At 53.4% G+C, this 51595-nt stretch carries 44 protein-coding genes and 1 pseudogene; 25 read left to right on the forward strand and 20 right to left on the reverse strand.

The annotated features are described in order from the left end of the window. From JE47_RS22095 to JE47_RS0104825, 6 genes are all read left to right on the forward strand, one after another. Positions 1-263, forward strand: a 263-nt coding sequence (locus tag JE47_RS22095) for a hypothetical protein (RefSeq protein WP_236631134.1), incomplete at its 5' end; no start/stop codon positions are given. A gap of 491 nt (positions 264-754) precedes the next feature. Next, positions 755-2101 (forward strand): transcription termination factor Rho, encoded by a 1347-nt coding sequence (gene rho / locus JE47_RS0104805; RefSeq protein ID WP_031458658.1) that lies wholly within the window; start codon positions 755-757, stop codon positions 2099-2101. Positions 2102-2179: 78 nt separating this feature from the next. Next, complete coding sequence (locus tag JE47_RS0104810; RefSeq protein ID WP_031458659.1) at positions 2180-3133, forward strand: TIGR00266 family protein; 954 nt, start codon at positions 2180-2182, stop codon at positions 3131-3133. Between the two features lie 337 nt (positions 3134-3470). Next, the gene (locus JE47_RS0104815) at positions 3471-3773 is read left to right on the forward strand and encodes a YbaB/EbfC family nucleoid-associated protein (protein ID WP_031458660.1); all 303 of its coding nucleotides are present in this window, start codon (positions 3471-3473) and stop codon (positions 3771-3773) included. A gap of 83 nt (positions 3774-3856) precedes the next feature. Further along, positions 3857-4471, forward strand: a complete 615-nt coding sequence (gene recR, locus JE47_RS0104820) for a recombination mediator RecR (protein ID WP_031458661.1) — start codon at positions 3857-3859, stop codon at positions 4469-4471. A gap of 32 nt (positions 4472-4503) precedes the next feature. After that, a complete protein-coding gene (locus tag JE47_RS0104825; RefSeq protein ID WP_028457011.1) occupies positions 4504-4875 on the forward strand; it encodes a roadblock/LC7 domain-containing protein in 372 nt (123 codons plus the stop codon). On the opposite strand, the gene JE47_RS0104830 is transcribed toward JE47_RS0104825, so the two are convergent. From JE47_RS0104830 to JE47_RS0104845, 4 genes are all read right to left on the reverse strand, one after another. Further along, positions 4870-5292, reverse strand: a complete 423-nt coding sequence (locus JE47_RS0104830) for a DUF3037 domain-containing protein (protein WP_031458662.1) — start codon at positions 5290-5292, stop codon at positions 4870-4872. The genes JE47_RS0104825 and JE47_RS0104830 overlap by 6 nt on opposite strands. Further along, positions 5273-6049 carry a HipA family kinase gene (locus tag JE47_RS0104835; RefSeq protein WP_031458663.1) on the reverse strand — a complete coding sequence of 259 codons (777 nt, stop codon included), beginning with the start codon at positions 6047-6049 and terminating at the stop codon, positions 5273-5275. Before JE47_RS0104835 ends, JE47_RS0104830 begins: the two co-directional genes overlap by 20 nt. Continuing rightward, a complete protein-coding gene (locus JE47_RS0104840; protein ID WP_031458664.1) occupies positions 6049-7800 on the reverse strand; it encodes an alpha-amylase family glycosyl hydrolase in 1752 nt (583 codons plus the stop codon). Before JE47_RS0104840 ends, JE47_RS0104835 begins: the two co-directional genes overlap by 1 nt. Before the next feature lie 76 nt (positions 7801-7876). After that, positions 7877-8530, reverse strand: a complete 654-nt coding sequence (locus JE47_RS0104845) for a uracil-DNA glycosylase (protein ID WP_031458665.1) — start codon at positions 8528-8530, stop codon at positions 7877-7879. Between the two features lie 85 nt (positions 8531-8615). Here JE47_RS0104845 and JE47_RS0104850 point away from each other — a divergent pair, with 85 nt between their 5' ends. The 8 genes from JE47_RS0104850 to JE47_RS0104885 all read left to right on the forward strand — a co-directional run bounded on the left by JE47_RS0104850 (position 8616) and on the right by JE47_RS0104885 (position 18303). Further along, on the forward strand, positions 8616-9500 hold the full coding sequence (locus JE47_RS0104850) for an alpha/beta fold hydrolase (protein WP_031458666.1): 885 nt from the start codon (positions 8616-8618) through the stop codon (positions 9498-9500). 246 nt (positions 9501-9746) lie between these two features. After that, entirely contained in the window at positions 9747-10787 is a 1041-nt protein-coding gene (gene cpaB, locus JE47_RS0104855) for a Flp pilus assembly protein CpaB (RefSeq protein WP_031458667.1), read from the forward strand. A 122-nt stretch (positions 10788-10909) separates the two neighbouring features. Further along, complete coding sequence (locus JE47_RS0104860) at positions 10910-12160, forward strand: AAA family ATPase (RefSeq protein WP_031458668.1); 1251 nt, start codon at positions 10910-10912, stop codon at positions 12158-12160. A 49-nt stretch (positions 12161-12209) separates the two neighbouring features. Continuing rightward, complete coding sequence (locus JE47_RS0104865; protein ID WP_031458669.1) at positions 12210-13610, forward strand: CpaF family protein; 1401 nt, start codon at positions 12210-12212, stop codon at positions 13608-13610. 42 nt (positions 13611-13652) lie between these two features. Further along, positions 13653-14654, forward strand: coding sequence for a type II secretion system F family protein (locus JE47_RS0104870; protein ID WP_031458670.1), 1002 nt, complete (start codon positions 13653-13655; stop codon positions 14652-14654). Between the two features lie 9 nt (positions 14655-14663). Further along, positions 14664-15605 carry a type II secretion system F family protein gene (locus JE47_RS0104875; protein ID WP_031458671.1) on the forward strand — a complete coding sequence of 314 codons (942 nt, stop codon included), beginning with the start codon at positions 14664-14666 and terminating at the stop codon, positions 15603-15605. Positions 15606-15612: 7 nt separating this feature from the next. Beyond that, the gene (locus JE47_RS0104880) at positions 15613-15966 is read left to right on the forward strand and encodes a DUF192 domain-containing protein (protein WP_031458672.1); all 354 of its coding nucleotides are present in this window, start codon (positions 15613-15615) and stop codon (positions 15964-15966) included. A gap of 384 nt (positions 15967-16350) precedes the next feature. Then, positions 16351-18303, forward strand: a complete 1953-nt coding sequence (locus JE47_RS0104885; RefSeq protein ID WP_031458673.1) for a glycosyltransferase family 39 protein — start codon at positions 16351-16353, stop codon at positions 18301-18303. 688 nt (positions 18304-18991) lie between these two features. Here JE47_RS0104885 and JE47_RS0104890 read toward each other — a convergent pair. Both JE47_RS0104890 and JE47_RS0104895 read right to left on the reverse strand, forming a co-directional pair. After that, positions 18992-20218, reverse strand: coding sequence for a glycosyltransferase family 4 protein (locus JE47_RS0104890; RefSeq protein WP_031458674.1), 1227 nt, complete (start codon positions 20216-20218; stop codon positions 18992-18994). A gap of 14 nt (positions 20219-20232) precedes the next feature. Then, positions 20233-20814, reverse strand: a complete 582-nt coding sequence (locus JE47_RS0104895) for a hypothetical protein (RefSeq protein ID WP_035419019.1) — start codon at positions 20812-20814, stop codon at positions 20233-20235. Between the two features lie 49 nt (positions 20815-20863). Between JE47_RS0104895 and pdxH the strand changes: the two genes are divergently transcribed. The 3 genes from pdxH to JE47_RS0104910 all read left to right on the forward strand — a co-directional run bounded on the left by pdxH (position 20864) and on the right by JE47_RS0104910 (position 23089). Further along, positions 20864-21499: a pyridoxamine 5'-phosphate oxidase gene (gene pdxH, locus JE47_RS0104900; RefSeq protein ID WP_031458676.1), complete on the forward strand. Its 636-nt coding sequence runs from the start codon at positions 20864-20866 to the stop codon at positions 21497-21499. A 608-nt stretch (positions 21500-22107) separates the two neighbouring features. Then, complete coding sequence (locus JE47_RS0104905; RefSeq protein WP_031458677.1) at positions 22108-22524, forward strand: bactofilin family protein; 417 nt, start codon at positions 22108-22110, stop codon at positions 22522-22524. Positions 22525-22597: 73 nt separating this feature from the next. Next, positions 22598-23089, forward strand: a complete 492-nt coding sequence (locus tag JE47_RS0104910; protein ID WP_035419022.1) for a septum formation initiator family protein — start codon at positions 22598-22600, stop codon at positions 23087-23089. 471 nt (positions 23090-23560) lie between these two features. On the opposite strand, the gene JE47_RS0104915 is transcribed toward JE47_RS0104910, so the two are convergent. Further along, positions 23561-26977 carry an adenylate/guanylate cyclase domain-containing protein gene (locus JE47_RS0104915; protein ID WP_031458679.1) on the reverse strand — a complete coding sequence of 1139 codons (3417 nt, stop codon included), beginning with the start codon at positions 26975-26977 and terminating at the stop codon, positions 23561-23563. Positions 26978-27112: 135 nt separating this feature from the next. Here JE47_RS0104915 and JE47_RS21270 point away from each other — a divergent pair, with 135 nt between their 5' ends. The 3 genes from JE47_RS21270 (at position 27113) to JE47_RS0104930 (ending at position 30305) form a co-directional block, all read left to right on the forward strand. Further along, positions 27113-28417: a pseudouridine synthase gene (locus JE47_RS21270; RefSeq protein ID WP_081909992.1), complete on the forward strand. Its 1305-nt coding sequence runs from the start codon at positions 27113-27115 to the stop codon at positions 28415-28417. A 117-nt stretch (positions 28418-28534) separates the two neighbouring features. Further along, positions 28535-29023 (forward strand): plastocyanin/azurin family copper-binding protein, encoded by a 489-nt coding sequence (locus tag JE47_RS0104925; protein ID WP_031458681.1) that lies wholly within the window; start codon positions 28535-28537, stop codon positions 29021-29023. A 319-nt stretch (positions 29024-29342) separates the two neighbouring features. Then, on the forward strand, positions 29343-30305 hold the full coding sequence (locus tag JE47_RS0104930) for a sortase (protein ID WP_031458682.1): 963 nt from the start codon (positions 29343-29345) through the stop codon (positions 30303-30305). 719 nt (positions 30306-31024) lie between these two features. On the opposite strand, the gene JE47_RS0104935 is transcribed toward JE47_RS0104930, so the two are convergent. From JE47_RS0104935 to JE47_RS0104980, 10 genes are all read right to left on the reverse strand, one after another. Further along, the gene (locus tag JE47_RS0104935) at positions 31025-31240 is read right to left on the reverse strand and encodes a helix-turn-helix domain-containing protein (protein ID WP_031458683.1); all 216 of its coding nucleotides are present in this window, start codon (positions 31238-31240) and stop codon (positions 31025-31027) included. Between the two features lie 275 nt (positions 31241-31515). Next, the gene (locus JE47_RS0104940; protein WP_031458684.1) at positions 31516-32157 is read right to left on the reverse strand and encodes a phosphatase PAP2 family protein; all 642 of its coding nucleotides are present in this window, start codon (positions 32155-32157) and stop codon (positions 31516-31518) included. An 11-nt stretch (positions 32158-32168) separates the two neighbouring features. Then, on the reverse strand, positions 32169-33323 hold the full coding sequence (locus JE47_RS0104945; RefSeq protein ID WP_031458685.1) for a glycosyltransferase family 4 protein: 1155 nt from the start codon (positions 33321-33323) through the stop codon (positions 32169-32171). Between the two features lie 3 nt (positions 33324-33326). Beyond that, complete coding sequence (locus tag JE47_RS0104950) at positions 33327-34433, reverse strand: lysylphosphatidylglycerol synthase transmembrane domain-containing protein (protein WP_236631135.1); 1107 nt, start codon at positions 34431-34433, stop codon at positions 33327-33329. Between the two features lie 36 nt (positions 34434-34469). Next, a complete protein-coding gene (locus JE47_RS0104955) occupies positions 34470-35432 on the reverse strand; it encodes an NAD-dependent epimerase/dehydratase family protein (protein WP_031458687.1) in 963 nt (320 codons plus the stop codon). Continuing rightward, entirely contained in the window at positions 35429-36913 is a 1485-nt protein-coding gene (locus JE47_RS0104960; protein ID WP_035419025.1) for an O-antigen ligase family protein, read from the reverse strand. The genes JE47_RS0104955 and JE47_RS0104960 overlap by 4 nt, the downstream gene beginning before the upstream one ends. After that, positions 36913-38412: a sugar transferase gene (locus JE47_RS0104965; RefSeq protein ID WP_031458689.1), complete on the reverse strand. Its 1500-nt coding sequence runs from the start codon at positions 38410-38412 to the stop codon at positions 36913-36915. The genes JE47_RS0104960 and JE47_RS0104965 overlap by 1 nt, the downstream gene beginning before the upstream one ends. Before the next feature lie 62 nt (positions 38413-38474). Further along, positions 38475-38624, reverse strand: a complete 150-nt coding sequence (locus tag JE47_RS21930) for a hypothetical protein (RefSeq protein WP_173424543.1) — start codon at positions 38622-38624, stop codon at positions 38475-38477. A 157-nt stretch (positions 38625-38781) separates the two neighbouring features. Further along, positions 38782-43383, reverse strand: a complete 4602-nt coding sequence (gene gltB / locus JE47_RS0104975) for a glutamate synthase large subunit (RefSeq protein WP_031458690.1) — start codon at positions 43381-43383, stop codon at positions 38782-38784. Positions 43384-43813: 430 nt separating this feature from the next. Further along, positions 43814-44674, reverse strand: coding sequence for a DnaJ C-terminal domain-containing protein (locus tag JE47_RS0104980; RefSeq protein ID WP_031458691.1), 861 nt, complete (start codon positions 44672-44674; stop codon positions 43814-43816). Positions 44675-45450: 776 nt separating this feature from the next. On the opposite strand from JE47_RS0104980, the gene JE47_RS0104985 reads away from it, so the two are divergent. Next, positions 45451-47259 carry a 5'-nucleotidase C-terminal domain-containing protein gene (locus tag JE47_RS0104985; protein ID WP_051871068.1) on the forward strand — a complete coding sequence of 603 codons (1809 nt, stop codon included), beginning with the start codon at positions 45451-45453 and terminating at the stop codon, positions 47257-47259. Between the two features lie 162 nt (positions 47260-47421). Here the strand turns inward: JE47_RS0104985 and JE47_RS0104990 are convergent, their stop codons facing one another. From JE47_RS0104990 to JE47_RS0105000, 3 genes are all read right to left on the reverse strand, one after another. Then, on the reverse strand, positions 47422-48162 hold the full coding sequence (locus JE47_RS0104990) for a beta-ketoacyl-ACP reductase (RefSeq protein ID WP_031458693.1): 741 nt from the start codon (positions 48160-48162) through the stop codon (positions 47422-47424). A gap of 152 nt (positions 48163-48314) precedes the next feature. Continuing rightward, positions 48315-49421: a PHA/PHB synthase family protein gene (locus JE47_RS0104995; protein ID WP_031458694.1), complete on the reverse strand. Its 1107-nt coding sequence runs from the start codon at positions 49419-49421 to the stop codon at positions 48315-48317. A 12-nt stretch (positions 49422-49433) separates the two neighbouring features. Next, the gene (locus JE47_RS0105000) at positions 49434-49913 is read right to left on the reverse strand and encodes a hypothetical protein (RefSeq protein WP_031458695.1); all 480 of its coding nucleotides are present in this window, start codon (positions 49911-49913) and stop codon (positions 49434-49436) included. Positions 49914-50088: 175 nt separating this feature from the next. Between JE47_RS0105000 and JE47_RS0105005 the strand changes: the two genes are divergently transcribed. The 4 genes and pseudogenes from JE47_RS0105005 to JE47_RS0105015 form a co-directional block, all read left to right on the forward strand. Continuing rightward, complete coding sequence (locus JE47_RS0105005) at positions 50089-50388, forward strand: autorepressor SdpR family transcription factor (protein WP_031458696.1); 300 nt, start codon at positions 50089-50091, stop codon at positions 50386-50388. Continuing rightward, positions 50381-50641, forward strand: a complete 261-nt coding sequence (locus JE47_RS22100) for a DUF1648 domain-containing protein (RefSeq protein WP_236631136.1) — start codon at positions 50381-50383, stop codon at positions 50639-50641. Before JE47_RS0105005 ends, JE47_RS22100 begins: the two co-directional genes overlap by 8 nt. Positions 50642-50643: 2 nt before the next feature. Beyond that, positions 50644-51036 (forward strand): SdpI family protein, encoded by a 393-nt coding sequence (locus tag JE47_RS22105; RefSeq protein WP_236631137.1) that lies wholly within the window; start codon positions 50644-50646, stop codon positions 51034-51036. 339 nt (positions 51037-51375) lie between these two features. Then, positions 51376-51595, forward strand: a pseudogene (locus tag JE47_RS0105015) (CPBP family intramembrane glutamic endopeptidase); the annotation flags it as partial.

Raw genomic sequence — 51595 nt, forward strand, 5'->3', positions numbered from 1 at the left:
CCACCGAGGTACCCTGGGCGCGCGGGCTTCCAGCCCATAGTGGGGGCGGGTTTGACACCCGCCCCCACCATGGTGCTACTGATGCCCTGGGCGTGCGGGCTTCCAGCCCGCAGGTGAGCTGCACTGGCTGCGCACGGATCGGTTTGTACTACCGAGGTACCCTGGGCGTGCGGGCTTCCAGCCCGCAGGTGAGCTGCACTGGCTGTGTGCGGATCGGTTTGTACTACCGAGGTGCCCTGGGTGCGCGGGCTTCCAGCCCATAGTGGGGGCGGGTTTCAAACCCGCCCCCACCTGTGTGGTGTGCAATTAGAACCAGGCCTTCCCAATGCAGAGACGATCTGCTTCGGTGCACCAATGAGCGTCTGGGTCTCTCACCTCGCTGTTCACCGAACTTCTCTCGGCTCGGGTGAAAACGTTGAAAACATCCTCCTTCCATCGACAGTTGCCTTGATCTTGACATTTGTGTTATACTATCGCTAAATCCCAAACGCAACATATGTGTCTCGTCCTGAGATGACAGCGCTGATGGCGCTACAGTGATTTCCCCAGTGTTACATTGCCGTTCCGGCACTATCAGGTATACATCTACGAATTCGAGTACAAATTACAGGTCTCATCATCAAGAACAAAGTCTGCTTTGCCATGCTGTCATTCTTTCATCTGCAATCTCACCATCTGACAGATTAGGTTGAGGTACTCTTCACTTTCGATACGTTTATCTGTTTCTGAATGTTTCCAAGGAGAATGTGTCGTGATGACGGTTGCTGAACTTGAAACGAAGACGCTCGCGGATCTGCGCGAAATGGCGCGTAAACTTGACATTTCAGGGATTAGCTCGCTGAAAAAACGTGAGTTGATCGACAAACTCATCGAAGCTCAGAATGCGAAGCAGATGATGAACACCGCACCAACGGTTGCGGTTGTCGATCCTCCTCCTGTTGTCGAGAGTAATGCCGTCGATAGTACCATTGTCGAGCGCGGTGCTATCGAGTTTGGCACGATTTATAGCGACGGTATCCTGGATATTATGCCGGAGGGTTTTGGCTTTCTGCGCGGCAACCGGATGCTTCCCAGTCCTGAGGATGTGTACGTCTCGCAATCTCAAATTCGACGCTTCGCTCTCCGCAGCGGCGACCGGATTTGGGGGCAGATTCGTCCGCCAAAAGAGAATGAACGCTACTATTCGCTCCTGCGCGTCGAGAAAATTAATGAACAAGATCCGGAAACTGCCCGTAAACGTCCATTCTTCGATCAGCTTACACCAATCTTTCCTAACGAACAGATTAAGTTAGAAACCGAGCCAAACCTCTTGCACACACGCCTGGTTGACCTGATTGCTCCTATCGGACGTGGGCAACGTGGTCTCATCGTCTCGCCACCCAAGGCAGGGAAGACGATGCTGCTCAAGGCGATTGCTAACGGTATTACAACCAATTACCCCGATATTACGCTCATGGTTTTGCTCATCGGTGAACGGCCAGAAGAGGTGACCGATATGCGGCGTTCGGTACGCGGTGAGGTGATCTCTTCGACGTTTGATGAGCCGGTCGAGAACCACACAAAAGTTGCCGAAATGACGCTTGAACGTGCAAAGCGGCTGGTGGAAATTGGGCATGATGTGGTGATCTTGATGGACTCGATCACACGTCTGGCGCGCGCCTACAACGTCGCGATGCCGCCGAGTGGTCGTACTCTGTCTGGTGGTATTGATCCGATTGCGCTGTATCCGCCGAAGCGATTCTTCGGTGCTGCCCGGAACATCGAAAACGGTGGATCGTTAACGATTATCGCCACCTGTCTTATTGATACAGGATCGCGGATGGACGATGTGATCTACGAGGAATTCAAGGGCACCGGGAATATGGAGCTGCACCTTGATCGGAAACTGGCCGAAAAGCGCATTTTCCCCGCTATCGATATTCAGCGTTCTGGGACACGACGTGAGGACCTCTTGCTCAGCCCTGAAACGTTACGCCAGGTGTGGACGTTACGCCGCATGGTGAGTATGCTTGGTGAAAATGAGGGCACGGAGCTGATGCTGACTCGGATGGCGAAAACAAAATCGAACGCAGAGTTTTTGCAGACATTGAGTAAGAGCTGACCCAATGCAACTTTGCCCATACGCGATACGTACAGAATGGTGCAGGGATGTGCTAGCCCGTCAAGAAGGAGGTTTCTGATGAATTGTCCACAGTGTGGCGCTCCGGTAGCCCCTAACACTCGTTTTTGTACCAACTGCGGCGCACGGTTAATGCCGGCGTCATCAACACCGACGCCACCGCCACTGGTGCCGCCTTCTGGTACATCTGCCAGTATGGCTGATGTCTATGATAACCGCCCTGGCGAGCGGATCGACCTACCGGATCCACCGATTGTTGGCACCGGCGTTGGGGCAAGTGGCTTACGCTACAAAATTATTGGGACGACGATGCAGGCAGTGGTCCTCGAAGTCCCCGCTGGACAGACGGTCTTTTCTGAACGTGGTGGAATGAGCTGGATGAGTGCCAATGTGCAGATGCAAACCAACATGGAGGGTGGTCTGGGAGGCGCTTTCAAGCGCATGTTCTCCGGTGAGTCGATCTTTATGGTCAACTTCACTCCACAAGGTGGACCGGGGATCATCGGCTTCTCAGCCGAATTCCCGGGGAAAATTGTCCCGCTCAACCTGGGGCCTGGTCAGACGATGATTTGCCAGAAAGATGCCTTTATGTGCGCCGAACGTAGTGTATCGCTTGATATTCACTTCCGCCGCAAACTCGGCGCCGGGTTATTCGGTGGGGAAGGGTTTATCATGCAAAAGATTACCGGCCCAGGCCTCGCATTTGTTGAACTTGACGGTGAGATTGTTGAGTACACGCTCGAAGCTAACCAGATGCTGAAGGTCGATACCGGCCATGTGGCAATGTACGAACCAACGGTCAACTTTGATGTAGAGATAGTCCGTGGTTTCAAGAACATCCTCTTTGGCGGCGAGGGCCTGTTCCTGACTACTCTCCGTGGGCCGGGGCGGGTTTGGCTCCAGACGATGCCAGCAATGAATCTTGCCAAGAAACTGGCCCAGTATATGCCGTCTACAAGTGGTTCAAGTGGTGGAGGGGGGATTAATTTTGGCAATCTGTTCACGAATGATTAGCATAGGCCTGAATATTCCTTATACCGACAGTTGCCCACTGCTATTCCTCCCTTCCTCGCCCAAAATGGCCGAGGAAGGGAGTAGAGGTGAGAGGGTTTTTCAACATTTCTGGTATGTTTGATATGTCATGCCATCCCTATCTCTCACGCTCTCTTCGCTCCGAGACGTCCTCACTGTTGGCTGAGCGCTGCTGCATTGGATAACAACTTCGGTTAGAATATTGCTGTACAGTCATTGAGGAGTGTGGTACGCTACATACACAACAGGTACTATTTAGTACGGAAGACGGATAGGGGCTGTCTGGCGTGGGGGAAGTGTACGACAAAGGAGTGAGTTTATGAATCAGCGGCAACTGATGCAAATGGCCCAACAAATGCAGCGCCAGATGCAAAAGGTACAGGAAGAATTGGCGGCCACGATTGTTGAAGGAACTGCTGGTGGCGGTGCAGTGACGGTCAAAATGAACGGTCACCGTGAAGTGCAATCGATCACTATCTCACCTGAAGTTGTTGACCCCAACGATGTTGATATGTTGCAAGACCTCTTGCTCGTTGCGATCAATGATGCCTCACGGAAAGCTCAGCAACTGGCCGAAGAGCGAATGCAGCCACTAACTGGTGGTCTCAAGGGGCTATTCTAGGCCAATGTGGTATTCGGTGCGGAATACAGTGATGTCGGGGAATAACCCCTGGCATCAGTTTTATTCGCGTGGGAGCCTATGGTATGACTGCGCGTCCTGAACAATTGATAGCCCCACCGGTGGCGCGCCTGATCGAGGAGTTTGCCAAGCTACCCGGCATTGGCCCAAAAACTGCCTCGCGTCTTACCTTCTTTCTCTTGCGTGCCGAACCAAAGCAGGCTCAGGCTCTCGCGCAGGCCATCCTCGACGTGAAAGAACAGGTCGGCTACTGTCGGCGCTGTTTCAACATTACGGTGGGTGAGTTGTGCCCAATTTGTCTCGATCCATCACGTGATCAGACGAAAGTTTGTGTCGTTGAAGAACCGCTCGATGTCCTGGCCATCGAGCGCACCGGTGCGTACCGTGGGTTGTATCACGTGCTCCACGGCCACATTGCTCCGCTTGAAGGAATATACCGTGAGGATCTCAAGATCGATGAGTTGTTAACTCGTATTCGGAGTGAACCGATACAGGAAGTGATCCTCGCTACGAATCCCAATACTGAGGGTGAAGCAACTGCTTTTCTGCTGCTCCGTGATTTGGCGCCGCTGGGTGTGCGGGTAACGCGCCTGGCGCGCGGATTACCAACCGGGGGTGATCTCGAATGGGCTGACCCGGAGACTCTCGGTTCGGCATTTGAAGGACGGCGTGAGTTGTAGGGGGAGCCGAGCTATTTCTCATTCAGATAGGTATGAATGTGAATACCATTCTCAACGAAGCCATTGCCAGCGTGAAAGGGGCACAGTTTGCCGGTATTGTCGGCACCGATGGGTTGAGCGTGGCAATGGCTTATCATCCGAATGCCGCAGAACTCGATGTTGATGTTGAACTCGCTGAACTGGAATTGGCCGATCTAACCTCACGTGCCGCGGCAGCCGCTAATCGGATCGGCGCCGGTTATGTTCGTGATCTGGTGCTGGAAACCGATGCCATGCTTATGCTGGCAACGCAGATCATTCCCGGTTACTATGGCGTACTCGGCGTGTTAAGTGAAATTGCTAATTTGGGCAAGGCTCGCTTTGCGCTTCAGGCGATGGTAGAACGAGTGCGGGTTGAGTTATAACCTGCTGTTGGTTGCGCCAACCACGAGCTGCCCCGGCCATAAGACCATTTGCCGAAAGATGTGATCGAGCATCTTCTGCGGTGACTCGCATAGTCCACAATGAACTGCTGAAGGCTGGATCATGGTACTGCGTGTCGCTGTGAGCCAGCGGAATCGTTCGTAGAGCGGAAGTTCGCCAATCGGCCCGGCCTTGGCGCCACCAGTGCAGACGACCTCAAACGCATGTAATTGCTCACGCACCGGTACCAGATCGAGATCAGGCCAGAGTGCGGCAATGCGTGCCTCATCGAGGTGAATACGAATACCTAGAAACCGTTGTTGTCGGCAGAGCAGCACCACACCAATGTTGATCCGTTCACCTCGTTCGACCCGTGGTACCAGACGCAACAACGCATATTCAAAGGCGCTCGCGGGCATCGATAGCCTCCTGTACAAATGCACGTGGTGCAGTCAGCCGCAGACCGAGATATTCTACATAGGCCGCTCGATGAGCTTCGACGGAAGGGAAGCGGTGATCGACCAGCCATTCCTCAGGGACATTCGCCACAATGTTCCAGAGTAGCTCTGGCGTGATCCGGCTTGTCAGTTCGCGGTCGGCGGTTTCCAGCTCGGTAGCGATGGGTAACAAGACATGATCCCGAATCTGGCTGAAGGGGTTACGGGCACGCTGTTGATAATCTTGCCATGTGTAATGCATGTACAACGACGCACCGTGATCGATGAGAAAAAGCTGCCGATGCCACCAGAGCAGATTTGTATTGCGCGGTGTACGATCAACATTCGTGATAAACGCATCAAACCAGACAATGAGTGACGCAAGTCTCCTGTCGAGGGTGCGGGTTGCGACTGGATCGAACGCTAACGCACCGGGTAAGAAATCGACCGCCAGATTCAAGCCAGCACTAGCGGAAAGCAGGTCTTGTATCTCACGGTCGGGTTCGTTGCGGCCTAATGCCGGATCGATATCGATAAATACCAGTTCAGGGATCGGTAAGCCAAGCGCACGGGCCAGTTCACCACAAATCAGTTCAGCTACTAATACTTTTGGCCCCTGTCCGGCGCCGCGAAATTTTACCACGTACAGCCCATCATCGTCGGCTTCAACAATTGCTGGCAACGACCCTCCCTCGCGTAAAGGTGTAACGTAACGAGTGGCAGTTACTCTCCGTATCATCAGCGCTCCAGTTTGAAGATGTAGCCGGTTTGAGCCGGGATTTCGGTAAATGGTTGATAATCAACAATGACGCCATTATCAATTCTCAGTGGCGCTGCCGGTGCTGGTGGCGTGCCGAAGAGCGCAGTCAATTGGTAGGTTCCATTCGGCAGATCACTACTATCCAGCGTCAGTGAAAATGGCCCGGCAGGTGTCTTGTCAAAGTTGATCATCACTACTACTATATCATCACCGCTTCGTCGGATATAGGCAGCAATACCGGCGCCTTTAACGGTTAGTGGCCAGAAATCACCGGTTGCCAGGGCTGGGGTACCAACGTGGAGATGAATTAATTGCCGATACGTGTTCAGTAGCGAGTCTGGGTCTTGATCCTGTAGCATTACATTCTTTTCCGGATAGTCGCGTTGTGGAAGCTGCCAGGGAATACCAGCCGAAAACCCACCAAACTCCTCTTTCGTCCATTGCATCGGAGTACGGATACGTTCATCGGGTTTCACTCCCAGCATCCCAATCTCTTCACCGTAGTAGATGAAGGGTAAACCCGGCATGGTCAAGAGTGCCAATGCGGCAAGTTTCGCTTTTGCGAAGTCGTTGCCCAGCACCGACATTACCCGATTCTGGTCGTGATTGGTCAGGAATGGTGCCCAGCGTTGGTAAGGAAGTTTGGTGTAAGCCTCTTGCACTGCTTGCATGAATAGGCGCGCTAAACCCGTATTGGCCGCACCGCGGATTTGGTTGGCTACTTCAAACTCAAAATAGTAGTCAAGTTGATCGGGATAATACGGCGCCAGGGTGCGGGGATTCCCGTTGAAGACTTCACCAATTGTGAAGGTGCCCGGCAGTTCGCGCTCGAGAAAGCGGCGAAACGCACGCAGCCACTCAAATGTTTCAGCAGTGTCTTCCTGAAGCGTATGGTATTCGATCAAATGCTTAATGGCGTCAAGGCGGAAGCCAGCAACTCCCATTTCTTCAACCCAGAAGCGTGCAATCTTATATGCTTCCGCAGTTACGGCTGGATTCCGGTAGTTGAGATCAGGCATGCCACCCCAGAAAACGCCGTAGTAGTATTCATCACGAACGGGCGATTTATGCCAGACCACATTATTGCCAAACGGGCCGCGATAGCCAGGATCGATGGCCGACCAGAGATACCAGTCACGGTAGGGTGAATTCGGATCGCGTAACGCTTCCTGAAACCAGGGGTGCTGGGTGCTGGTATGGTTCAACACCAGATCAATAATAATCTTGATACCACGTCGTTCGGCTTCCGCTACCAGACGCTTGAAGTCATCATTAGTACCGTAGTCGTGTTCAACTGTGTAATAGTCGATGGTGTCATACCCATGGTAACTTGCAGCTTCGGCTACCGGCATCAACCAGATACAATTGATCCCTAGATCGGTGGTGGTAGTCGGGTCGCCATCGTTCAGATAATCCAGTTTGGCAATGATCCCGTTAATATCACCGATTCCGTCACCATCACTGTCGTAGAACGAACGCACGAAGATTTCATAGCAGACCGCACTATCCCACCAACCGGCTGCAAGAGGAAATGGTGTTGCCGTTGGGCCAGGGGTTATCCGCGGTGGTAATGTCGGCAATCGCGGATCACGGGTAGGCGTTGGTGGCCGGTTACTCGTTGGCGTGTTGACCGTGATCGGAGTGGGTGATGAGTCGGTTGATGGCGCTGCTGGCATCCCACACGCTACAAGCAAGATGATCATCAGCAGGGTACATACTGTTCGGTGCATAAGCAATCGTTTCATTGTGAATTAATCGTTATTATCTGCATTATAGCTGATGTTCTGCCGTTAGCAACTTCCTGGTTCAGGCAAAGAGCTGACGTAACTCTTCGGCAAAGCGGCGTGCACCACCTTGGGCTGGATGACGAACCACTGCATGGGGAATACCGAGACGGCAGAGGGCCTGATCAGCAATTCGACCCATCGCCACAACCGGGCAGGCAGAAAAGAGACTGCACACGCGCTCTAGGAAGGGTAACCCAAGCCTCAGTTCGTGCTGGCGTGGAGTACGATTGCTCTGTGGTTGACCTGGTTGATGTGGATGAAGTGGAAACGCATTCCAGCCAACGGCAAATAGCTTTAGCGCTGCTAACTCGCGATAGACAATCGTCGCAGTCGGTTCACGTGAAATTCGGCCATCAGTGGTTGCCAGGGCAAATCCCCGTTCAACCCCAAATTGATGTAGTGGTTCAATGCCGGACAGCAGAATCTGTTCACTGGTGAAAGGAACGCCGGTTCGTCGTGCACCGTTGTAACCGGGGGCTTCGCCGACCAATAGCAGATCGGGACCACGCTCCAGCGCCAGCGTCAGCGCCAGGGCCAGATTGTTCCGTCGAATGGCATTGCCGAGGGTTTGCAACGCATCAGCAGCATCCCAGGCATAGATATTGACCGTATCAGGTGGCGCCTCTAGCTCAGCCAGATCACTGATCAGTTCGTTAATCATCGATGGTGACATACTGTTTAACATCAGCTCATACGACTGCCAACAAACTGTAACTGTTTGGGATTATAGTGGATCTCGGAATAGAGGAGGTTCTACCATGACAACATTGTCTACGCTTTGGGAAATTGAGAGTCCACTGGGGCCGGTTGCTTTCCGAGTTTCAGGGCAAGGACGTCCAGTGATCTTCTTACACGGCTGGGGGGCTTCAAGTCGTTACTGGCAGGCCGCACCGGCATTTTTGCCCGACTACCGACTGATTGCGATCGATCTCCCCGGTTGTGGTGCTTCACCCGCACCGCTTGAACCGATAACTCTAACTTCGTATGCCAGAACTGTGTTAGCAGTAGCCGACGCACTCGGTATTGACCGGTTTGCGTTAGCCGGTCATTCACTGGGTGCCGCAGTCGCTCTGGCAACCAGCGGATTGGCACAAGAGCGAGTCGAGCGTCTCGTCTTAATCAGTTTCGGTTTTAGTGCCAACCTTTATGAAGAAAGCCTGGTCACCATTGCCGGTGCTCAGTGGCAGGTAGCTGCTGCTTGGTGGCGACCGTGGTTGCTCTGTTGGCGGCCATGGTGGGAAGTCACTCACGATTGGCGGAAAGTATTGTGGACGCTGCCACCGACACCAGAGTTACTGGCCCGCCCGATGGTACGACGCCCACTCGACAGTTCACTGCTGGCTCAGGGGATCGCCGATCTGGTCGTGATGGATCCACTGGTAGCTATCGAATCGGCTGCTATTATGGGCCATCCACAGCTTAAACGGGTACTACAGCGCCCCTTGCCGCCAGTCTTGCTCATCAGTGGACGTAATGATCCGGTCTTTCCACCGGCAAATGTGATGGCGCTTAGTCGTTACTTGCGCGATGTACAGGTAGTGTTCATTCCTGACTGTGGTCATGTGCCAATGGTCGAAGAACCGGCAATATGTTATCAAACAATCACACGCTTTCTCGATAGAGAAAACGATTATTTGTCGTAAGACGCTCCGTATTGTGAATAAGTATCGTTCTGGGCTAAGAAGCCCTCTCCTATAAAGGTAGTAAAAGTACAGCGGCATCTACGAAAAACAACACTCTATTCGATGACCTGATACACATGAGTGGCTGTCTAAACCGCACCCGTTAAAGAAGGTGTAAGATTCCTGTCACAGCTTGCTTGTGTATGCTATAATGGCAGCGCAATGCGCGAAGCCGACCGGCTTCGTTGAACAGGAAGGTTGCCTTCTATGCAGCGTGGTGCGTTACTCTTTCTACTGATCGGACTTATTGTCATTATCGGTGGATTGGCGGCTTTTTTGATCTTGCGTGGTAGTGAAACTGCTGTCACTACCTCCCAAACGCCTGAGGTTCCGCCCCCTCCTACCCAGGTACCCTTTGTTCCTGTTGTGCAGGCGCGTGTTGATCTTGAAGCAAACACCTTGCTCAATGATCCAACAGTGCTCGAAGTCGCTGAAGTACAGATTACCGAGTTTGATGAAGCGCAGGAGTTCAGTAAGATTAATGATGTGGTCGGCAAATTATTGATTAATCCGGTTCCTGCTGGTCAGCCGATCAGGCGTGCTGATCTGCGTGATCCCGGTCTGGCACAACGTATCCCAACCCCCGAACCCGGCCAGCCGCGAGTAAAGGCGTATCCGCTCTTTGTGAATAATCTGTCCGGTGTCGCCGACCAGATTGGAGTAAATGATTTTGTTGATGTCGTGGCTACGTTTTCGGTTGAGCGTCAGATTGTTCGCCCCGGCCCGCGACAGGTAATCAACGTGAATGATAACGATCAAATTATACGTGAGTTTGAATTTGGAGAGACACAGACCTTCTTCACGACCAAGACGATCATTCAACGTGCACAGGTATTGCAGATCGTGCGACCGGCAGTACCAACTGCATCTGCCGAAGGGGCAGGTACCAGCCCGACCGAAACGATCCCACCGCCGCAATCGTCAAGCCTGCCGCAGGTTGATGCTTCCGGACAGCCTATCACCGGTGGTCAGGTGGTTGAGGGTGGGGCAGGCGGTGTCAGTACATTGACAGAAGGATTTTGGATGGTCGTGTTAGGGCTGACCGACCAGGAAATCGAGTTAATGGAGTTCGCCCTGCAATCTAATGCCCGGATCGTCTTGGCGCTCCGTGGTGCTAATGATACTGCGATAGAGGAGACCACAGGTGTAACCCTTGATCTCCTGGTCCGCGAGTTTGGGGTTCCTCTGCCCCGTCCATTACCGCCACGGGTATACAGCGAGGACGAAGTTTTCCGACCGACGCCCTAGCCTATTCCATGGAAGGCAGCTATGAGGTACAATACTAACGTACCGTATAGTCTACACAATGCTTGCTCGTATTCGTGATGCTCACGTCCGTTACTAACGAGGCAAACTGAGGAGTTATCGCAATGAGTGAAGGTGACAAGATTCGAGTCATGATCGTTGATGACATCGTCGATACTCGCGATCAACTCGAAAAACTGCTCTTCTTTGAAAAGGATATTGAAGTCGTTGCCAAAGCCAGCAACGGACGTGAAGCGATTGCTCTTGCGCGTCAGCATCGCCCACAAGTTATTTTGATGGACATCAACATGCCTGATATGGATGGGATTGCTGCGACGGAAGCGATCCTGACCCAAGACCCGACCATTCAGGTGATCATTATGAGTGTCCAGGGTGAAACCGATTACATTCGGCGGGCGATGCTGGCAGGAGCGCGCGAGTTTCTCATTAAACCGATCAGCGCCGATGATCTCTATCGCTCGATCCGTCATGTCGCACGTCTGGCAGCAACCCGTCCGGTGGTGCCGGTTATGGGGATGAGCGGTCAGACGGCGAGCGGACCGTCTGGTGTTGATGGAGAAATCTTTGCCGTATTTAGCCCGAAAGGCGGTGTTGGTGTTTCGTCAATCGCGGCGAACCTGGCGGTAGCTATTCGTCAACAGACAAACAAGAAGGTGGCGCTGGTCGATGGGAATGTTCTCTTTGGTGACCTGAGCGTGCTCCTGAATCTGCGGCCGGATAAAACGATCCTTGATCTGGCCTCGCGTATCGAAGGACTTGATCGCGATCTCTTGAACGATGTGATGGCGACTCATCCGACGCAAATTCGTGTTCTCCTGGCTCCTCCTGATCCACAGCGCGGTGAACTGGTTACCGCCGACCAGATTCGCACGATTCTCGAAGCTTTGCGTCAGGAGTTTCATTACGTCATTGTTGATACGCCGGCATCGTTTCAAGATCGCTCATTAGCTGCGCTTGATTTGGCTCAGCGGGTGATTACCCTCATGACCCTCGAAATGCACTGTATCCGGAATGTCAAGCTCTTCCTCGAAGTGGCTGATCTTCTCGGGTATCCTGCCGATAAAGTGATGCTGGTGCTGAATAAAGCAACAAACCGTACCGGTATTCGCGCTGAAGATGTCGAGAAGCATCTCCAGCGGAAGCTGGCGTTGCAGATCGGTGATGCTGCTCAGGAAATGACGCTGGCTATTAATCAGGGTACACCCCTGATACTGGCAAAACCTAACCATCAGGTGTCGAAAGACATTATGAACCTGGCTCGTGAGTTGGTGGCTAAGTCGAATAAAGAGGCAGCAACGAGCAAAGAAGCTACGAAATCGCGTAATCTGTTCAGTGGTTTGATCCCCCGCCGTTAAGTGGTTGCGTCCATAACCGACGGTTGCTCTACAAAGGGAGGTTAACGCAATGTCATTGCTAAAGCGAATTGGAGGAGGCGTTCCGACGCCTGCCGAACCGACTCTGTCGCGAGCGCCGATTCGGCCAGAGACAACCGGTCGACTGCCGTCGGTTGGGGTTCCCAGTACTGGTACTGATGAGACGTTTCGCGAACTTCGCTCGCGAGTGCAGGATCGCTTGATTAATGAACTAAACCCCCAGATCGATTTGAGTAACCCGGCAAAAGTGCGTAAACAGGTCGAAGAGATCTTTAACGCCATTCTTGATAGCGAAAGTATTGTTCTGTCGCGCAGTGAACGCCAGCGACTCTTTGAAAGTATTGCCGCCGACATCATCGGTCTTGGTCCAATTGAACCACTTTTGGCCGATGATGAGGTTAGTGAAATTATGGTCAACGGCCCAAAGCAAGTCTACGTCGAAAAGAAAGGGAAGTTGATCAAAACTGATATTACGTTTACCGATGATGAGCACGTCATGCGGATCATTGACCGGATTGTGGCCCCATTAGGGCGGCGCGTCGATGAATCATCGCCGATGGTTGATGCGCGCTTGAAAGACGGTTCGCGGGTAAACGTTGTCATTCGACCGCTGGCGCTTAATGGGCCGACGATCACTATTCGTAAGTTCCGCAAAGACAAGTTGACCGTCCAGGATCTGGTTCGATTCGGTTCTATGTCGCAAGACATGGCCGATTTTCTGGCTGCTTGTGTCCAGGCTCGTTTGAACATTGTCGTCGCTGGTGGAACTGGATCGGGGAAAACGACGTTGCTCAATGTGCTTTCGTCATTCATTCCTGAAGATGAGCGAATTATTACGGTCGAGAACGCAGCCGAATTGCAACTACGTCAGGATCACGTCGTAACGCTCGAATCACGGCCACCGAACGTAGAGGGCAAGGGTGAAGTGACCATTCGTGATCTGGTCATTAACTGTCTGCGTATGCGTCCTGAACGTATTATCGTTGGTGAGTGTCGCGGTGGTGAGACTCTTGATATGTTGCAGGCGATGAACACGGGTCACGATGGTTCAATGACAACTATTCACGCCAATACGCCACGCGACGCAGTGAGCCGAATCGAAACAATGTGTCTCATGGCGGGCATGGATTTGCCGGCCCGTGCGATTCGTGAGCAGATTGCCTCGGCGATCCATGTGTTCGTGCAGCAGTCGCGTTTGAAGGATGGTTCACGGAAGGTTACTCAGATTACCGAAGTTGCCGGTATGGAAGGCGATGTGGTCGTGTTGCAAGACATCTTCGTCTTCGAGCAAACCGGAATTGATGAAAAAGGGAAGATCGTTGGTCAGTTGCGACCAACCGGTGTACGACCACGTTTTCTCGAGAAATTCGAGGCCCTCAATATCTTTCTACCGCCGACCATCTTTGGTTCGTCGGAACGTTTCAGCTTCTAATACTCCCGACGATTGTCGGCGTGAGAAGGAGGCATCACCGTTATGGAACGCTTGCTCGCACCGGATATGTTGCCAGTTACACTCGCTGGTCTAGGGGTGCTTCTAATCCTGCTGATAGGTGCAGTCGTGCTGTTGATGCGTCAATCGGCAACGGCTGATGTTTCCCAGCGGCTCGAGACATATACCGGTGGTGGTCGCGTGCAAGAACGTGCGAATGAGCCAATTGCTCGTCAGGCTATTGAGCGCATCGACTCGGTTGTGTCGCGGAGTAAGCAGGGCAGTTCGATCAAGCAAGAATTGGCGCGTGCTGATTTGAAGCTGACGGTCGCCGAGTTTATTGGGTTAAAACTTGGTGCTGCACTGCTTGGGGTAGTCTTTGGCTTTATTCTCGGTCGAGCTTCGCCTGCTGCTCAGATAGCCGCTGCAATCATTGGTGCGGTTGTTTTCTCATTTATACCTAACATCTATGTGAACATCCGGGCGGCGCAACGGTTGAAAGCGTTTAACAACCAACTAGGTGACGTGATCACCATGATGGCGAATGCACTCCGCGGCGGTTACAGCTTCTTGCAAACCCTCGATATGGTTGCGCGTGAAGCTCCAGAACCGGCGGCGACCGAATTTCGCCGTGTTGTCCAGGAAGTAGGGCTGGGTCGCTCGACTGAAGAAGCGCTGCAAAACTTGTTGCGGAGGGTACCCTCTGATGACCTTGACCTTCTGATCACTGCGGTCAGCATCCAGATGGAAGTAGGAGGTAATCTGGCGCAGATTCTTGATACTATTGGTCATACTATTCGCGAACGAGTACGTATTAAGGGTGAAATTTCAACCTTAACCGCACAGGGACGTATCTCTTCGTGGATTATTACTGGATTACCGATCGGTCTCGCGATGTTCATTACCGTGGTAAATCCCTCCTATATGGCACCCCTCTTCACCTTTGGCTTTCCACCTGAGGCCTGGTGTTGTATGCCGGTGACATCCCTCTTTATGATTGCGCTTGGTTATTTTGCGATTCAGAAGATTATTGATATTGAAGTGTGAGGTGCTGCGATGTCTGTGATTGATATAACTATCGTGGCCCTGATTTTGGTAGTAGGTATGGGGCTGATCATCTTTGCCGTCAGGCAAATGAACCAGTCGAAGGCGATCAGTGAACGGCTTGATCAATATACCGATGTCTCGCTCTCTCTCGAAGAGTTGGAGTTACAGCAACCGTTCAGTGAACGGGTGTTAAAGCCACTCTTTCGTTCACTGTTAACCACGCTGGGACGGTTTGGCCTGAAACAGAATCAAGAACGCTTGCGGGTGAACCTTCAGTTGGCCGGTAATCCCGGTAACATCACACCCAATATGTTCATCGGTCTGCGGATGGCGCTGGCGATTTCATTGTTGGTCGTCGTTGGCCTGTTGGTTATCGGGCGGCTGCCGTTTATGCAGGCATTGATGGGAACGTTGATTGCAGCAATGATCGGTTATATTCTGCCTGGTATCTGGCTCGACCGCAAGATCAAAGAACGGAAGAAGAATATTCTCAAGGCGCTGCCTGATGCGCTTGATCTGCTCTGTATCAGTGTTGAAGCAGGTCTAGCATTCGATCTGGCTCTCCAGCGGGTTGCCCAAAAGTGGGATAATGAGCTGTCACGTGAGTTTCAGCGCGTGCTTCAGGATATTCGTCTCGGACGTACCCGCCGTGAAGCGTTACGCGATCTGGTAACCCGCACTGGCGTCGAGGATGTGCAAACCTTCGTATCGGCAGTCATTCAAGCTGATCAATTAGGTGTGTCGATGTCGAAGATTCTGCGTATCCAGTCAGATCAGTTGCGCGTGCGCCGTCGCCAGCGGGCTGAGGAGGCAGCTCAGAAAGCGCCGGTGAAGATGCTGATACCGATGGTATTCTTGATCTTCCCAGCCCTGTTTGTTGTTATTCTGGGTCCGGCTGTGCCAAGGATTATGCAGGCACTTGGTGTTATGAATAGTAATATGGGGAACTAATAGCGGTATGGTTCAAGTTGTTAATCAGACGCGACGCGCCATCCTTGCCCGCAAGTGCGAGGTGGCGCGTTCGTTTGTGGCCCGTGGTCGTGGTCTGTTAGGGCGCGAGTCATTGCCGGTTGATGGTGGATTGCTGATTGAACCATGCAGTAGCATTCATATGCTCTTTATGCGCTTCGCTATTGATGCGATCTTCGTAGATCGGCATGGGAAGGTTGTGGCGCTTTATCCAAATCTGCCACCCTGGCGTCTCTATGCCGGCCATCGTCAGGCTCGTTATGTGCTTGAATTGCCAGTTGGGGTGATTGCTGCGACGCAAACAACGATCGGTGATCAGATTGTTGTGCAACCGATAGGATAACGTGGCAAGAAGGTCGTTCAATCGGCGTTTTCTGTTGAGTCAGGGTAGAGAAAGTAAAAGGTAACTGAATGAGGAGAATAACCGACGGGAAGGGTTTTACCCTGTCGTGCTCTAATCTTGCTCTTCCGCAAGCGAGTGTTTGAGCATTCTCTACTCTGTAAGGGTGTGGAAGTTTCTACCCCCAGTGGAATGATGGGAGAGGGGTTCTGCTCGCTCTCGGCAGAATGCGGGCTGGTGGCTCGCCTTCCAGATAATAAAGAGCGTTTTTCAGGTGTTCTTTGCGGTGCTTAGTGTGAGGCGAGAAGATCAAGTTCTCGAACGAAGGTTTTGCATCAAGGTTTATCCCTGCGGTTCAGTATGCTGTGGTAGCATTGTAAGTTCTGTATGACAGTGTTTGATACTGTTTTGTCGCGGATTGGGTTGCGCTGGTTGGTTCTCATTCTCCTGCTGGCTTTTTCTACCCTCTACGGTGTAACGTTAACGAACGTGCATACCTTCGATGCACTTTCGTACATTCTCGATGTTGACCGGAAACCGTGGTCAGAGTTGTTTCATCCACATCACCTGTTATATGGCCCCTTGGGTGCAGTAATTCGGGCACTGGCAACCGTTATCGGATGGCATGGTAGTGTTGCTGTATGGCTTCAGGTTATCAATGCGATTGCCGGTGCGATCGGGGTGACAGTGCTTTTTGTTCTTTGCAGGTCAGTCACTCGGTCAACTGGCGCCGCATTGATAGCGAGTATCAGTATGGGTTTCAGCTATGCCTACTGGTACTACGCCGTCGAAGTTGAAGTGTATACCCTTGCAGTGGTGGCACTGATCGCCGGACTCTGGCTGATGTTCAGAATTGTGCAAACCCCAACGTGGCAACTATCGGCGTGGTTAGGTCTGGTTCATGGTTTTGCCGTTCTAGGCCATCAAACGAATGTCTTATTTGCAGTACCTGCTCTGCTGACGATTGGCCTGAGCGCAAAGACACAACGGCTTCGTTACCAGCTTGGGGTTGCTTATGTGCTACCGCTGGTGGCGGTGGTCGGTAGTGCGTATCTCTGGGTTGCCTTTGGGGTAAGTGGGATGCGGAGTTGGTCCGAGGTGTGGATATGGCTGACCGGATATGCTCAGACCGGTTTTTGGGGTGGCGCTATCGATAAGGCTAAGTTGATCGGATTGCTGAAGGGCTGGCGTGAGACGCTAGCACTCCAAGGAGGGGCATTTATTGGCATAAGCGGGATAGTGCTCTTGCTGGCTGGTCGCAGCGCATTTTCGCGCCTGCCTCATCCGTTGTTGATCGGGGTCTTAAGCTGGTTGATAGTGTACGGTCTGTTCTTTCTCTGGTGGGAACCTGACAACATCGAATTCTGGATTGCCAGTCTGCCACCGTTGGTACTCTTGTTCAGTGCGGTATTGACGATACAGTGGATTTATCGGGCGGGTCTTGTGCTGGTGATAGCCATGTTGGCACTTAACTTGCCAACGATTATCGAACGGGGTGATGCTCATCGTGATTGGCAACGGCGAATTGCCGAGGCGGTAGCGGCGCTGACTCAAACTGGCGATCTGATTATCGTGCCCGACGGTGTGCTCGAACTGTATCTACCTTATTACTGGGGGCACGAAAATGTCTACGGTCTCAATCAAGCGATGACTGCCAGTAGTGGTGATTGGTCGGCAGCCTGTGCGCGCATTCAGCAGCGGATTGAAACTACCCTTACTGCGGGCTATGCCGTCTTGATTGCCGACGAGGCACAACGACCACTGCCGGCGCCACCCGATCAGCCCCCAACACCTGCCGAGCGTTTCGGGCTAACTGCGGAGACGGTAGCTGCGTGCTATGCGCCGATTCAGTCGATGTTGCAGATAGCCCCGTTACCGGCCGATCTACCGGTTTACCGGTTTATTCCACGTGCCAATGTATTAGCCGGCGGCGAAGGATGGGATTTTCGTCGGGGGCATTGGGGGTGGCGCGCTGAGCAGGTAGAAGCAGAGCGTATAACGCCTTCGGGCTGGCATATCATTCCGGGAATTGATCCCAGGTTGATTAGCCCGCCGTTGCTTCTCTCGTCTGCTGATATTGTTGCGGTAGAGGTACGGTTGGCGGCAACAACAGATGTGCATGATGCGCAAATATTCTTTCTCGATCTGAATGGCCAGGCGCGTGAAGAACACTCAATCTCGTTTACCCTCATGCCGGGTACAGATATGACCACCTACCGTCTCCCGTTCAATAGCATAGCTGAACAGATGGAAAAGATTGGTGGTATCCGCTTTGATCCGGTTAGTGTAGGAGATGGGGGCACGGTGATCGTTGAGTCGATTCGTCTGATTTACCGCTGATCCGAGCCGGTGCTGCGGAGCACGCCTGGTGGCCCTCACCTTCCCCCCAGCCCCCTTCCTCTCCCACGCTGCGGGAGCGGAAGGGGGAGGATGAGTGGAGCAGGGGCGATCCTGCGCCTGCGTCTTTCAACGATACCGAGGCTACAACCCAGATCACCCCTCTCCCGCAGTGCGGGAGAGGGGTCGGGGGTGAGGGCGGCCCTCACCTTCCCCCCGGCCCCCTTCCTCTCCCACGCTGCGGGAGCGGAAGGGGGAGGGTGGCGGTGCTTACCTTCGTGCTGGCTCCGTTCCGCTTTCACACGGGGAGCGGAAGGGGGAGGGTGGCGGTGCTCACCTTCGTGCTGGCTCCGTTCCGCTTTCACACGGGGAGCGGAAGGGGGAGGGTGGTGGCCCTCACCTTCCCCCCAGCCCCCTTCCTCTCCCACGCTGCGGGAGCGGAAGGGGGAGGGTGGCGGTGCTTACCTTTGTGCTGGCTCCGTTCCGCTTTCACACGGGGAGCGGAAGGGGGGGAGGGTGGCGGTGCTTACCTTCGTGCTGGCTCCGTTCCGCTTTCACACGGGGAGCGGAAGGGGGAGAATGGAGCGGGAGCGAAAGCATGTTGGAATACCTCACGCGATGGTTGCACAGGTATCGTGTTTCATGCTTCAGCGAAACGACACAGAATACATCAGGGCAGGTACCACTTTGGTTATTCGTTAGCTTCTTCATCTGATTGTTGACGGCGGGCGATCACCGCTGCGTAGATTGCTTCGATAGCAATCGCCGCTCGTTCCCACGAAAGTTCTGCTACTGCTCTTGCCCGTGCACCAGCCGCACGTTCGGCTGCCAGCTCGCGATTCGTTAGCGCTAATTCCAGTTGGGCTGCAAAATCGGCTACACTACCGAGTTTGGCGTAAAAACCGTATGGCCCCAGAATTTCGCGGTTCACCGGTGTATCGAAGGCAACAGTAGGTAAACCCATCGCCATATAGTTGCCGATTTTACCATTACCCTCGGTTAAACTCATCTTCGGGGCGACGGCAACCTCACCGAGTGCCAGGTAACTGTGGAGATCACGGTACATAATCCGACCGGGAAGTGTAACGTGATCGGCAATTCCCAAACTGGCAGCCAGATTGCGGTAACTTTGTGGATCGGGGTGACCCATGATCAAGAAATGGAGGTCAGGATACCGCTGACACAGATGCCGGGCCACTTCGAGCAGCAGATTGGTGCCCTGATAAGGGGCCAGCAAGCCAATATAGACCACGATCCGCCGATCTGACGGAATACCGAGCTGAGCGCGCAACTCAGCGCGTTGGGCTGTCCATTCGGGTGAACCATCGAAGGGGCGAAACCGCTCGGTATCGACACCGTCGGCAATGGTGAAGAGGCGATCTTCCGCAACCGATCCATCACGACGGAGAAGATTGGCTGCGTTGTGAGTCGATGTCATTACCGCATCGGCGGTACGGTTCAGCATGCGTTCCAGACGGGTCAGAGGGACGAACAGCGGATTGCTGCGCCGAATGAAGCCATGGTCGAGCATCTCGCTGGTCATACTGCCCTGGTAATCGAGGATCAATGGCCGACGCAGCAGGCGTTGGAGTGGAAGCCCAATAGCAGCCGCCTCGTGAGTGTGAGCGTGAATAACATCTGGGTGCATCTGGAGAGCGGTGCGTAATACACGCCATCCCAAGCCAATATCGAGATAGAGTTTATGGCGTGATGATCCAACAACGGCGCGCTTGATCCAGGGAACGTCCCACGAACGGTAAATGGTGATCCCCGGAATATCATCACCATTATGGTACGTCACCAGTACAATACGATGACCACGGCGTTGTAGGGCACGGATCTCTTCTAAAATACGCACATGATTACCGTAGTCGGAAAAGAAACTCGTCGAGGCGATCATCAAAATGTTGTATGGCATAGCGGTACAGGGCATTAGCCACGTGTGCGTGTGGTGTTCATTGCAGGAACACCAATGCGACGCTGCACGACCAGGTGCAGCGGTGGCCCAGCCGATGGTTGAGCACCGGCTAGAATAGCTTCATAGTGCAAATCGGGATCGGGTAAATCGAGGTGAGCAATCCATTCGTCGGGTAAGGTATCGGGATCAAACGTTAAATGAACGATACCCCGTTCACCGTAGAAGGTGGTTTCAACCGCTTCAAACCGTTCTTCAAGAACAATTGCTCCTTCATACAGGCCACGCGCCCAACTCACACCATTCCCGCCCACCTCGATCCAGACACTGCGCGTTTGTAAGCGGCTGGCCAGTCCTTTGGCTAGTGTACGGTCGGCGAAGTAGCGGGGGTCTTCCCAAATTGCTACCCATCCCTGCGCCGATGGTGCAACGAAGAAATGGCGGTAGGGTTTATCAGGTATCATGATAATGCCGCTTATCTCGTGCGGGGCGCGCTCAACGGCAATGAACCCCTGCTCGATGAGCAGTCTGTGCAGCGCCTCTGCAACGATAGCGTGATTAGTGTGAGCAACATAAATGGCAGCGCTATTGTTCATCATCGGCGCTATTGTAGTTCAGTCAGCGTTCTTATGCAAATGGAGTACTGTGATGAATCTGGCCGATTTACGTAAGGAGTACACGCAACGCGGTTTATCGGAAGCTGACGCCGATCCAGATCCAATTGTGCAGTTTATGCGCTGGTTCGACGAAGCGGTAGCAGCAGGTTTAATTGAGCCGAATGCCATGACTCTGGCGACAATCGATCCTGATGGACGCCCCTCGGCCCGTATGGTCTTGTTAAAGGGGGTAGATGAACGTGGTTTCGTTTTTTTTACGAATTACGAGAGTCGGAAGGGACAAGCAATGGCCGTTCATCCTGCGGTAGCTCTCGTCTTTTACTGGCCTGAACTTGAACGGCAGGTGCGGATAGAGGGGTATGCAGAAAAAGTCAGTGATGAAGAGGCCGATGCCTATTACGCCACTCGGCCACGTGACAGTCGTATCGGAGCGTGGGCTTCGCCACAGAGCAGGCCAATTGCTGATCGGGCCGAACTGGAACAGCGGGTGGCCGAAATAGCCGCTCGTTTTGCCGATCAAGACCCGCCACGGCCGCCGTTTTGGGGTGGTTACCGCGTGATTCCAGATCGGATTGAGTTCTGGCAGGGAAGACCTTCGCGCTTGCATGATCGACTCTGCTACACTCGTCATGATGATGGTTGGCAGCGCGAACGACTCGCACCGTAATGAAGTGGTAAGAGTTCGTGAGGGTTCCTGAAGCGTTTCCACTGGCGTAGCGTTTCGTGTTGTAACGGCTTTCTCGCTGCGAACGAACAACGACACGAGTGATAAACGCCATCTAGCAACTCACGTCCTCCCCGCTCTTCTGGTGGGCGCGGAAGAGGATTGGGACGAAGGTGAGAGGGTTGGTGCTACTGCGACGTGCGCTGCTTTCCACATGATCCCATCAGTTAGCATGTCACAAGTAGGGGCAGGGGTAGAACCTGCCCCACCGAGACAGTGAGCGGTTCGTGTTCCGAGGCGCGGCACAGCAGGGAGGAATAGCCCTTACAAGACGCTGACGGACGAAATCGGTGCACCGACGAGGGGCATGGTGTCAGACCACTGGCAGAACAGAACGTTACCTCTTCTGTGCTCGTTGTTCTTTTCTCTTTTCACCACTGCGAGAGGGGAAAATGTTGAAACGGTGCGTGGTTCTTGCTGAACGTTGCCCCATCAGCGACTATCGTTTATAATGTCAACAACGATTACCCGAACGATTGGGTCGTCTCCCGGCCTCGTTAACGTCTTTTGATATAAGCAGGTGGCCGGTTATGTGGAGGAGGATCGCGCGCATGTTTGGTACAAACCGCAAGCCCGCTCAAACGCCGACGATTGTTAATGGGCGGACAGAAACGGTCATCGGTGCCAATACCCGGTTTATTGGCAACTTGAATGCCGAAGGGAATGTTCGCATCGATGGCGCGGTGGAAGGCGATATTGAGGTCGTTGGCAATCTGATTATCGGCGAGACGGGGCGGGTTATTGCCACGATTAAAGCGCGGAATGTTCATGTATCGGGTGCGGTGAAAGGACAAATTACGGCGCTCGAACAGTTGGAAATCTCACCGACCGGTAAGGTGTGGGGTGATATTACGACGGCTGCGCTGCATATCGAGCCAGGTGGCCTCTTCCGTGGTCAGAGTTCAATGACGACCAATATTGAAGAGCCGTTATTACTTGAGCCACCACGTCCAGCCGCAGAATCGTGATCATTGCATCGCGTAGGGCGATGGGTACTTGCACAAGTTGCTACATCACTACTTGATGCAAGTACATATTCTTATGCGTCGTTACCGTTCATCACCAAAACCCTCATATTCATTCACTGCCTGGCGACGGATCTGGGCCACATTTCGTGGCCGGATGCGACGCTGGTTAAAGACAACTTTTCCCGGTGGTAGTCGCACGCTGGCTTCACTGGCGATCATGGGAGTCTTGCTGGTGATGATCGGGAGCATTACCGTTACGCTGGTTAATCAGATTATCATTGCTCGTGCGCTTGAACGCGAATTGGCGACTGCGCAGGTAGAGATGCAGGCATTGCAGGCCACGATGCAGGCCTTAACGGCGCAACTTGAATATGAGCAGTCGGATGCCGCAACCGAAGCGTGGGCTCGTAATCTTGGCCTGGTACGAGAAGGCGACATTGTCATCGTCCCTGAACGAGTGCCAACGCCAGTACCATCACTAACATCGCCAGTTGTACCGACACCTGCGCCGCTTCCATCGCCAGCACCTAACTGGCAGCGCTGGTGGCAAGCGTTTTTTCCCTAATCTGGCTCTATATCAGTGTCTTGTCTTACCGGTTTGCGGTGGACTATAGTTATTCCCCGCGGTTGTCATTCACCATCTGAGAGCCTGATTGAAAACCTGGGCTTTCTCATTGAGCATGTACCGTGACGTACTATACTCGTGCGATCATTGTGTGAGGGGTTGACAGCATTCTTTCGCTCCAGCTACCCCACGTTCCCTCTGTCTCTCCCCGCGTAGGAGTGGAAGAGGGCGAGGGGGATGGTAAGGAAGCACCAATTTCCCCCTTCCGCTCCCCAGGTAGGAGAGGAAGGAGGTAAGCGGGGAGGTGAGGGGCGCCAGGCATGTTCCCAGGCGTGCTCCACAGCACAGGCGCTAAAACCGTTGAAACCCTGTTTAGATTGAGGAAACGCCTGGGTTGCCCGCCAACGTTTGCAGATACTATTGTCGAGTCTCATCAAAAGTCCAGGTTTTTGATCACGCTTTTAGATAACCTTACTGCATCGCCCGGGCTAGCTTTTCAAGCTGATTCAGCAGAACAATTTCAAGAACAGCTATTTGTGAACTATGGGCGAGGGCGATAGCTTGCCAGATAAGTTGACGGGCTGCGGTAATGTTGTGGCGGTTGAAGTGTAGAACTGCCTGAGTACGTAATCCAAGCACTTGACTATACCGATCACCGATTGACCGGGCCATGTGCAAAGCTTGCTGTAGTCGGTGATCGATACCATCGTATTGCCCAAGCATTATCATCGTATAATACAGACCGATCTGAGAGCGATTTTCGATGATCTGGTCATTGACCATTCGTGCCAGTCGTATTGCCTGCTGGAAGCGCTTTTGTGCTCGTTGGAAATTATCGGACTCAATGAGTATCCAACCTTGCAATTCATAACTTTGGGCAGAGAGACTTTCCATCGCTATCAGATCGATGAGCATCGGTTGTGGTGATGTGTGGCGGGGTACCGTTTTACCGATCCGGTTTATACGGTGAAGCGTTGCCATTGCCTGCTTGTATCGACCCTGGAGGGCCAAATATTGGGCGTTGACGAGCCAGAGACCGGCTTGCAAAAGGCGACCGGCACGTGCATCATTCTGGCTTAAGCGGTCGATTTGCCTCTGAGTGGAGATACGTTGCGTGGCGAAGTGATCGAACTGACCGCTAACGAGCATATGATGGAGATACAGCACCGAAGCCAGAGCATGCAAAACCGGCTGTTCTTGTTCGGGCAAGATGCCCTTAAACAGGTGGAAATCTTCTGCCTGATGTAGATGATCACCAATCCGATCATTAAGGATGATACGCAAAACGAGAAGTTCGGCGCGCCGAGAAGAGGTATAGTTCGGCGCAATTCCCTTTTCAATGTAGTGCAGCGCTGTTTGAAAGAGTGAACGTTGGACGCAGATCAATGCCGCTTGCCAGCAGTGTTCGACAGCGTTGGCCCACATTTCGGCGCGTAAGCTGTGGTGAATCATAACGTCGTATACGGCCAACGGTGCTTTCATCTGAGTGAGTTCGTTCTGATACTTTGTCAGATACCAGGTATGGGCTGCCTGATGCAAATCGCGACGTTGGGTGAAGAGCAGGCTGTGGTAAGCGGCCTCGTGTGCGATACCGAAGATAAACCGATAGATCGGCTCTGGTTCGTTCATCTCGAGTTCGATCAACTGGTCGCGAACCAATGCGGCAATATCTTGATGCAATTCATCTTCAGTAAGGTGAGCGGGGTGAATATGCTGTAACAAGCGCAGCGGGAAGCTCCGGCCAATGACAGCGGCTATCTTCAACGTGAGGCGGGTGCGTTCACCCATTTGATCGATTCGCGCCTGTACGATCCCCAATGCCTGGCTTGAGAGTTGTAGCGATGGGATGGGTTCATGTAAGCGGGCAGTATCTTGTTCAATGGTGATCAGACGTTTTTGCAATAATATATGCACATATTCTTTGATAAAGAATGGTTGTCCGGCAGCGTACCGTTCGAGGTATTGGAGCAGGGGCGTATCGATCTCCTTCACACCGATTAACTGACGAATGAGATGGATGCGTTCAGCCGCAGGCAATCGCTCAAGCAGATGATGGGTTGTAAACGGCTGCCGACGTATGCTCTCGATGATGGGGGTTACGTGATTGGCGAGTGGACGGTACGATACGACGATCAACAGCGGTAAGTGAGGGAGCACTGCTTCAATGATCGCGTTCAGGAGTTGCAGCGACGCTGGATCGGCCCAATGAATATCCTCTAATATGATCAAGAGGGGTTCTCGCTTTAGACGATTGATCAGTAGCTCAATCACAAGAGGGCTAATATCAGTTGAGCGTCTTGCGTGCACAAATCCGTCAATGTTAAGAAGGTGCGCCAGCGTTGCGATGTGGTTGGGGAGAGCTGAGGATAATTCGGTTGCCATCTGCTGTAACCGTTCATATCGAGCCTGCAATGGAGTGCTATCATCAATGCCACACAACTCACCGAGAATGAACCGCCACGGATGCAGCGGCTGCTCTTGCATCCCGCTTTGACACTCGCCTCGGAAGCTATGATACCGACGCTCAAGCCATTTGATGCTCAGATGATGAATCAGGCTCGATTTCCCAATCCCAGCTTCACCCTCGATAAGTAAGACCTGACCCTGGCGCGGAGCATTGGCGATAAGCCGATCTATCATCTGACGTTCCTGTTCGCGCCCGATCAGCTCAGTGTACGCGGCCAGCGATGCCTGTAATGCTTGCTGAGTAGCAAGAGTTGGCTCACTGAGAACAAGCGCTGTGGGAATGGGTTGATTGTAACCCTTGATCGGCACGAATTGCGGCTGAGTGGTGCGATACCGGCCCATAATATCTTGCCGTACCCTTCCAGAGACTACAATCGCGCCGGTTGGGGCTTGATCCATCAACAGGGCAGCCAGATTCATTTCTTCACCCTGCGCAGTGTACACTCGTCGCAGACGCCCCCCAACTTCACCGACGAAAAGAGTGCCCACAGTAATTCCTGCCTTGCGAATTACGCCGCGATTACGGAGTTCTATCGCACAACCAACCGCCCGGCTGGTGTCATCGCCATGAGCAACCGGTGCCCCAAACAAGAAGACCATAACCGCACCTTTGCTCCCCAGCTCGATCTCGTTGAGCCACCCTCCCCAGCGCATCGTGATGGCTTGTGCTTGGGTAACCAAGGCTTGCAGGTCAACCGGATATTCTGGTAAATCAAAGGCTGCGAACACCGGAACACATCGCCGATATTCAGCAACCAGAGTGTTGAGTTGGAGACGCCGAGCGAAACTCGGCGGGAGAAAATGTTCCCACCGCAGGATAGGGGCTTCTGAAGGGTAGTAATCGATGGTCGGAGTTGGCTGCGTATTGATCAGTAAGAACTGCACCTGCCCCGGATTGGCCTGTTGCTCGGCCAGACTGGCGGCATTGATCGGTGAACCGATCAATATCGGGTGGATACCTTGATTGGGTATCCCTACCAGGGTCAGATATACTGTCCCGACACTGATCCCTACCCGAAGTTCGAGCGTGAAAGGTCCTTCGGGAGTTGAGATAGGATTGAGGGTTGTTAGTGCATTATGGAGGACATAACCACAGCGCATCGCCAGCGCGGGATCGGTGATGTCTGGCCACCATGCGGTCAAAGCATCGCCAGCAATGTGGATGACGTCGCCGCCATTGGCAGTAATCGTAGCGATGATGACCTCGAAATAGCGGTTTAGAATATTGTGTAATTGCTCGGCTCCGTCGGGAAGTGTGGCAAATAATGCGGTGAGACGAGTGAACCCTTTCAGATCAGTGTGGAGGATGGTTGCCTGATACGTCTGAACCTGTCCTGCCCGTAATGCTCCAGCATCAAGTGCATCGCGTAAGGTGACAGGGACGTAAGGTCGGAATAACTGGTTAAGTGTTTGTTGTTCCATGTGCTGGCAATAAGCTGCTGTTGCCTTATCTTCTTATTGTACTCTAAATCGGGTTGTAAAACGTAGTATGGTATACTGTCAAGCGACGACGAGTTGTCATTCTACCGCATCTTCTCGGACGTAGAAAGGCTATCTGTGAGTCCTGAACGTTTGCAAAAGGTCTTGGCCAGTGCAGGTATTGCTTCACGACGTGATTGTGAAGCACTCATTGCTGCCGGACGAGTAACGGTCAATGGGCGTGTCGTGGTTGTGCCCGGCACACGGGTTGATTTAGAGCACGATGAGGTACGGGTTGATGGTCAGCCAATCCGTATGCCGGCCAAACGTACCTATATTATGCTTCATAAGCCGGCAGGTGTGGTGTCAACCGCTGAAGACACCCATGGTCGTCCAACTGTGCTCGATCTAGTGGATGTACCGGCACGGGTTTTTCCGGTCGGGCGCCTCGACATTGATAGTGAGGGTTTGATATTGCTGACCGACGACGGCGAATTGGCGTATGCCCTGACCCATCCTAGCTTTGAGGTTGAAAAAGAGTACCGTGTGCTTCTTGATCGGCCACTGACACCAGAGGCGTTGCGGAGTTGGCGTAATGGTGTTTTGCTCGATGGTGAGATGACAGCGCCTGCCTGGGTAGAAATGATCGGGACGGCACCGGAGGGGGTATGGGTTCGGATCGTCTTACGGGAAGGGCGTAAGCGTCAGATTCGGGCGGTTGCCAAACTGCTCGGTTATGAAGTGCGACGGTTGATACGGGTACGTGAGGGTAATCTGCTACTCGGCGACTTACCACCACGATCCTGGCGTTATTTGACCGATGAAGAAGTTGCCGCGCTGCGTGCTTACATCTCGGCCCGACGGCACCCGCCGACAAAATCAGACGAAACGACACCGGCTGTTCGACCACCAGCTGATCGTTCTACCATTGCTGTGGGTGGTGATGAGCGCACAGCAGGAAGGCGACCGGAGCGCGGCGAACGGGGTGCACTGCCACGCCAGGAGCGCGGCGAACGGGGTGCACTGCCACGCCAGGAGCGCGGTGAACGGGCAGCGCCACCACGCCAGGAGCGCGGCGAACGGGGGGCATCGTCACGCCAGGATCGCGGCGAACGGGCAGCGCCACCACGCCAGGATCGCGGCGAACGGGCAGCGCCACCACGCCAGGAGCGCGGCGAACGGGGGGCATCGTCACGCCAGGAACGCAGCGAACGGGCAGTACCGCCACGTCAGGAACGCGGCGAACGGGGTGCACCGTCACAATGGCGAGAAGAACAGCGCAGTCGTGCAGGGAAGAGCACAGGGCGGACGTATCGAGACGAGCGTCAGCGTCCAGCAAACAGCAAATCATCATCTGCACGACCGAATCGTCAAGGCGAACCTGCTCAGAACAATCTCCAGCAACGCATCCGGCGCTCGCATCGTGATAAAGATCAGGAATAATTCCTATCAAAATGAACTATGGATAAGTAGCACTGATGAGCTTGACAAAGCACAAGATAGTGGTATAAATGTTTGGGTGTATGCTTGTGATAGATGCCACAAGAAAGGAAAAGAGTGATGAAGATGTGGTCACGGATGCTCACATTGGTGGTCTTAACGTTGATGGCTTTGGCACTGGCAGCCTGTGGTGGTGGTGGGAGCAGCAGTGGCGGTGCTACTGGTGGTTCTGGTAGTGGGCCGGTCACCTTAGAAATCGGTTCAAAGGGTGAAGAGCTGGCTTTTGATAAGACAGAGCTGAAGGTTGCGGCAGGTCAGACGGTCACAATCCGCTTCAAGAACAACTCGGCGGTGCAACAACACAACTGGGTTCTGATTAAGGGTGGCGATGCTGAAGCTGCTGCAATTGCTAATGCTGGTTTGACTGCTGGTCCGGCGGCAAACTACTTGCCGGCCGACAAGAGCAATATTATTGCTGAGTCACCATTGGCCAACGGTAATGAGACGGTCGAGGTGACATTTACGGCACCGGCCCCCGGTACCTATCTCTACATTTGTACCGTGCCAGGTCATTACCCGCTGATGCAGGGTAAGTTGGTGGTGAACTAATATCTTAACCTGTGATACTGAAGAATCACGGAGCACGACAACACGTGCTCCGTAATTTTATGTTGTGTATGAATATGGTGGTCAAAGAGCGTGATCAGAAACTCGTGGTTTTGATCAAGCGCTCATCAGGAGAGTCGGCTGAAGTGGCGAGTAACTCAGCCGCCGCATCAACAACCTGGGCTGTTGATAGTCTGTTTTGTTCTTCCTTCAAAGGTCATTGTTGATTTTGCCAGAGACATCCCTCCGCCGTTCCTGTGCGTAACACAAGATGGTACATGATATACTGAATAACAAGTTGTAACGCTGAGGAACACTGATCATGCTTCGTCGTCTACCGCTTATTGGTCAACAAATTGTTCATCGCATCAATTGGCGGCGTGTGCCGACAAAACGTCGTGGGCAATGGCTCGTTGGGACATCACTGATGGTTATCGGCGCGAGTTTGCTTATCTATGTGTTGTTTGCAACCCTGCAAGTGGAATATTACCGTTGGGCTGCCCGTGGTGATTCACCTTTACCGGCGCCACGATTGACCACCAGTGGCTTTCGCCCGGCCGATGCACGTCCACTGTTGCCTTTAGCTGAGATCACGGTTGCCACCCCTGTACCGACTAACGCAACTGTTCCAGGAGGGGAGACCGCGTCCGACGCAGTGGTTGCCACGCCGTTACCAGCTTCAACCGATGGTACGCTACCGCCAATACCGGCAACGAACAGGGCAACGACTCTTGCCGGGGTTGATAGCGGTTTACTTATTTCTGAACCGCCTGAGTCGACGCGAGCTGAATGGGTAGCAACAGTTGAACGTTTGGTAATACCGAAGATTAAGGTCGACTCGAAGGTGATCGAAGTGGGATGGGAGACAGTGGAAGAAAATGGTCAGTTGATCTCGGTCTGGCAGGTCGCTGAGTTTGCGGTTGGTCAGCATCGTGGATCGGCTAATCCCGGTGAAGGCGATAATATCGTACTGGCAGGACATGTCGGTGGGTATGGTCGGGTTTTCAAAGACCTCTTCTACCTGCAACCGGGCGATGAGGTGATTGTGTACAGTCGAGGTCAGCCCTACCGCTACATCGTACACGAGCGGATTATCGTTGATGAAGAAGGGGTGCCCGCTGAGCAGCGATTAGCCAATGCTCGCTATATTGCACCAACCGGTTATGAGGTGGTCACGATGATTACCTGCTGGCCACCCAGTGGACCCGATAAGTTCAAGCAACGTGTCATTGTGCGAGCGTTACCCGCTGCGAGTGTAGATAACTCTGATGAGCGTGCTCCTTAAAGCACATCTGTACAATACTCTTCTACCAGGATTTGCTTTCACGATAATGCCGTACCTCTCAGAGTGTGTCTGAAAAAATGTTGAGTTATGTACAACACTGAAACGTGACTTCAGCAAGCCAATCATTCCGTCAATCCCTGGTCGGCAAGGGCATATTCAGCTACACGCTCAGGGAATGGAAGAAGCGCCTGATGCAGCACCGCTGCACCTCCGGCCTCGTCTCCCATCTCGATATCTGTCCAATGCCTGAAATCGCTCTCCCCCCTTTTTAACCCCTTGTCTGGGGATCGTCCTGATCCTGCATACGTGCCTCATCGCCATTGTTGCATACGCCGTTGTTGCCAATCTCTCAGAGTGAGATCAAAAACCTAGGTTTTTGATGTGGCTCGACCCTGGCAATGGGCAGGGGAACGTAGGCAGGTAACGCATGCGTCTCCGCGACAGTTTCCGGACCTGTGCTGCAAAGCACGCCTGGTGTCCCTCACCTTCCCCCTTACCCCCTTCCGCTCCTCCACAGGGCGAGGGAGGGGAAGGTACGGCGCGGGAGCGAACGAATGTGGGCGCCCCCTAACGCAATGGTCGCACCCGTATGGTATGCGCTCGATGAGCAATCCAGGTTTCTGATCACCCTCTCAGTGTTGTGAGGACCAGTGTTGGCGGGCAACGCCATCAATCATTAGCAGTATCTTCCCGGTATTATGTAAGTTTGCATAAGTATTTCAGCCGCGATGTTCTTCGTTGATGCGTGTCGTCTCGAGCATTTGCAAAATGCTGGTACCACGAATAAACACACGACGGAGGCCTGCCGGTCGGCTGGCTGCCAACTGACCGCTACTGATCAGCCGTTTTACGGTACTTAGACTTACCCCTAGCAGACGGGCAACCTCTTCGCGTGAATAGACTGCATCGGGGTTGATTCCTTCACGGCGTGCCATTGGCGCTCCTTCTGATGTTTACTCTTACCATCGTGAAGTGTAGCACAATGAAACAACTTGTAGTTGGCGACTGCATGTTGGGCTATCTAGCTACGCTGGCGTTTCGCTTATACCCCTCTTGCACCATCGCGCCATTTGACACACTACCACGAGGAGTGTAGATGAGACGAGAGGAGATTCCAACGTTACTCTTTCCTACAGCGGGGCGTAAATAATGTCAGATAGCCGTGCCACGAACCAGTAGCTGATAGACAAGAAGTGCTCTGGCAATGAAGCTAAATCAGTCCAAAGAGTCGATAGACAACTAATACACACACTACCGCCAGACTGATACCGGCAATGACCTGCATCAGGGTGTGGTTGCGGGTGCGTAATCGCGCCCATCCCAACACAATAGCTGCCGCCCAACACACGCCACCAAGCGCGGGCAGGTAAATGCTTGCCAGCGTAGCACACGAGCCGATACTGGCCGAGTGAATGCTAATTTTCCAGAAGAGGTTGATCAGAAACGAAAGGAAATTCATCACCGCAACTGATACAAGCATGGCTAGCAGCGGTAATGGGGCGTGCAGTGCCCAGAGAATGACTGTGCCAATCAAGACATTGACCATTCCAAACAGGTACAGTTCGTTGCGTTGAGTGCGCACTGAAATGTCATCGTCGCTATAAGCCCCCTGCTGCAAGCGAATATTGAAAAAGATGGTTGGCGGCACGACGTGGAGCAGGGCGCAGAGGAGTGACCACCATAGCCCGTTGATACGGTTGTCGCTACCAAAGACCCCGACGATAAAAATACTTACGATGCCAAGTGGTACCGGATGTAATATTTGTGAAATCCGGCGGGCGATAGCGTATCCTCGCCCTGGTATTGCGCCTCGACTCAGTGCTTCGGCGGTCAGATCGTTCGATTGCATCATATACATAACCCTCAGCGAGCCTGCTTTATTGTTACAAGCTCACGATAAATAGCGACAAGCGTTTGGCCAGCTTGCTCCCAGCGGAACAATGCTGCCTGTTGTGGGCCGGCGGTGCGTAGTGGCATCGGGTTGCTCAGCGCAGTACGGATGCCAGCAGCAATATCCTCTGGATCGAGTGGATCGACGAATACGGCAGCCGATCCGGTCACTTCAGGTAAGCTCGAAACTTTCGTTGTCACTACCGGTGTTCCACAGGCAAGTGCTTCAAGAACCGGGAAGCCAAATCCTTCGTATAGCGATGGATATACGAAGGCTCTAGCTAAATTATACAATGCCGGTAAATCTTCATCAGCAACAAAGTCGAGGAAGTGAACACGGTCACGCAAATGGCATTGTTCAACGGTGGCAAAAATGTCGTCGTAGAGCCAGCCGCGCTTTCCGGCAATCAGCAGGTGCAGGTCGGGATGTTCTGATTGCAGCAGCGTAAAAGCTTGTAACAGTCGTACCAGGTTCTTGCGTGGTTCGAGCGTGCCGACGAAGAGCAAAAAATGTTCGGGTAAGCCCAGGCGTTGACGAACCGCCTGTGCCTCGGCTGTTGGTATGGGGCGAAAGCGCGTATCAACTGCCGGGTAGAGTAAGCGGATGCGCCGGTTGGGAATGCCGTACAGACGACCAAGATCGCTAGCCGTTGCTTTTGAGTCAACAACGATCAGATCGGCCCGTTGGAGTGATCGTGGGACGGCGGTACTCAGGTAGCGACGGAGCTTTGGCTCGGCGCAGCCTGGTTCGACCAGAAAGGTCAGATCGTGGATGGTAAGAAGGGTACGTGCCTGGGTCGGTGGTAATACGAAATCGGGGGCATGCACCACATCGAGCGGTCCGATCAGCCATTCAATCCGAAGTGGTAAACGTACACGTTGCCAGAGAATGGTCAGGAGTCGTGGAGTGATCGGGAGCGGTCGTAATCTGATATTGTGATACGTGGCTGCGAGTTGTTGCGCGTAGTGAACAAATGGTCCTTGCTGATCAAGACCGGTAGCCGCATAGAAGAGCTGAAATGAGAGTTCGGGATCAGACTGAGCGGCTGCACGGACCAATTCACGAGTATACCGCCCTATTCCGGCGCCCTGCCAGATGCCCGCTGTATAATCGACACCGATGCGCATGGCTTATTTTCGTCGGCTAAACAGGTAGAGGATGAAGCCAAAAATCACGATGCTCCAAAAGTTGATCAGTCGGTCTAGCAGCGTAACAGCACTGCCTAAACTAGCCGCGATCCCAAACAGTGTCAACACGACCGTAATCGTTCCTTCTACCACCCCCAATCCAGCCGGTGTAATGGGCAGTGCGGTCAGCAGCGATGAGGCCAGGGCGACAAAGATGATCGCAGCCAGGGTTAAGTTGAGGCCGGTATGATCGAGTGACTGAATGACAAACCAGAGCCGAAATCCTTCGAGCGTCCAGATTGCAGCGGTGAGCACAAACAGCCGCGGTAAGATGGCAGGGGTAAACGATGTCAGAGCCGAGTGCTCGAAGTTACCGTACACGCGGTGCAGACGACGCGGAATGAACCAACGGATTTGCGGGCCAAGCCAGCGCATACCGATCAGCCCGCCGATAATAATGACAACAAGCAAACCGCCGAATCCGAAGACGATCTGCGTGCCTTCAGGCATATGAGGGCCAAACGTGAGAAAGCCAGAAAGGACGAGTAAGCTGAACAGACCGATCATGTCGAGCAAGCGTTCGGCAAAAATCGTCCCAAACGTCGCCGAAAACGAAACATTGCCATTATGTTTCAATAAATAGCCGCGGTACGCATCACCTAATTTTGCCGGCACGATACAGTTCGCGAACCACGAAAGATAGATATATTCGATCAGCGCGGGCAATGACGCCCACGAATGGCGGCCACGCTCTACCAGTACGCCAGCATTGATCAAGAGCATGCGCCAACGGAGTGCACGTAGCGGGAAGGTGAGGTAAAAGACGATCAAACCAGTACCGAGCAGCCACGGATTGGCCGAGCGCATATACTGCCAGGTCGCTGCTAGGTCAATATCGAGGCTGCGCACCGCAAAGACAATGATAGCAATTGCGATCCCGAAGGAGATTAATGTTCGTGGCTGGCGCAGACGCTGACCAAGCGAAAACGTTTCTCGATCACCATCATGCTTTCTACTATCTTCAGGTGTTCCGGAGACCGGTGTTGGTTGATCGCTCATAGTCAGGTTAGCCTTCCCGAACCTGTCAGGCGTTTCGTTCACTTCTGACATAATCGTACTCGATGGTACCACACATGTGCAACCCGATCAGGTGTCCTGTGCGCATTCCATGCAATACCACTCCCAAAACCGGCTTAGCCCCTCTTCAATAGCGACGGTTGGCGAAAAGCCGAGAAGTTGGTGAGCTTTCGTTGTATCGGCATAGGTGATCGGTGGTTCGGTGGCCGGTAATGGCTTGATCTCGATCCGGGCCGGATAGCCGGTAATCTGTTCAAGCAGCGTGACAAAATGACACATTTCGACCGGTTGTGAGTGGCCAAGATTGAATATTTCGTAGGCATGCGGTCGGTCAAGTGCATGAATAACACCACTGATAATGTCATCGATGTAAGTGTAGTCACGGAAGAGCTTTTCGCCACCATTGAACAGCGTAATGGGCTGACCGCGCACCATGCGTTCGACAAACAGGTATGGGGTCATATCAGGGCGGCCTCGGGGTCCATAGACGGTAAAAAAGCGCACGACGCTGGTTGGTACCCCGTACAGGCTATGAAAGGTATAGGCCAGCACCTCAGCTGCTTTTTTCGTTGCAGCATACGGTGACAGAGGTCGGTCGGTCGTGTCATCTTCGCGAAACGGGACGCGATTGGTCTTACCGTACACCGATGACGTTGACGCCAGGATCAGATTTTCAACTCCAGCGCGCCAGGCCTGATCAAGAATGACCAGGCTCCCACCGATATTCACGGCTTCGTAGAGCTGTGGATTGGCGATTGAGGGGCGGGGACCGGGCATTGCTGCCAGGTGAACGACAAACCGTGGTCGATAACGGGCAAAGATCATCGCTACCGTATCGGCGTCGCGGATATCACCTTCGATGAGGGTAAATCCAGGTTGTTGCATCGCCCCCATGAGGTTACGACGCTTACGGTGGGGGCTGTAGTAATCGGTGAAATTATCCAGACCGATTACCTGCTCACCACGTGCCAGTAAGCGATCAACCAGATGGCTTCCGATAAAACCGGCTGCACCGGTGACGAGATAAGTCATAACTCCTCTTTGGGTTTTGGTAGTATGGTGTTGCCCGTATCAAGTGTTGCCAGCAAAGCGATCACAACACCGAATTGAATACCCATATTTAAGACGTGCAAATTCTCAAAGAGATTGTGACCGTTCAGTGCACCCACTACACCTGTTCCACCAAGGATGATTCCGCGGATCAATGCATGATGCGTTTGTTGTGCTGCTCGGATGATACAATACCAGATGCTGCCGATAAAGCCCCAATATGCGCTGAAACCGATAAGACCACTCTCAGCGGCGATGTGCAGGTAGTAGTTGTGGGCATGACCTCGAGAATGATACCATGGCTTGATCCAGGTCGGGGTTGATCCACTGTAGGTCGGGCGCTCGTAGGCGATACTAAAATTGCCAGGCCCAATCCCCAAGAGTGGTCGTTCCTGGAGCATCCGCCATGCCGCATGCAGGTGAGCCATCCGTTCGACAATGGCGAAGTTTGAGGGTGTAATTTCAACATGACGGGGATCGAATAGGCGCAAATTATCGGTGATTGACGTAATGCGATTGCTCAATGCTGGTGGCAGAATCCCACTTTGCAGCAACAGAATGCTACTTATGCTTATCAGCAATACGGTTATTCCGGTGCGGATAACCATCGTGCGTCCGTAGCGTCCGGCAAAGACGATAGCCGTTATCAGCCCACCGATCAGGGCGCCAACCCATCCACCGCGCGAAAAACTCGTGAGCAGCCCACCAAGTAGGCTCCCAGCGGCAATGCACAGGGCAAAAAGAATAGGCCAGAATTGAGCAGAACGGCGGCGGGTTTCAATCAGAGCCACGATCATCCCGACCGCCAGCGGCCATGCCTGATTCATGTAGCCGGCAAACGAATTGGGTTGCCCGATAGTACCGTATGCCCGTACTCTGCCCCCTGCGATGGCAAAACTTTCAGGCCCGATTCCGGTGAGAAACTGTCCAATACCAATCAATGCCGTGATGCTAGGCGCGACCAGTAAACAGGTGATCAATACCTTCCGACGCCAGGATATGCGCGATGGGTCTTGAAGCACCCAAACAGTTGCCGTATAGATCAGCAGTACCGTTGTCCAACGCAGCGTCTCTTTTAAGGCTTCGCTCCGACTCAGTGGTGTTGTAGCCGCCGAGAGCGCCAGCATCCAGATAAAGATCACCAGCGCAATACCAGGAGGTTTCAGGGCAGGCCAGGGTTGGCTGAGCTGCCTGAACAGACTCAGCAGCACCACGATCAAACAGGCCTGCGTGACACTCAGCCCGCCAGGGAGCGTGACTAATTGCTGAAAGGGAACAGAGAGGACGGCCAGTGCAACAGGCCAGACCGGATCACAGATTGCTAATCCCAGAGCGGTAATACTCAGCAGCCAGCTCGCTGCCACCAGCGGCGGGGTGAAGGCGAGGAGCAGACCTGCTAACCCCGCGCCGATCAGCCATATCCATCGTTGATCTGCTCGATACGCTATCGAAAACAACTGCATTACCAGGCACCACGACCGGACAGAATTGCCGGAATGACCATCATCAAGATGCGGAAATCGAGACTCAATGACCAGTTCTCGGCGTAGTAAATATCAAGCCGCACCTGCTCGTCAAAGGAGATTTCACTACGTCCCAGCGCTTGCGGAAGGCATGCCAACCCGGGAAGTACTGCCAATCGGCGATGATGCCAGGGTTCGTAGCGAGCCACCTCCTCCGGTAATGCAGGTCGTGGGCCGATCAGACTCATATCACCGCGGAGTACATTATACAGTTGCGGTAGTTCATCAAGGCTGGTGCGCCGTAGCCAGCGCCCGATCCGCGTTACCCGTGGATCGGCGCGTATCTTGAACAAGGGGCCATCAGCTTCATTGTAGTGAAGCAATTCCTTGCGCCGTTGTTCAGCATCAGGCACCATGGTGCGAAACTTGTAGCAGGTGAAGAGTTTCCCGTTTTTGCCAACCCGTTGCTGGCGAAAGATAATTGGATGCCCAGAGTCAAACCAGATCAGAAACGCAATAATAATTGCTAGCGGAATCGTGATCGGTAAACTGATCAACACAGCTAACAGATCGAAGATTCGTTTTAGGGCCAGGTTCAGGCCTTGAAGTTGAACCGCTTTTGGTTGGAGCAGGGGGATACCGCTCAAGTGCATAATGTCAACGCGGTCGAAGCTGAGCTGGTATATGTCGGGGGCTATCTGATATTCAACGTCGAGTTGCTGGCAGCGGGCGGCCAATTCGGGTAATCGTTCGTATTCCCAAAATGGTAGGGCAATGATGACATGTTGAATGTCCTGTTGGAGGACGACGGTTTCAAAATCGTCGAGATCACCGAGGTATTGAAAGACACGTGCTCGATTACCGGCAATAATTGGCTGATCGCTTAGATAGCCAACAAGCGTATAACCGATACCCGGTGAAGCAGTCAGTGATTGCATGACCAACTGACCGAGACCAGTGCCCCCTACCACCAGTACTCGTTCACGGCCAAGACCACGAGACCAAAACCAGTGACGGATGCCAATGAGCAACAGACGCCAGCTCAACAACAAGCCGATGATGGTGATGGCAGCAAACGCAAAGATTAAGCGAGAGTAGAAGAAAGGCCGGTACAGAAAGACCACCACCATCAGCAGTGCGATCATTGTAATCACACTCCCGGCGATGGCAGTGGTCTCGTCGAGCAGGGTCATGCGACGGCTGGGACGATAAAATCCGCTGCCGATAAAGCGTAAACTCAGGAGGGCCTGAAGAATGAAGACAATCGGTAGAAACGCACTGAAGGGAACCAGGTTCTCAGTAGCAACTTCGGCGATAATCCGATCAAATGGCACCGGCCAGCTTACCTGATAGCGTAGCAGGTATGCTATGCCGAAACCGGCAAAGATGAGCATCTGATCGATCAAAAACATACCGACGGCCGTCCAACGCTGCTTGCGGCGCAAACGTTGTCGGCTCGTTCGTGACGCACGCTCTGATGCTGGTGGATGTTCAATCATGCGCAAGTCTGTCTGCCTGTTTAACCATCAACAATGACATACCTGGTTCCCAGTGCAACTATTTACGGTGAGGTAATGTCATGATGATAGGGGTGAGAGTCTCGTGCCGGATCACGATGATTGGCGACTGACCGGCGATGTTCGATGTAGAGCATAATACCTGGCGAGGCTGCAATAAGTAGCATGAGAGCAATCAGGCTTATCCAGAGCATACGCGGCTCTTCTCCCTCTTCTGTTCTTTCCACACAATTGTGACTGCGCATCATGACGCAGCGCTCTATCTTACCATAATCTGCCGGTCTTGTAAGCTGATAAAAAGCTGATAGACGGGACAGCTTTTCTGTCCCGTCTATCGTTAGTGATGGTGGATTATGCCGCACGAGCAGCCGCAGGCTCTTCGGTACCTTCGGCAGCAGCCTCGATTTGAGCTACCGCGTCGCGTGGTTTGACCTTCAGGAAACAGGTACGGTAGTGATCCCAGCGGGCCAGAATTTCACTACCGCGTGGGCTTTTTGTCAGTGCAACATGGCGGCGGATCAACTCACGTACCCGTTTTTCATCCCGGTCGCTGAGCGGTCGAAGCTCGACCAGTTGTGGATTGTAGCGCTGGGCAAACGTACCTGCTTCATCGAGCACATAGGCTACACCGCCAGTCATACCAGCGCCGAAGTTGCGTCCGGTTGGGCCGAGCACAACAACGACCCCGCCGGTCATATACTCGCAGCCGTGGTCGCCAACGCCTTCGACGACGGCCGTTGCGCCGGAATTTCGCACGGCAAAGCGCTCTCCTACCCGACCAGCGGCATAGAATTCACCACCGGTAGCGCCGTAGAGCAGAGTATTCCCGGCGATCACGTTCTCGTGCCAGACGTATTGGGCCTCGGGCGATGGTGCGATAGTGATCAGTCCGCCTGCCATCCCCTTTCCGACATAGTCGTTGGCATCGCCGATGAGGTGGAGCGAGACGCCAGGAGCGTTGAATGCCCCAAAGCTCTGCCCAGCATGGCCGTAGAAGGTGATGGTGATGGTATCGGGTGGTAGTCCTTTATCGCCGTAGAGCTGCCCGATTGCACCGGCCAATCGTGCGCCGACCGAACGGTCACAATTGTTAATCGTGTAGCGGAGCCGTACCGGGCCACTAGCCGCTAATGCGTCGGCAGCGTCGATCATAATCTGATCGTTCAAACTCTGCTCAGGTGGAAGTGCGTTGGGTTTTCCGCCGTGGCGAATAGGACCTTTGCCAATCAACGCTGCTGCACCGAGAACAGGTGTCATATCGAGTGCATCAGCCGCTTCAATGTTAGTCTTGCGCTGACGGAGCAGGTCTGTCCGACCAACAGCCTCGTCAAGTGATCGCAGCCCAAGGCCGGCCAGAATCTCGCGAACTTCCTGAGCCAGGTATCGGAAGAAGGCCATCACCATCTCTGGTTTGCCGGGGAATTTTGCCCGCAGATCACTGCGCTGGGTGGCAATACCAACCGGACAAGTATTATTGTGACAGGCACGGGCCATAATACATCCCTCGGCGACCAGTGCTGCGGTACCGAAAGAGAACTCATCGGCGCCAAGGAGAGCTGCTACAACTACATCACGGCCTGTCTTCAACCCACCATCAGCCCGGAGCCGGACTCGCTCGCGGAGACCATTCATGATGAGTGTCTGTTGGGTTTCAGCCAGACCTAATTCCCATGGGATACCGGCATTCTTAATGCTGCTCAACGGTGATGCGCCGGTGCCTCCGGCATGACCACTGATCAGAATAGTGTCGGCATATCCTTTGGCTACACCGGCAGCAATGGTGCCGACGCCGGATGTCGCTACCAGCTTGACTGAAACGCGAGCGTTGGGATTGACCTGCTTGAGGTCATAGATCAGTTGTGCCAGGTCTTCGATACTGTAAATGTCGTGATGGGGTGGTGGGCTAATCAGCGCCACGCCGGGCACCGTATGGCGAATCCGGGCAATCTCTTCATTGACCTTATGGCCGGGCAACTGACCACCTTCACCTGGTTTGGCGCCCTGCGCCATCTTGATCTGCAACTCACTGGCACTGGCCAGATACGCCGGCGTTACCCCAAAACGACCCGATGCCACCTGCTTGATCCGCGAATTACGTTCATCGTGGTAGCGTTCTGGTGCTTCACCACCTTCACCGCTATTTGCCATTGCACCCAGGCGGTTCATCGCGATTGACAATGTCTCGTGGGCTTCAGAGCTAGTCGAGCCATGGCTCATCGCCGCCGTCGAAAATCGCTTTACAATTGACTCAATGGGTTCCACTTCATCAATCGGTACTGGTGGGCCAGCCGGTATAAACTCTAGCAGGTCACGCGGCTCGGTTGGGGGCCGGTTGTTAACCAGATCGGCATAAGCCCGGTATGTGGCGTAGCCTTCACTACTCAGCGATGGGCCAGTGCTATCACCATTGAGCGCATGGGGGTTGCGTACCGCCTTGTGAAGCGCGTGAACCACGGCTGGGCTAAAGGCGTGGTATTCGCCATCCTTCTTGAATTTGTAGAAGCCGGGATGTGGCAGACTGACCCGACCGGTCTGGAATGCACGGGCATGGCGGACGGCCAGATCACGAGCAATACGGCTAAACGAGACACCTCCCACTCGTGATGGAGTACCGGTGAAGCATCGTTCGACGACATCGTGAGCTAACCCTAACGCCTCGAAGATTTGAGCACCACAATAACTGTCGAGGGTTGAAATGCCCATTTTCGACATAATCTTGAGCAGGCCCTTTTCTAGAGCGTGAATGTAGTGGTGCTCGGCCTCTTCGGCGAGTGCAGAGGTGCGTAGATCATCGGTATAATGGCCGACACCATGCTCGGCCCGCTGCCGCACTGCATCCCGTTCAAGAGCAATCCGGCGCACACTGAGCAGTGCCAGGTAGGGATTGATCGCCTCGGCGCCATAGCCGATCAGGGTCGCCATATGATGTACTTCGCGGGCTTCACCGGTTTCGACCAGTAGACTGACCCGTGAGCGTAGACCGGTACGGATGAGATGATGGTGAACGGCACCGGTGGCCAATAGAATTGGTAGCGCTGCGTGATCAGCGTCAAGCCCACGGTCGCTCAGAATGATAATGGCTGCCCCCTCCTGAACGGCCGTCGCTGCCTCGGCGCACACTCGATCGAGAGCCTGCAACAGACTTTCTGCATTGATATGCTGCGCAGAGAAGAGAAGACTGATCGTTACCGAACGCAGCAGTGGATCGCTGTGCGTGCGAATTGCCGCCAACTGCGCATCTGTCAGGATGGGAGAGGTCAGTTGTAACAGATGAGCGTGTTCTGGTGTTTCGAGCAGAATTGAGCGGCGACGACCAATGCCTACACTCAACGACATGACCAACTCTTCACGCAGTGGATCGATGGGAGGATTAGTTACTTCAGCAAAACGCTGCTTGAAAAAGTGGAAGAGCGGTCGTCCCAATTCCAACTGCGAGAGTGGTGGTATCGGCGTGTCATCACCCATCGATCCAACCGGTTCGTGACCGGTCATTCCCATAGGCTTGAGAATGACATTCAGCTCTTCAGAGGTGTAGCCAAACGCCATCTGTAGTGGTTGCAAATCCTCTTCATTTTCAGCCGCCGGTGTAGGGAGATTTGAAGGTAAATAACACAAATGATCTTTAAGCCATTCGGTGTAAGGGCGACGTTTCGCCAGGAGTGCCTTGACTTCGCTATCGGTGTAAATCTTTCCTGAGCTGGTATCAACTGCCAACATCTGCCCAGGGCCGAGTTTCCCTTTACAGACAATGCGGGTTTCGGCGATAGGTACAGCACCGACCTCCGAACCTGAGACAACCAATCCATCATCGGTGACGATGTAGCGGGCTGGACGCAAACCGTTACGGTCAAGGGCGGTACCAACAATAATCCCGTCGGAAAATGCTAGGGCGGCCGGGCCGTCCCACGGTTCGATCAGACAAGAGTGATACTGATAAAATGCCCGCAGATCGGGATCGATGTCAGGTACCTTTTCCCAGGCTTCGGGTACCAGCATAGCCGTTGCATGCCGAATATCTCGCCCGGCCATCACCAGTAATTCGAGCGTGTTATCTAGCATAGCCGAGTCGGAACCATTCTCGTCGATAACCGGCAGCAGTTCACTCATCGATGGCGCACCGCTGGGTAAGAAATCGTCTGGGAGGGTAATGGCTTGTTCGCGGGCACGCATCCAATTGACGTTGCCCTGCAATGTATTAATCTCACCGTTATGGGCCAGCATACGGAACGGTTGTGCCCGATCCCAGGTTGGAAAGGTGTTGGTGCTGTAGCGCTGATGATAGACGGCAATGGCGGTCGTAAAATCAGGATCGCGCAGATCGATGTAAAAGTCGGCCAAGTGCGATCCGAGAAGCAGACCTTTGTATACAACGGTACGTGATGAGAATGACGGGATGTATGCCGGTAAGCTGGCCTGGCGGAAAAGCCGTTCCATCATCTTCCGGGCCAGAAAGATGGTGCGTTCAAAGGCCTGGTCATCGAGTCCTTGTGGCCGACCAACAATAATCTGGCGGATTGTTGGCATGGCTCGGCGGGCGCGTTCACCCAATACGTCGGGATCAATTGGTACTTCACGCCAGCGGAGTAGTGGTAAGTGATGTGCTGCTAATGCCTGTTCGACAAGCGAACAGGCGTTGGTACACTGGTCGGGATCGGTGGGGAGAAAAAGCATCCCCAGCGCGAGATCGGTATCGGGTACAGATACCCCAACTGCGGCTAACTCTCGACGCAGCAAACGGTATGGAAGCTGCGTCAGGACTCCAGCACCATCACCAGTGCGGGCATCGTCGGCTACGGCTCCGCGATGTTCAAGCCGACTCAAAGCTGTGAGCGCCAGCTCAAGAATATCGTGGCTGTCCCGACCATTGACGCGGGCGACAAAACCGACACCGCATGCATCGTGCTCGAAGCGCGGGTCGTACAGTTGGGCAGGGTCTCGCGCAGGAAGGTACATTGCTCGTTCCTTGGTTACTACTAATACAGCGAATCCCAAAATACAGAAATACACAAAAAGGCGCTCACCGTTCCTCAACTGCGAGGAGAAGGGTGAGCGCACTCTCGTTCTTTACATTAGAGTAAGATGATACCATTCACCGGGTAACGGTGACGGAATAGTGGCTACAGAGCCGTGCTTAATTTACTTAATGATGTGATTCGGATACTCTTAGAAATGTGTCACACAACGCCGTTGGGTGTGATCACCATTTCGATGGATCGCGTCAAACATCACTGTTGTAGTGGAATTATTATCTAGCATTCTACAGCATCTTGGGCAAGTGTGTCAAGTAATTTTGTACGAAAGTACCAACTGTTTCGCAATACGTTAAGGCATGAATAGAGATCGAACTGATCTACTTGTTGCAGGCTGTAGTGTGGTGAGGTACCTACATTCCGGTAAGACGTTGTAATTCCTCGACAAGCTTACGGGCTTGTGGTGAGAGGTTCGTTGGTAAAACAGCACTCACGGTCACGTACAGATCACCGAAGTGAGAACTGTGCATTGACGGCATGCCCTGCCCTGAAATGCGGAACACTTGCCCATTCTGCGTTTGGGGTGGAATGGTCAACCTTAGAGTTTTACCCGATAGCAACGCAATCGTTGTTTGACCGCCGAGGAGCAAAGTGTACATACTTACCGGCACCGTCGTGTATAGATCGTTTCCTTTGCGTTCAAAGCGGTCGTGGGGTTTTACTGTTACCACCAGATACAGATCACCACGGCGACCACCGTTTAGGCCAGGGGCGCCTTCGCCAGGAACACGCACGCGCTTGCCGGTATCGATCCCGGCTGGGATTTTGACCGTAATCGTTCGCGGTGTGCCGTTAGGGTTAGAAAATTGCAATGTGCGTTGCGTACCGGTATACGCTTCTTCCAGGGTTAGCTCAACCGATTGTTCAACATCCTGGCCGTCGAGCTTGACCGAAAAGCCGCTACCGGCTGTTCGCCGTTGACCGAATAACGTTTCAAACAGATCGGCAAAATCTTGACTCCCATAATTGAAGCCGCCGAAGCCGGTTTGCTCGTACCGTCGAAAGTCGCTGCCAAAGCGGTCATATTTGGCGCGCTGCTCTTTGTCGGATAACACCTGATAGGCTTCGTTGATCTCCTTGAAGCGCGCTTCGGCCTTGGGATCGCCTGGATTGACGTCAGGGTGATACTTGCGGGCCAGTCGTCGGTAGGCCTGCTTTATCTCTTCATCGCTGGCGTTGCGATTTACCCCCAATACCTGGTAATAATCCTTCATAGATATGCCCCGCGTCGTGTAGAAGCAGAAGCGCAGGATACCGATGCCTCGCGAAAGAGGTTATTTTTGATTGTAGAGAGCGTTATCTGGATCGTCAAGGCTGACTGTGTTAGATATGTGTATGAACTTTCTTTGCCGGTTAGCGACTACGGTCGTGTGCCAGGTAGAGGGGAGAGAAGAGTGAGTGGAAGAGCTGAAACCATCCGCACCATGTGAAGAAGTGCGCTGCTTTTTTCTCAACAGTGGGGTGGCAACCAGAGCATTGTCGATACGCCGATGATGTTCATTCCGACATTGACCAGGATAGGGTAGAGGACGGTGCTGCTTTGTGGCGGATTCATCGCCTTATTCCTACAACTGGTGCGCAAATGTGGTCTAGGATAGTGGAATATGACACTTTTTTTCGGATGACTCACGATCTGGAAACGCAGCGATATTGAGTGAACTTCAGCTTCCCAACACAAGATTTTCTAGATAGGCTCTTGGTGTAAAGATGCAAAGCAAAGCAGTTGCATCATGCAACCGAGGGCAGCACCAGTTTACGGGAATTATTTGTTAAGTAGTGTTAAGTGAACATTAAGTATTCTTAGAAAGAAAAAATAGCTTCTTATTACTTGCAAGAATCGCCAACTTACGGTACTATGCGTATGCCCATTTTCGTTCACCATCGGCTTGCACCTTGAGGTTTGCACGTCCTGCTTGACCGACCTGGCTATCGGTTGGGTCACAGGAGATCGTTGTGGTCGTTCACGCATTGAAATGGAGATGAAACCATTATGGAGAAGATCTCACGTCGGCGGTTTCTCAAAGGGACGATTGCGCTAGGAGCGGGTGCATTGCTGTCGATGTACAGCGATGGCAGCTTTCGGTTGGCGTTAGCGCAAGAGAATCCCGTCTTACGCATGCGGATTTTGCACACCAATGATCATCATGCCCGGATTGAACCGGTCTTCAGTGGCAACAATCCGGTTCATGGCGGAGTCTCGCGTCGCAAGGCGTTGATCGACAAGATTCGTCGTGAGACAGCGCTGCCAACCTTACTGGTCGATGCTGGCGATGTGTTTCAGGGGACGCTCTACTTCAATCAGTATAACGGGATGGCCGACCTCGAGTTCTACAACGCGATGGGTTACGAGGCCATGGCGATCGGGAATCATGAATTTGACAAGGGGCCACAGGCATTAGCAGATTTTATTACTCGGGCCAAATTTCCCGTGTTGAGTGCTAATATCACGGTTGCGGCTGGAAATCCGCTTGCCGGGCTTATTAAGCCACGCACAATTATCGAGAAAGACGGCAAGAAGATCGGTATCTTTAGTCTGACGCCTGAAGATACTGGGGTACTTTCAAATGCCGGTTCGGGCATAACCTTTACCTCTGCCATTGAAGCTGCACGTCAGCAAGTGGCGGCTTTAAAGGCAGAGGGTGCATTCACAATTATTGCCTTGACCCACGTAGGCATCAACGTTGATCGCCAGATCGCTCGCGAAGTCGGTGGTATGAGCATGATTATCGGTGGTCACTCACATACGCCTATGCGGCCGATGAATAAGGTAGACTTCCCGCCGTATCCTGAGTTGATTGCAGGCCCAGATGGAAAACCAGTCGTAGTCGTCACGGACTGGGAATGGGGCCGCTGGCTGGGTGATATTACGGTTGCCTTCAATGCTGCCGGTACAGTGATTGACCTTCAGGGTAATCCAACCGAGGTTCTACCATCATTACCAGCCGATCAGGGGTTCGAGAACCGGATTGCTGTGTTCCGTGGTCCAATCGATCAGCTTCGTGCCCGGGTCGTTGGGTCGACTGCGGTTGACCTCGATGGTAGTCGCACCAATATCCGATCGCGTGAGACCAATCTGGGTAATCTGGTCGCCGAGGCTATGCTGGCGAAAGCTCGCAATTCAGGCGCGACGATAGCGATTACTAACGGTGGTGGGATTCGAGCTTCGATTCCGGCTGGCCCGGTTACCGTTGGCCAGATATTGGAAGTATTGCCCTTTGGCAATACACTGGCACTGGTTACACTCACAGGTGCACAGGTTATTGAAGCTCTGAACAACGGTGTGAGTCAGGTTGAGAGTGGGGCTGGGCGGTTCCCGCAGGTGGCCGGTTTGCGCTTCACTTACGATCCGTCGTTACCAGCAGCCAGTCGCGTGACCAGTGTCACGGTTGGGGGAGCAGCGATTGATCCCAACGCCGATTATGTGGTGGTAACGAATAACTTTATGCTGACTGGTGGTGATGGCTACAGTGTCTTCACTCGTGGACGTAACCAGGTCGATACTGGCTTCATTCTATCTGATGTGGTAGAGGAATATATTGCTGCGAACTCGCCGGTCAATCCGGTGGTTGATGGCCGGATCGCGATTGGCGCTGCGCCAGCGACAACGCCGGCTCAGCCAAGTGTGCCAACACCGGCAACACTGCCTGCTACCGGTGGTGCCTTAACGCCGCTGGCCTGGCTGGCTGGGTTGGGTGCAGCAGCGCTGGCCGGTGGTGCAGCATTGCAACGCACGGCGCGTAATTCACCAGAGGAAGCAAGCAACCCGACAGAGGAGGTTGCTGAGGAAGTAGTGCATTAAGTGGCTGGTGCTCCCCACCTTTCTGTCGCTCCCGCCCTCTTCTTCGGGAGAGGGCGGGAGCGATTTCGGGGGCAGTGCGGAAGTACGGACCTACACAAAACGGGCGGGTGTGGCACCCGTCCCGACAATGACTATCTAAGGATCACGTTCCTCAGAGGCTTCCTAGAGATCGAGACCACCATCGACCGGTAACACTTCACCGGTAATGAAGCTAGACTCATCAGAGGCGAGGAAGAGATAAGCGTAAGCCATATCTTCAGCCGTACCTAGGCGACGGAGCGGGGTGCGATTCTTGAACTCATCAAGCACCTTTTCAGGGACGTGAGCAATCATCTCGGTCTGGGTAAAACCAGGGGCAACCGCATTTACCCGAATCCCGCTCGGCCCAAATTCACGCGCCCATGTCTTGGTCATTCCGATCACACCGGCTTTTGATGCAACATAATTGGTCTGACCAAAATTACCGTTGAAGGCCACGATAGACGCCGCATTAATAATTGAACCACCGCCGTTCTCGATCATAATCGGTGCCACATACTTAGTGCAGAGCCAGACCCCCTTCAGATTAACATTGATCACCGCATCAAACTGTTCTTCAGTCATTTTAATCATGCGGGCGTCGCGTGTGATGCCGGCATTGTTCACTAAGACATCGATTTTACCGGCCCATTCAACCACCGCTTTCACCATAGCTTCAACCGATGCCGCTTGCCCGACATTCACGGTGAACGCTTTCGCATCGCCGCCGGCTGCCACAATATCATTGGCTGTTTTGGTGGCTGCTTCCTCATTAATATCGGCGACCGCAACCTTTGCCCCCTGCTGACCAAAAAGCAACGCGGTCGCCCGACCGATTCCCTGTCCGGCGCCGGTGATCAAAGCTACCTTTCCGCTGAGTCGCATGGGTTTCTCCTTTACTCAAACAACACACAGCCGATCCGACGACTTCCATCTGTCGGCTCACCAGAACATAAGACGATACGAAGCCGAGCATCGTCTCAAGAGAGGACATCGACGATGCTCACGGCTGTACCGGCAAATTGAAAAGGGGAATGTCAGTTGCTACGTTCGCTCAACCAGGCTTCAATCTGCGGCCAGGCGCGTTTGCTGGCGCCGCTACCGACCATAATCCCGATATGGCCACCTTTCAACTCGATCAGCTTCTTATCTTTGCTACCGACTCGATCCATAATCGAACGCGACTGACAGTTAGGCACAATGTGGTCTTTGTCGGCGATCACATTCAGGAGATTCGCCTTAATGTTTGACACATCAACCACACGGCCTTCCATCATTAACTTGTTTTCCATCAGCCGGTTTTCACGGAAAAACTCGATGACCCACTGACGGAATGCAGCGCCCGGGAAGTCAACATTGTCGGTGACCCATGTATTCATCGCCAGCCAGGCCTCGACCACTGCCGGATTATCGAGATTATCCCACAGCTTGAGGTAGGTACCGATGTAATTCTCGACCGGCTTCAACATCTTATTGCCATATTCGATAATGGCTGCCGGTACGTTGCCAAACTGGCGTACCAGTTCATCGACGTTATAGTACTCGGTGTTGAGCCAGCGGCTAAACGTGCTACCCTCTTTGTCGCTGAAATCAAGTGGAGCAGTGAGCAAAACCAGGTTCCGCAGGCCGTCATCAGGGCGCATTGCAGCGTAGATCGTAACGATGGTAGCGCCGATACACCAGCCAAGCATCGAGAATTCACGTTTGCCGCTGTGGCGCTGCATCGCACGGACGGCGCGGGGTAAGAACTTCAGGGAAAAGTCTTCAAAGTCGTAGTGGGCATCCTCGGGGCCGGGTGTGCCCCAATCGAGGAGATAGACCTCGTAGCCATGCTGGAGCATGTACTCGACAAAGCTGTTCCCTGGGCGCAGATCGAAGATGTATGGTCGGTTGATTAAGGCAAAGACGAGCAAAAGAGGAACCGGCTTGCGTTGTTCGGGTGGTACCTGCGGATAATAGTGGTAGAGACGCATTTTATTCAGCGCCCAGATCTGCTCTTTTGGCGTTTGACCGACCGCAACCCGAATGCGGTTTGTTGCCAGACGGGCAGCCATATCGCTGCTTTTCGTAGTACGCTCAATCTCTTTCAGCAACTGCTCGGTCATCCGCTCGAGATCGATTGGCGCGGCATCAGAACTTGTCATGATTAGACACTCCTACTCTTTCTCTTCTGTCGTCGCCTTACGCGGCCGATTAGCAGCACGAACGGCAGAAAGGGACGTCAGTTGCTCTTCGATCACCTGGAGGCGCTCGCCGATCATAGTGAGATCAGGGGCCGGCTGCGTCTCGGAACTGGTCAGTTTGCGAACCAGGTCGGTCAACTCATCGAGTTGGGCCTGCATATCATCGAGGCGAAACTCGATGTTGGTCAGGCGGCTGGCTAAGGTCACGACCTCATTACGCGAGGGTAACTGGGCCTGGGCCAGATACCGCTCCATGTACTGCTGCACTGCCTGTTGTACCGGACCTGATACTGCCAACAGGGCATCGAGCTGCGCACCGATAGCCTGCGAAAACGTCTCGGTGTTCACCAGTGCAGTCATACTCTTTGCCCACGCATCGAGTGTGGCATCACGCCATGCCCGCCATGTTCCGATTGGATCATTCGGATCAAAGCCATTCGGAGGCTGAGTCATTGCCAATCTCCTTTGACGACACGCCATCACGGCGCGTTAAAGCACGAAATTCTGCATTTAGCGTAGTGGATGTAGTTACAGCATGGTTACATATAGTATACAACCATCTTGACAAAGCACAGTAAAGCTCTCTATACTTGCAGTTGAGAAGATTTAGAAATTTGTCTAAATATCTATGGAACAGGCAATCACTCGTACCCTTCATGCCCTGTCGGATCCCACTCGGCGGGCGATTATTCGGATGCTTCAAGATCGTGATATGACTGCCGGAGAGATTGCGGCCCACTTTGCGATCTCGGCGCCGAGTGTCTCTCATCATCTGAACGTTCTGAAAGCCGCCGATCTGGTAACGGCTGAGCGGCATGGGCAGCGGATTGTATACCGCGTGAATGCTACCGTCTTACAAGAGGTGCTTCACGGTCTTATGGAAGTGTTGCGCATTGGCATCGAGCGAAAGGGGGACGGGCATGCGTAGTCTACGATTCATGATGGTCGTAGTGGTTCTGATGTGGGTGTTTGGCTTTGCTATGCTGCCACTCATTCCCGATCCGGCGCCTATTCATTGGAATGCAGCCGGTGAGGTGGATGGGTATGGAAGCCCGTGGATCGCTGCCCTGGCGCCAGCGCTAGGGGCGACCATTATTGCAGTGTTGGCACCACTCTTGCCACGGATCGACCCACGTGGACAGGGGTATGTTGCTTTTTCTCGCACCTACGCATTGATTTGATAATGAATAGCCTTGTCCTGTTTCTGGCGGCGCTACAGATAATTACGGTAGGAGCAGCGGTTGGTTGGTCGTTCAGCGTGCCACGTCTCCTCAGCATCGGGATGGCTCTATTCATGGTGGTGTTAGGGAACGAGTTGGGAAGGGTGACTCCGAATTACTTTGTTGGTATTCGCACACCATGGACACTCGCTGATGATGAGGTCTGGCGCAAGACGCATCGAGTTGGCGCCCGAATCATCGTTGGCAGCGGATTGCTGGCAATGCTGGTCAGTTTCTTCATCGCTGAGGACTGGCTGTTTATTACCGTTCTTCTACTGATCATCCTGCCAGTTTTGTCTACGATCCCTTATTCGTATATTGTCTGGCGGCAGGTGAAGCATCGGCAAGTTGGCTGAAGGATCAAGCTCGGTCAACCGAGGTGTTGTTTGCAGAAAGGTCTTGTGATACGAGAACATATCGGGTAAATCGTAGAGTGGTTTTCCACGTTTTCAGTGCTTGGGCTGCGTGCGAAGTCTACCCCAGAGCGGATACTGAGGGAGCGGGCGATGCCCCCTGTGCATGTGCATCGCAAGCTACGCTGGCCCCTGGCCCGTGCTTTCGGAAAACCGTAGGGCATTGGGAGTGCGGTCAGCAAATGTGCGATGTTCGTCGGGGTCTCTCTGTTGTTGAACTGTTCGGTTATCGAATGTGAATGCGATCCGCAGACGCAAGGTTGTTGCAAGAAAGGAGACATAATGAGCACACTCAATTGGCGCGGTGTAAGCTGGTTTGTTGGTTTGGCCGCAGGGTTGGGGTGGCTCTGTTGTGCACCGTTGTGGATCAGCGGCGCCGGTCTGCAACATCCGCTGGCGCCTTTGCTTATGATCCTGATGATGTTTACGCCCGCGCTGGCAACCCTGATCGTCACTCGTTGGATCAGTCCACCGCCGGAGGGCATTATCAGAGCAACTGGGC

This window comes from Chloroflexus sp. MS-G, assembly GCF_000735195.1.
Taxonomy (GTDB): domain Bacteria; phylum Chloroflexota; class Chloroflexia; order Chloroflexales; family Chloroflexaceae; genus Chloroflexus.

What these genes read in the sequence shown, in the direction of transcription:
- JE47_RS0104890 (WP_031458674.1), bottom strand. Translation starts at nt 20,218, where the DNA reads ATGCCATACAACATTTTGATGATCGCCTCGACGAGTTTCTTTTCCGAC.
- recR (WP_031458661.1), top strand. Translation starts at nt 3,857, where the DNA reads ATGACTGCGCGTCCTGAACAATTGATAGCCCCACCGGTGGCGCGCCTG.
- JE47_RS0104860 (WP_031458668.1), top strand. Translation starts at nt 10,910, where the DNA reads ATGAGTGAAGGTGACAAGATTCGAGTCATGATCGTTGATGACATCGTC.
- JE47_RS0104830 (WP_031458662.1), bottom strand. Translation starts at nt 5,292, where the DNA reads ATGCCCGCGAGCGCCTTTGAATATGCGTTGTTGCGTCTGGTACCACGG.
- JE47_RS0104895 (WP_035419019.1), bottom strand. Translation starts at nt 20,814, where the DNA reads ATGATGAACAATAGCGCTGCCATTTATGTTGCTCACACTAATCACGCT.
- JE47_RS0104935 (WP_031458683.1), bottom strand. Translation starts at nt 31,240, where the DNA reads ATGGCACGCCGTGAAGGAATCAACCCCGATGCAGTCTATTCACGCGAA.
- JE47_RS0104875 (WP_031458671.1), top strand. Translation starts at nt 14,664, where the DNA reads ATGTCTGTGATTGATATAACTATCGTGGCCCTGATTTTGGTAGTAGGT.
- JE47_RS0104815 (WP_031458660.1), top strand. Translation starts at nt 3,471, where the DNA reads ATGAATCAGCGGCAACTGATGCAAATGGCCCAACAAATGCAGCGCCAG.
- JE47_RS0104850 (WP_031458666.1), top strand. Translation starts at nt 8,616, where the DNA reads ATGACAACATTGTCTACGCTTTGGGAAATTGAGAGTCCACTGGGGCCG.
- JE47_RS0104915 (WP_031458679.1), bottom strand. Translation starts at nt 26,977, where the DNA reads ATGGAACAACAAACACTTAACCAGTTATTCCGACCTTACGTCCCTGTC.
- JE47_RS0104825 (WP_028457011.1), top strand. Translation starts at nt 4,504, where the DNA reads ATGAATGTGAATACCATTCTCAACGAAGCCATTGCCAGCGTGAAAGGG.
- JE47_RS0104980 (WP_031458691.1), bottom strand. Translation starts at nt 44,674, where the DNA reads ATGAAGGATTATTACCAGGTATTGGGGGTAAATCGCAACGCCAGCGAT.
- rho (WP_031458658.1), top strand. Translation starts at nt 755, where the DNA reads ATGACGGTTGCTGAACTTGAAACGAAGACGCTCGCGGATCTGCGCGAA.
- JE47_RS0104990 (WP_031458693.1), bottom strand. Translation starts at nt 48,162, where the DNA reads ATGCGACTCAGCGGAAAGGTAGCTTTGATCACCGGCGCCGGACAGGGA.
- JE47_RS0104810 (WP_031458659.1), top strand. Translation starts at nt 2,180, where the DNA reads ATGAATTGTCCACAGTGTGGCGCTCCGGTAGCCCCTAACACTCGTTTT.
- JE47_RS0104865 (WP_031458669.1), top strand. Translation starts at nt 12,210, where the DNA reads ATGTCATTGCTAAAGCGAATTGGAGGAGGCGTTCCGACGCCTGCCGAA.
- JE47_RS22105 (WP_236631137.1), top strand. Translation starts at nt 50,644, where the DNA reads ATGAATAGCCTTGTCCTGTTTCTGGCGGCGCTACAGATAATTACGGTA.
- JE47_RS0105000 (WP_031458695.1), bottom strand. Translation starts at nt 49,913, where the DNA reads ATGACTCAGCCTCCGAATGGCTTTGATCCGAATGATCCAATCGGAACA.
- JE47_RS0105005 (WP_031458696.1), top strand. Translation starts at nt 50,089, where the DNA reads ATGGAACAGGCAATCACTCGTACCCTTCATGCCCTGTCGGATCCCACT.
- JE47_RS0104950 (WP_236631135.1), bottom strand. Translation starts at nt 34,433, where the DNA reads ATGTCAGAAGTGAACGAAACGCCTGACAGGTTCGGGAAGGCTAACCTG.
- JE47_RS0104870 (WP_031458670.1), top strand. Translation starts at nt 13,653, where the DNA reads ATGGAACGCTTGCTCGCACCGGATATGTTGCCAGTTACACTCGCTGGT.
- JE47_RS0104960 (WP_035419025.1), bottom strand. Translation starts at nt 36,913, where the DNA reads ATGCAGTTGTTTTCGATAGCGTATCGAGCAGATCAACGATGGATATGG.
- JE47_RS0104910 (WP_035419022.1), top strand. Translation starts at nt 22,598, where the DNA reads ATGCGTCGTTACCGTTCATCACCAAAACCCTCATATTCATTCACTGCC.
- JE47_RS21930 (WP_173424543.1), bottom strand. Translation starts at nt 38,624, where the DNA reads ATGCTCTGGATAAGCCTGATTGCTCTCATGCTACTTATTGCAGCCTCG.
- JE47_RS0104835 (WP_031458663.1), bottom strand. Translation starts at nt 6,049, where the DNA reads ATGATACGGAGAGTAACTGCCACTCGTTACGTTACACCTTTACGCGAG.
- JE47_RS0104965 (WP_031458689.1), bottom strand. Translation starts at nt 38,412, where the DNA reads ATGATTGAACATCCACCAGCATCAGAGCGTGCGTCACGAACGAGCCGA.
- cpaB (WP_031458667.1), top strand. Translation starts at nt 9,747, where the DNA reads ATGCAGCGTGGTGCGTTACTCTTTCTACTGATCGGACTTATTGTCATT.
- pdxH (WP_031458676.1), top strand. Translation starts at nt 20,864, where the DNA reads ATGAATCTGGCCGATTTACGTAAGGAGTACACGCAACGCGGTTTATCG.
- JE47_RS0104945 (WP_031458685.1), bottom strand. Translation starts at nt 33,323, where the DNA reads ATGCGCATCGGTGTCGATTATACAGCGGGCATCTGGCAGGGCGCCGGA.
- JE47_RS0104885 (WP_031458673.1), top strand. Translation starts at nt 16,351, where the DNA reads ATGACAGTGTTTGATACTGTTTTGTCGCGGATTGGGTTGCGCTGGTTG.
- JE47_RS0104840 (WP_031458664.1), bottom strand. Translation starts at nt 7,800, where the DNA reads ATGCACCGAACAGTATGTACCCTGCTGATGATCATCTTGCTTGTAGCG.
- JE47_RS0104845 (WP_031458665.1), bottom strand. Translation starts at nt 8,530, where the DNA reads ATGTCACCATCGATGATTAACGAACTGATCAGTGATCTGGCTGAGCTA.
- JE47_RS0104905 (WP_031458677.1), top strand. Translation starts at nt 22,108, where the DNA reads ATGTTTGGTACAAACCGCAAGCCCGCTCAAACGCCGACGATTGTTAAT.
- JE47_RS0104925 (WP_031458681.1), top strand. Translation starts at nt 28,535, where the DNA reads ATGAAGATGTGGTCACGGATGCTCACATTGGTGGTCTTAACGTTGATG.
- JE47_RS0104955 (WP_031458687.1), bottom strand. Translation starts at nt 35,432, where the DNA reads ATGACTTATCTCGTCACCGGTGCAGCCGGTTTTATCGGAAGCCATCTG.
- JE47_RS0104880 (WP_031458672.1), top strand. Translation starts at nt 15,613, where the DNA reads ATGGTTCAAGTTGTTAATCAGACGCGACGCGCCATCCTTGCCCGCAAG.
- JE47_RS22100 (WP_236631136.1), top strand. Translation starts at nt 50,381, where the DNA reads ATGCGTAGTCTACGATTCATGATGGTCGTAGTGGTTCTGATGTGGGTG.
- gltB (WP_031458690.1), bottom strand. Translation starts at nt 43,383, where the DNA reads ATGTACCTTCCTGCGCGAGACCCTGCCCAACTGTACGACCCGCGCTTC.
- JE47_RS0104985 (WP_051871068.1), top strand. Translation starts at nt 45,451, where the DNA reads ATGGAGAAGATCTCACGTCGGCGGTTTCTCAAAGGGACGATTGCGCTA.
- JE47_RS0104995 (WP_031458694.1), bottom strand. Translation starts at nt 49,421, where the DNA reads ATGACAAGTTCTGATGCCGCGCCAATCGATCTCGAGCGGATGACCGAG.
- JE47_RS0104930 (WP_031458682.1), top strand. Translation starts at nt 29,343, where the DNA reads ATGCTTCGTCGTCTACCGCTTATTGGTCAACAAATTGTTCATCGCATC.
- JE47_RS0104940 (WP_031458684.1), bottom strand. Translation starts at nt 32,157, where the DNA reads ATGATGCAATCGAACGATCTGACCGCCGAAGCACTGAGTCGAGGCGCA.